Source organism: Agromyces sp. NPDC055658, from assembly GCF_053618155.1.
Map to the genome: position 1 here is coordinate 1 of NZ_JBSHHD010000024.1, position 57,671 is coordinate 57,671.

At 71.3% G+C, this 57,671-nt stretch carries 45 protein-coding genes, 3 tRNA genes and 1 pseudogene (1 of these 49 running past the window's edge); 18 read left to right on the top strand and 31 right to left on the bottom strand.

Annotation, left to right across the window (positions count from 1 at the left end; all coding sequences use genetic code 11):
* Positions 1-59: 59 nt before the first annotated feature.
* The 7 genes from ACWGPE_RS12370 to ACWGPE_RS12400 form a co-directional block, all read right to left on the bottom strand.
* Positions 60-1,502 carry an APC family permease gene (locus ACWGPE_RS12370; RefSeq protein WP_452048796.1) on the bottom strand — a complete coding sequence of 481 codons (1,443 nt, stop codon included), beginning with the start codon at positions 1,500-1,502 and terminating at the stop codon, positions 60-62.
* 206 nt (positions 1,503-1,708) lie between these two features.
* Positions 1,709-1,781: transfer RNA gene (locus tag ACWGPE_RS12375), tRNA-Arg, on the bottom strand.
* A 371-nt stretch (positions 1,782-2,152) separates the two neighbouring features.
* The gene (locus tag ACWGPE_RS12380) at positions 2,153-3,064 is read right to left on the bottom strand and encodes a carbohydrate ABC transporter permease (RefSeq protein WP_452048818.1); all 912 of its coding nucleotides are present in this window, start codon (positions 3,062-3,064) and stop codon (positions 2,153-2,155) included.
* A 68-nt stretch (positions 3,065-3,132) separates the two neighbouring features.
* Positions 3,133-4,110, bottom strand: coding sequence for a carbohydrate ABC transporter permease (locus tag ACWGPE_RS12385; RefSeq protein ID WP_275506776.1), 978 nt, complete (start codon positions 4,108-4,110; stop codon positions 3,133-3,135).
* A 5-nt stretch (positions 4,111-4,115) separates the two neighbouring features.
* Positions 4,116-5,477: an ABC transporter substrate-binding protein gene (locus tag ACWGPE_RS12390; RefSeq protein ID WP_452048797.1), complete on the bottom strand. Its 1,362-nt coding sequence runs from the start codon at positions 5,475-5,477 to the stop codon at positions 4,116-4,118.
* A 71-nt stretch (positions 5,478-5,548) separates the two neighbouring features.
* Positions 5,549-7,222 carry a glycoside hydrolase family 13 protein gene (locus ACWGPE_RS12395; protein ID WP_452048819.1) on the bottom strand — a complete coding sequence of 558 codons (1,674 nt, stop codon included), beginning with the start codon at positions 7,220-7,222 and terminating at the stop codon, positions 5,549-5,551.
* A 247-nt stretch (positions 7,223-7,469) separates the two neighbouring features.
* Complete coding sequence (locus ACWGPE_RS12400; RefSeq protein ID WP_452048798.1) at positions 7,470-8,489, bottom strand: LacI family DNA-binding transcriptional regulator; 1,020 nt, start codon at positions 8,487-8,489, stop codon at positions 7,470-7,472.
* Between the two features lie 122 nt (positions 8,490-8,611).
* On the opposite strand from ACWGPE_RS12400, the gene ACWGPE_RS12405 reads away from it, so the two are divergent.
* Together ACWGPE_RS12405 and ACWGPE_RS12410 are read left to right on the top strand one after the other, a co-directional pair.
* Positions 8,612-9,325 carry a DUF6766 family protein gene (locus ACWGPE_RS12405; RefSeq protein ID WP_231428912.1) on the top strand — a complete coding sequence of 238 codons (714 nt, stop codon included), beginning with the start codon at positions 8,612-8,614 and terminating at the stop codon, positions 9,323-9,325.
* A gap of 41 nt (positions 9,326-9,366) precedes the next feature.
* Positions 9,367-9,690, top strand: coding sequence for a DUF7882 family protein (locus tag ACWGPE_RS12410; protein WP_452048799.1), 324 nt, complete (start codon positions 9,367-9,369; stop codon positions 9,688-9,690).
* A gap of 15 nt (positions 9,691-9,705) precedes the next feature.
* Here ACWGPE_RS12410 and ACWGPE_RS12415 read toward each other — a convergent pair whose 3' ends face one another.
* Positions 9,706-9,918 carry a hypothetical protein gene (locus tag ACWGPE_RS12415; protein WP_231428914.1) on the bottom strand — a complete coding sequence of 71 codons (213 nt, stop codon included), beginning with the start codon at positions 9,916-9,918 and terminating at the stop codon, positions 9,706-9,708.
* Positions 9,919-10,099: 181 nt separating this feature from the next.
* On the opposite strand from ACWGPE_RS12415, the gene ACWGPE_RS12420 reads away from it, so the two are divergent.
* Positions 10,100-10,651: an SRPBCC family protein gene (locus ACWGPE_RS12420; protein WP_308191602.1), complete on the top strand. Its 552-nt coding sequence runs from the start codon at positions 10,100-10,102 to the stop codon at positions 10,649-10,651.
* 178 nt (positions 10,652-10,829) lie between these two features.
* On the opposite strand, the pseudogene ACWGPE_RS12425 reads toward ACWGPE_RS12420, so the two are convergent.
* Positions 10,830-11,135 (bottom strand): annotated as a pseudogene (locus ACWGPE_RS12425) (DUF7882 family protein); the annotation flags it as partial.
* A gap of 150 nt (positions 11,136-11,285) precedes the next feature.
* Between ACWGPE_RS12425 and ACWGPE_RS12430 the strand changes: the two are divergent.
* The 3 genes from ACWGPE_RS12430 to ACWGPE_RS12440 are packed head-to-tail and all read left to right on the top strand — an operon-like array spanning position 11,286 to position 13,464.
* Positions 11,286-12,167: an SDR family oxidoreductase gene (locus tag ACWGPE_RS12430; protein WP_231428915.1), complete on the top strand. Its 882-nt coding sequence runs from the start codon at positions 11,286-11,288 to the stop codon at positions 12,165-12,167.
* A 25-nt stretch (positions 12,168-12,192) separates the two neighbouring features.
* Positions 12,193-12,459, top strand: coding sequence for a DUF7218 family protein (locus ACWGPE_RS12435; protein WP_231428916.1), 267 nt, complete (start codon positions 12,193-12,195; stop codon positions 12,457-12,459).
* A 24-nt stretch (positions 12,460-12,483) separates the two neighbouring features.
* The gene (locus tag ACWGPE_RS12440; protein WP_452048800.1) at positions 12,484-13,464 is read left to right on the top strand and encodes a DNA topoisomerase IB; all 981 of its coding nucleotides are present in this window, start codon (positions 12,484-12,486) and stop codon (positions 13,462-13,464) included.
* Positions 13,465-13,586: 122 nt separating this feature from the next.
* Here ACWGPE_RS12440 and ACWGPE_RS12445 read toward each other — a convergent pair whose 3' ends face one another.
* Positions 13,587-16,076 carry an ATP-dependent DNA ligase gene (locus ACWGPE_RS12445; RefSeq protein WP_452048801.1) on the bottom strand — a complete coding sequence of 830 codons (2,490 nt, stop codon included), beginning with the start codon at positions 16,074-16,076 and terminating at the stop codon, positions 13,587-13,589.
* 134 nt (positions 16,077-16,210) lie between these two features.
* Between ACWGPE_RS12445 and ku the strand changes: the two genes are divergently transcribed.
* The gene (gene ku / locus ACWGPE_RS12450; RefSeq protein ID WP_275506096.1) at positions 16,211-17,128 is read left to right on the top strand and encodes a non-homologous end joining protein Ku; all 918 of its coding nucleotides are present in this window, start codon (positions 16,211-16,213) and stop codon (positions 17,126-17,128) included.
* Positions 17,129-17,251: 123 nt separating this feature from the next.
* Here the strand turns inward: ku and ACWGPE_RS12455 are convergent, their stop codons facing one another.
* From ACWGPE_RS12455 to serS, 11 genes are all read right to left on the bottom strand, one after another.
* The gene (locus ACWGPE_RS12455) at positions 17,252-17,680 is read right to left on the bottom strand and encodes a hypothetical protein (RefSeq protein ID WP_231428920.1); all 429 of its coding nucleotides are present in this window, start codon (positions 17,678-17,680) and stop codon (positions 17,252-17,254) included.
* Between the two features lie 134 nt (positions 17,681-17,814).
* A complete protein-coding gene (locus tag ACWGPE_RS12460) occupies positions 17,815-19,347 on the bottom strand; it encodes a nucleobase:cation symporter-2 family protein (protein ID WP_452048820.1) in 1,533 nt (510 codons plus the stop codon).
* Positions 19,348-19,520: 173 nt separating this feature from the next.
* Entirely contained in the window at positions 19,521-20,642 is a 1,122-nt protein-coding gene (locus tag ACWGPE_RS12465) for a DUF998 domain-containing protein (RefSeq protein ID WP_231428921.1), read from the bottom strand.
* Between the two features lie 100 nt (positions 20,643-20,742).
* Positions 20,743-21,609 (bottom strand): AraC family transcriptional regulator, encoded by an 867-nt coding sequence (locus ACWGPE_RS12470; RefSeq protein ID WP_452048802.1) that lies wholly within the window; start codon positions 21,607-21,609, stop codon positions 20,743-20,745.
* 134 nt (positions 21,610-21,743) lie between these two features.
* Positions 21,744-21,908, bottom strand: a complete 165-nt coding sequence (locus ACWGPE_RS12475) for a hypothetical protein (protein ID WP_452048803.1) — start codon at positions 21,906-21,908, stop codon at positions 21,744-21,746.
* A 141-nt stretch (positions 21,909-22,049) separates the two neighbouring features.
* Positions 22,050-22,138, bottom strand: a tRNA-Ser gene (locus ACWGPE_RS12480).
* A 97-nt stretch (positions 22,139-22,235) separates the two neighbouring features.
* Positions 22,236-23,513, bottom strand: a complete 1,278-nt coding sequence (locus tag ACWGPE_RS12485) for an LCP family protein (protein WP_376929846.1) — start codon at positions 23,511-23,513, stop codon at positions 22,236-22,238.
* Positions 23,514-23,589: 76 nt separating this feature from the next.
* A tRNA-Ser gene (locus ACWGPE_RS12490) sits at positions 23,590-23,674 on the bottom strand.
* Positions 23,675-23,800: 126 nt separating this feature from the next.
* Positions 23,801-25,138, bottom strand: coding sequence for an LCP family glycopolymer transferase (locus tag ACWGPE_RS12495; protein WP_452048804.1), 1,338 nt, complete (start codon positions 25,136-25,138; stop codon positions 23,801-23,803).
* 66 nt (positions 25,139-25,204) lie between these two features.
* Complete coding sequence (locus ACWGPE_RS12500; RefSeq protein WP_231428926.1) at positions 25,205-26,035, bottom strand: HAD family hydrolase; 831 nt, start codon at positions 26,033-26,035, stop codon at positions 25,205-25,207.
* The gene (serS, locus tag ACWGPE_RS12505) at positions 26,032-27,300 is read right to left on the bottom strand and encodes a serine--tRNA ligase (protein WP_275506093.1); all 1,269 of its coding nucleotides are present in this window, start codon (positions 27,298-27,300) and stop codon (positions 26,032-26,034) included. The genes ACWGPE_RS12500 and serS overlap by 4 nt, the downstream gene beginning before the upstream one ends.
* A 74-nt stretch (positions 27,301-27,374) precedes the next feature.
* Between serS and ACWGPE_RS12510 the strand changes: the two genes are divergently transcribed.
* Positions 27,375-28,382, top strand: coding sequence for a diacylglycerol/lipid kinase family protein (locus tag ACWGPE_RS12510; RefSeq protein WP_231428928.1), 1,008 nt, complete (start codon positions 27,375-27,377; stop codon positions 28,380-28,382).
* A 38-nt stretch (positions 28,383-28,420) separates the two neighbouring features.
* On the opposite strand, the gene ACWGPE_RS12515 is transcribed toward ACWGPE_RS12510, so the two are convergent.
* Both ACWGPE_RS12515 and ACWGPE_RS12520 read right to left on the bottom strand, forming a co-directional pair.
* Positions 28,421-30,004: an MFS transporter gene (locus tag ACWGPE_RS12515; protein WP_231428929.1), complete on the bottom strand. Its 1,584-nt coding sequence runs from the start codon at positions 30,002-30,004 to the stop codon at positions 28,421-28,423.
* Between the two features lie 127 nt (positions 30,005-30,131).
* The gene (locus ACWGPE_RS12520) at positions 30,132-32,879 is read right to left on the bottom strand and encodes an alpha-N-acetylglucosaminidase TIM-barrel domain-containing protein (RefSeq protein ID WP_452048805.1); all 2,748 of its coding nucleotides are present in this window, start codon (positions 32,877-32,879) and stop codon (positions 30,132-30,134) included.
* Between the two features lie 129 nt (positions 32,880-33,008).
* On the opposite strand from ACWGPE_RS12520, the gene ACWGPE_RS12525 reads away from it, so the two are divergent.
* Positions 33,009-34,232, top strand: coding sequence for an ROK family transcriptional regulator (locus ACWGPE_RS12525; protein WP_452048806.1), 1,224 nt, complete (start codon positions 33,009-33,011; stop codon positions 34,230-34,232).
* Positions 34,233-34,240: 8 nt separating this feature from the next.
* On the opposite strand, the gene ACWGPE_RS12530 is transcribed toward ACWGPE_RS12525, so the two are convergent.
* A complete protein-coding gene (locus tag ACWGPE_RS12530; protein ID WP_452048807.1) occupies positions 34,241-35,239 on the bottom strand; it encodes a hypothetical protein in 999 nt (332 codons plus the stop codon).
* A 31-nt stretch (positions 35,240-35,270) separates the two neighbouring features.
* Positions 35,271-36,233 carry a prephenate dehydratase gene (gene pheA / locus ACWGPE_RS12535; RefSeq protein WP_231428933.1) on the bottom strand — a complete coding sequence of 321 codons (963 nt, stop codon included), beginning with the start codon at positions 36,231-36,233 and terminating at the stop codon, positions 35,271-35,273.
* 48 nt (positions 36,234-36,281) lie between these two features.
* On the opposite strand from pheA, the gene ACWGPE_RS12540 reads away from it, so the two are divergent.
* A complete protein-coding gene (locus ACWGPE_RS12540; protein WP_452048808.1) occupies positions 36,282-37,568 on the top strand; it encodes a DUF445 domain-containing protein in 1,287 nt (428 codons plus the stop codon).
* 141 nt (positions 37,569-37,709) lie between these two features.
* Positions 37,710-39,338: a phosphoglucomutase (alpha-D-glucose-1,6-bisphosphate-dependent) gene (pgm, locus tag ACWGPE_RS12545; protein WP_452048809.1), complete on the top strand. Its 1,629-nt coding sequence runs from the start codon at positions 37,710-37,712 to the stop codon at positions 39,336-39,338.
* A 3-nt stretch (positions 39,339-39,341) separates the two neighbouring features.
* Here pgm and ACWGPE_RS12550 read toward each other — a convergent pair whose 3' ends face one another.
* Entirely contained in the window at positions 39,342-40,889 is a 1,548-nt protein-coding gene (locus tag ACWGPE_RS12550) for an amidase domain-containing protein (protein WP_452048810.1), read from the bottom strand.
* 216 nt (positions 40,890-41,105) lie between these two features.
* Here ACWGPE_RS12550 and ACWGPE_RS12555 point away from each other — a divergent pair, with 216 nt between their 5' ends.
* On the top strand, positions 41,106-41,456 hold the full coding sequence (locus ACWGPE_RS12555) for a GntR family transcriptional regulator (protein WP_231428937.1): 351 nt from the start codon (positions 41,106-41,108) through the stop codon (positions 41,454-41,456).
* Positions 41,453-42,463 carry a DUF1648 domain-containing protein gene (locus ACWGPE_RS12560; protein WP_452048811.1) on the top strand — a complete coding sequence of 337 codons (1,011 nt, stop codon included), beginning with the start codon at positions 41,453-41,455 and terminating at the stop codon, positions 42,461-42,463. The genes ACWGPE_RS12555 and ACWGPE_RS12560 overlap by 4 nt, the downstream gene beginning before the upstream one ends.
* Here ACWGPE_RS12560 and ACWGPE_RS12565 read toward each other — a convergent pair.
* Positions 42,432-43,766: an MFS transporter gene (locus ACWGPE_RS12565; protein ID WP_275506084.1), complete on the bottom strand. Its 1,335-nt coding sequence runs from the start codon at positions 43,764-43,766 to the stop codon at positions 42,432-42,434. The genes ACWGPE_RS12560 and ACWGPE_RS12565 overlap by 32 nt on opposite strands.
* Entirely contained in the window at positions 43,766-44,578 is an 813-nt protein-coding gene (locus ACWGPE_RS12570) for a M15 family metallopeptidase (RefSeq protein WP_231428940.1), read from the bottom strand. Before ACWGPE_RS12570 ends, ACWGPE_RS12565 begins: the two co-directional genes overlap by 1 nt.
* A gap of 213 nt (positions 44,579-44,791) precedes the next feature.
* Here ACWGPE_RS12570 and ACWGPE_RS12575 point away from each other — a divergent pair, with 213 nt between their 5' ends.
* The 5 genes from ACWGPE_RS12575 to ACWGPE_RS12595 all read left to right on the top strand — a co-directional run bounded on the left by ACWGPE_RS12575 (position 44,792) and on the right by ACWGPE_RS12595 (position 50,894).
* Positions 44,792-46,111, top strand: coding sequence for an ABC transporter substrate-binding protein (locus ACWGPE_RS12575; protein ID WP_231428941.1), 1,320 nt, complete (start codon positions 44,792-44,794; stop codon positions 46,109-46,111).
* Positions 46,112-46,181: 70 nt separating this feature from the next.
* Positions 46,182-47,354 carry a carbohydrate ABC transporter permease gene (locus tag ACWGPE_RS12580; RefSeq protein ID WP_231428942.1) on the top strand — a complete coding sequence of 391 codons (1,173 nt, stop codon included), beginning with the start codon at positions 46,182-46,184 and terminating at the stop codon, positions 47,352-47,354.
* The gene (locus ACWGPE_RS12585) at positions 47,351-48,247 is read left to right on the top strand and encodes a carbohydrate ABC transporter permease (protein ID WP_231428943.1); all 897 of its coding nucleotides are present in this window, start codon (positions 47,351-47,353) and stop codon (positions 48,245-48,247) included. Before ACWGPE_RS12580 ends, ACWGPE_RS12585 begins: the two co-directional genes overlap by 4 nt.
* A 26-nt stretch (positions 48,248-48,273) precedes the next feature.
* A complete protein-coding gene (locus ACWGPE_RS12590; protein WP_231428944.1) occupies positions 48,274-49,731 on the top strand; it encodes a GH1 family beta-glucosidase in 1,458 nt (485 codons plus the stop codon).
* A gap of 119 nt (positions 49,732-49,850) precedes the next feature.
* Positions 49,851-50,894, top strand: a complete 1,044-nt coding sequence (locus tag ACWGPE_RS12595; RefSeq protein ID WP_231428945.1) for a LacI family DNA-binding transcriptional regulator — start codon at positions 49,851-49,853, stop codon at positions 50,892-50,894.
* 22 nt (positions 50,895-50,916) lie between these two features.
* On the opposite strand, the gene ACWGPE_RS12600 is transcribed toward ACWGPE_RS12595, so the two are convergent.
* The 3 genes from ACWGPE_RS12600 to ACWGPE_RS12610 all read right to left on the bottom strand — a co-directional run.
* Positions 50,917-52,299 (bottom strand): HupE/UreJ family protein, encoded by a 1,383-nt coding sequence (locus ACWGPE_RS12600; RefSeq protein WP_231428946.1) that lies wholly within the window; start codon positions 52,297-52,299, stop codon positions 50,917-50,919.
* A 28-nt stretch (positions 52,300-52,327) separates the two neighbouring features.
* Complete coding sequence (locus tag ACWGPE_RS12605) at positions 52,328-56,743, bottom strand: LamG-like jellyroll fold domain-containing protein (protein WP_452048812.1); 4,416 nt, start codon at positions 56,741-56,743, stop codon at positions 52,328-52,330.
* Positions 56,744-56,975: 232 nt separating this feature from the next.
* Positions 56,976-57,671, bottom strand: partial view of a GntR family transcriptional regulator gene (locus ACWGPE_RS12610; protein WP_376929859.1) — the 3' portion only. It continues 27 nt past the right edge of the window; 696 of the gene's 723 nt are visible here — the last part of the coding sequence; the start codon falls outside the window, past its right edge; its stop codon occupies positions 56,976-56,978.

Below are 57,671 nucleotides of genomic sequence, written 5' to 3' on the forward strand. Positions count from 1 at the left end.
GCCTCACAGGGCGGGGCCGCTTCCGTTCTGGGGGGCGGACACCCCGGCGGCGTGCCGCGTCAGGGGCGCGGTTCGCCGCCCTGCTCGTGCTCGTGGAGCACCTCGCGGTCGGCCTCGTTGAGCGCCGCCTCGCCCTCGTCGCCCTCGGCGATGACCGCGTCCTCCTCGAACGACATGCGCAGGTTGCGGCTGAAGAAGCGGGTGATCGAGGCCAGCCCGATGAAGCCGACCGCCAGCCAGAGCATCCCGTAGAGCATCGCGTCGCCGCTGAGGTTGAGCCAGAGCAGCACGGTGAGGGCGATGCCGATGAGCGGCAGCACGATGTTGCGGAAGACCTGCGCGAACCCCTTGACCTGCTTGTTGCGCACGGCGAAGTGCAGGATCACCGTGAGGTTCACGATCGTGAACGCGATGAGCGCGCCGAAGTTGATGAGCGTGAAGATGAAGTCGAGGTCGGCGACGGCGGCGCCGAGCGAGACGATGCCGACGAAGATCACGGCGACGGCCGGCGTGCGGAACTTCGGGTGCACGAACGAGAAGAAGTGCGAGATCGGCCCGGTGCCGTTGCGACCCATGACGTAGATCATGCGCGAGACGCTCGCGTGCGAGGCGAGGCTCGACGCGACCGCTGCGGCCACCGCGGCCGACACGAAGAAGATCTGGAAGATGATGCCGCCGACCGAGTTCGCGATCTCGGGCAGGGCCGTGCCCTCGAAGCCCGCGTCGGTCGGGAAGAGCGACTGGGTGAACCAGGCGGCGGTGAAGAAGATGAGCCCGCCGAGCACGAGGGCGAGCACGATCGCCTTCGGCACGGTGTGCGCGTCCTTCGCCTCCTCCGTGTACATCGTGATCGCGTCGAAGCCGATGAATGAGAAGCACACGATCGTCGCCGCGCTCACGACCGCCATGATCTGCACGTTCGCGTGCCAGAACGGCTCGAGGCTGAACGGCGTGCCGTTGCCCGCGCCCTGGTTCAGGGCGTTCCAGGCGAGCACGATGAACACGCCGATGAGCACGATCTGGAAGATGAGCAGCGTCGCGTTGACCCGCGACGTCGAGCTGATGCTCCAGAGGTTCAGCAGGGTGATCACCGCGACGTAGCCGACGACCCAGATCCAGCCCGGCACCTCGGGGAAGAACGACTCGAGGTACTGGCGCACGAGCAGCGCGTTGACGAGCGGCAGCAGGAGATAGTCGAGCAGGGCCGTCCAGCCGACGATCCAGCCGACGTTGGGGTGGATCGTCTCCGAGGCGTACGTGTACGCCGACCCGGCCGACGGATAGACCCGGGTCATTCGCCCGTAGCTGATCGCGGTGAAGATCATCACGACGAGCGCGACGAGGTACGCGAGCGGCACGACACCACCGCTCGCCTCCGAGACGTAGCCGAACGTGTCGAAGACGGTCATCGGCGTCATGTAGCCCAGGCCGAGGCCGACGATCGCCCATAGGCCGAGCGAGCGCTTCAGCGTCGGGTTCGCCATCGTGGCGGTTCGGGTCATCATCGATCCTCTCGGGTCTTCGTTGTCGAGCAGGGTGACGCTACCCGATCGCGAACCGCCGAGCCCCGACATTGTGTCCAGCGAAGCGCGACGAACCCTCCACTGTGTCCATCACCCCCACGGGTGAGCGTTCTCAGCGGAGCACGTCACGGGCACTCCCGGAAAACAGTGAAGGCGGCTCGCATGCTGCGAACCGCCTTCTTCCGTGCGCCCGGAGGGACTCGAACCCCCAACCTTCTGATCCGTAGTCAGATGCTCTATCCATTGAGCTACGGGCGCATCAGATGCCGCCTGCCGCAGGCTTCGCGATCAGGCAACCACGTAACTCTAACCCAAGCCGCGTCGGTTCGCCAATCGAGGGTCGCGCGGGCCCCGAGGCATCCCACCGCCGCCTCGACCGATTCGCGCGCGACGGTCGCGACGGTCGCGACGGTCGCGACGGTAGGAAGAATCGTGGGACACCCCGCGCCGAGGCGGCGACACGCCGCCGCTTCGGCAGAAGTTCCTACATTCGGGCCTCGAGACGATTCGGATGCCGCGGCGAGGGCACCGAGGCGCCCGAATCGCCCGGGCGTCCGAGCGGGCACGGGCACGGGCACGGCCACGGGCACGGGCACGGGCACGGGCACGGCCACTGCCACTGCCACGGCCTAGCCCTTGACGGCGCCGCCGAGACCGGCGCCGCGGAGGAACAGCCGCTGGAACACGAGGAACAGCGCGACGGGGATGAGCGTCGAGATCGCGAGCGCCGCGAGGAACACGTCGAGCTCGGTCTGCGACTGCACCGCCGGCAGGCGCACCGACAGGGGCTGCACCGCGGGATCGGGCAGCACGAGCAGCGGCCAGAGGAAGTCCTTCCAGGCGGCGATCACCGCGAACACCGAGACGACGCCGAGAATGGGCTTCGACATCGGCAGCACGATCGACCAGAACACCCGGAAGGGCCCCGCGCCGTCGGTGCGGGCCGCCTCGAACACCTCGCGCGGCAGCCCGTCGAAGAACCGCTTCACGAGCAGGATGTTGAACGCGTTCGCCGCGGCCGGCAGCCACACCGCCCAGTACGTGTTGAGCAGCGACGTGTCGATGAGCGGCGGGTGCAGGATCGTCAGGTACAGCGGCACGAGCAGCACGACCGCGGGGATGAACAGCGTCGCGAGCACGAGCGCGTTCAGCACCGGCGCGTACTTCGGCCGCAGGATCGACAGCGCGTAGCCGGCCGTCGTCGCGATCAGCAGCTGGAAGAACCACGATCCGGCCGCCACCCAGATCGTGTTGAGGAAGTACTGGTCGATGTGGATGTCGTTCCACGCCTGCTCGAGGTTCGCCCAGTCGATGCCGTTCGGCCAGAGTGCGAACGGCTGGGTGAGCGTGTCCTGCGTGGGCGTGACGGCCGCCTTGGCGAGCCACAGGAGCGGGCCGAGCCCGGCGACGACGAGCCCGGCGAAGAGGAACACGTGGATCGCGCCCATCGACGCGCGGACGCCGCCGCGCCCCCGTTCGTGCTCGGAGACGATGCCCCGGTCGCCCCCGTCCTCCTTGGCACCCCGGCCGCGCCGCGTCATCCGCGACAGGCGTGCGCGCAGCGTGATGGAATCCGCCGTCGTGGCGGGGGCCGTGCCCTGCGCGGTGGTCAATTCGTGCTCCAACGGTCGGTCAGCTTGAAGTAGAGCCAGCTCAGCAGGCCCAGGAAGACCGCGAGCATGAGGCTCAGCGCGGTCGCCTCCCCGTAGTCGCCGCCGAGGCTGTTCTGGAAGGCGTAGCGGTAGATCAGCAGCAGCACGGTGAGGGTCGAGTTGTTCGGTCCGCCGCCCGTGAACAGGTACGGCTCGAGGAAGACCTGCGCGGTGCCGATGACCTGCAGGATCAGCATGATGAAGAGGATGCCGCGCAGCTGCGGCAGCGTGACGTGCCAGATCTTGCGCCAGATGCCGGCGCCGTCGACCTCGGCGGCGTCGTAGAGCTCGGGCGGCACCGCGATGAGCGCCGCGAGGTAGATGATGATCGACCCGCCGGCGGCGGCCCACGTCGCCTCGATGACGAGCGACGGCATCGCCGTCACCGACGACTGCAGCCACGGCTGGGGCGGGATCCCGACCCAGCCGAGCACGGTGTTGAAGACCCCGTCGGGGCTCGCGTTGTAGAACACCTTCCAGAGCAGCACCGCGACGACGGGCGGCACGACGACGGGCAGGTAGGCCAGGGCGCTGTACAGGCCCTTGCCGCGGCGGACCTCGCTCATCAGCACCGCCATGAGGATCGGCAGCGGGAACCCGAACACGAGCGCGAGACCGGCGAAGTACAGCGTGTTGAGCACCGCGGTGCCGAGGTTCGGGTCGCTCAGCACACGTGCGAAGTTGTCGAGCCCGACCCACACGGGCGGCGTGATCAGGTTCGTCTTCTGGAAGCTCATGACGACCGCCTGCGCGATCGGGCCCCAGCTGAAGACCCCGAACACGACGAGCATGGGCGCGAGGAACGCGAGGTTCCACAGCCCGCCGCCGCGCACCCAGGTGACCGGAGTGCGGCGACGGCGGCGCGCCGCCGCACTCGGCTTCGAGGGCCCGGGATGCCGCGGCAGGGCCTCCGCCGCGGCATCCCGTTCGATCATCGTGGTCACTGGTCGAGCAGGGCCTGGGCGTCGACGTCGACCTGCTTCAGCAGCGCGTCGATGTCGGCGTTCTCATCGGTCAGCACGGCCTGCACGAGGTTGTCCATGAGGGCGTAGATCGGCTGCGTCTGCCCCTTGAACTCGCCCACCGGCGTCTGCTCGAAGATGCCCTCGGTGAATCCGGCCATCTGGTCGAGCGGCACGTTGACGTAGGGGGCGATCCACTCCTGCGACTCGAGGTAGGTCTCCTTGTCGAGCACGGGCAGCACCGGGGTGCCGACCGCCTGGTCCGACTCCGCCAGCGCCTTCGCGTCGGCGACCGCCGCGTCCTCGTTCAGGAGCTTCTGCATGTAGTACCAGTCGATCCACTCGACCGCGGCCGCCTTGGTCTCGTCGTCGAGCGTCGGCGGCATCACGGCGATGTCGCCGCCGCCGAGCACGCCGCCGCCGTTCTCCGTCGGGATCACGGTGAGGCCGTAGATGTCGGGGCTCATGCCGAAGTCGCGCACGAGCGCCGTGTACACGTCGGAGCCCGAGGTGTACATGCCGAGGTTGCCGGCGGCGAACTCCTGGTTGATGCTGCCCCAGTCGAGGTCGAAGGTCGCCCCCATCGAGTCGTCCTCCCAGCGGAGGTCGTGCAGGTACTCGAGCGTCGCCTTCGTCGCGTCGTTGTCGATGGTCGACGTGTAGCTGCCGTCGTCGTTCGCCTGCTGCAGCGACGCCCCGCGCGAGTCGGCCTGCACCGAGAGCTGCCAGCCGCCGGTGTTGCCCGCCGCCATCGTCGCGTACCCGGCCTTGCCGGTCTTCTCGGCGATGGTCTTCGCCGCCGCGCGCACCTCGTCCCACGTGGTCGGCGGGCTGTCGGGGTCGAGCCCGGCCTGCTCGAACAGGTCGCGGTTGTAGTGGAGGCCGTTGGCGTACGCCTGGCGCGGGAAGCCGTAGATCCGGCCGTCGCTCCCGGTGACCTCCTCGAGGATGATCGGGTTGAACTTGTCGGAGTAGCCGAGCTCCTTCAGCTCGTCGGTCACGTCCATCAGCTGGCCGTTCTCGAGCAGCGTCTTCGTGTCGGTGAACGGCACGGTGAAGACGTCGGGCAGGCTGCCGCCCGCGAGCTGGGCGGCGAAGGTCGGCGCCGTCCATTCGTACTCGAGGCCGACGACGTCGATGTCGGGGTTGGCCTTCTCGAACTGCTTCTCCTGCTCGGCGAAGGCGTCGTAGGCGGCCTGGTCGGCGCCGGGCGGGAAGGTGGCGACGCGCAGTTCGAGCTTGCCGTCGTCGCCGCCCGAGTCGGCGCTGCAGGCGGCGAGCGAGCCGGCGACCACGAGCGCGGTGAGCCCCGCGATCGCGATGCTGCGTGATGACTTCATTGTCCTGTTCCTTTCGGTGCTGTGCTGGGTGGTGCGGATGGTGCGGTTCAGGGATGGTGCGGTGGTGCGGTTCAGGGATGCCTCGGCACCGGCGCGACGCGCAGCCAGGCCGTCGCATCGCTCGGGAGCAGACCGGCCTCGAGCGGGGCGCTCGCGAGCAGGATGCTCTCGTGCTCGGGCAGGGCGATCGGCGCCCCTCCGAGGTTCGTGATCGAGACGAGGTCGTCGCCCCGGCGGAAGCAGAGCACGTCGGTTCCCGCGTCGATCCAGGTCAGCGCGCCGTCGCCGAGGGCGGCCTCGCGCTTGCGCAGGCGGAGCGCCTGTCGGTACAGCCAGAGCATCGACGAGGGATCGGCCTGCTGGGCCTGCACGGTGAGCGACGCCCACTCTGCGGGTTGCGGCAGCCACGGGGTCGTCACGTCGGGGCCGAACCCGAACGGGGCCGTGGTGCCGCGCCACGGCAGCGGCACCCGGCAGCCGTCGCGGCCGGGGTCGACGCCGCCCGAACGGAAGTGCATCGGGTCCTCGAGCACCTCGCGCGGCAGTTCGACCTCGGGCAGGCCGAGCTCGTCGCCCTGGTAGAGGTAGAGCGAGCCCGGCAGTGCCGCGGTGAGCAGGGCCGCCGCCCGGGCCCGGCGCGTGCCGAGCTCGACGTCGGTGGGGGTGCCGAAGCGCTTCTTCGCGAACGCGAACGACGAGTCGTCGCGCCCGTAGCGGGTGACCGGCCTCGTGACGTCGTGGTTCGACAGCACCCAGGTGCTCGGGGCGCCGACGGGCGCGTGCGCGGCGAGCATGAGGTCGATCGAGGCACGGAGCTCGTCAGCCTGCCAGGGGCGCGACATGAAGTCGAAGTTGAACGCCGTGTGCATCTCGTCAGGCCGCAGGTAGGCCGCGAAGCGGGAGGCATCCGGCACCCAGACCTCGCCGACGAGCACGCGCGTGCCGTCGTACGAGTCGGCGATGCGCCGCCACGAGCGGTAGACCTCGTGCACCTCGTCGCGGTCCTCGGTGGGGTGCTGCCCCGGCGCGACCGTCTCGGGCACCTCGCCGAGCGCCGGGTCCTTGATGAGCAGGCCCGCCGAGTCGATGCGAACGCCCGCGACGCCGCGGTCGAACCAGAACCGCAGGATGTCCTCGTGCTCGGCGCGCACCTCGGGGTGGTTCCAGTTGAGGTCGGGCTGCTCGGGGGTGAACAGGTGCAGGTACCACTCCCCCGGAGTGCCGTCGGGGTTCACCGTGCGGGTCCACGTGTCGCCCTGGAAGTTCGACACCCAGTGCGTCGGCATCTCGTCGCCGTTCGGCCCCTTGCCCGGGTGGAACCAGAAGCGCTCGCGCTCGGGGCTGCCGGGGCCTGCGGCGAGCGCCTCGCGGAACCACGGGTGCTCGGAACTGACATGGTTCGGGACGATGTCGATGATGGTGCGGATGCCTCGCGCCGCCGCCTCGGCGATGAGCTCCTCGGCGTCGGCGAGGGTGCCGAAAGCCGGGTGGATATCGCGGTAGTCGGCGACGTCGTAGCCGCCGTCGGCGAGGGGCGACGGGTACCAGGGGTTGAACCAGAGGGCGTCGACGCCGAGGTCGGCGAGGTAGTCGAGGCGGCTGAGCACCCCGCGCAGGTCGCCCGTGCCGTCGCCGTCGGAGTCGGCGAAGCTGCGCACGTACACCTGGTAGATGACGGCACTGCGCCACCAGAGCGGATCGTGCGCGAGGGCGGGCGGCACGGTTCCGGCGGCGGTGAGTGGCATGGTCACGCGGTCGTTCTCCTCGAGTCGGGCGGGCTTCGCGCCGGACCGTGGGAGACGCCGGCGTCGATGCGCCTCAACGTAATGAGAGCAACAGAATGATGCAACTATTCAACAATCGAGCACAGATTTGCGACAGCTTGCGTCGACTTGCGGCAGTCGTTTGCACGAACAGGTCGGTCGAGTGGGCGCGCGGCGCCGTATCGAGACCAGCGGCGCGCGGAGCGGTGGTCTCGATACGCGGTTCGCGCTACCCGACCGACCGCGCCGGCGCCGGCGCCGTCGACCCGCGCACCACGAGCTCGGGCGCGAAGAAGACCTCGTCGCCGATCGTGCGCTCGCTCGACATCTGCCGCATGAGCAGCTCGATGATCATCCTGCCCATCGACTCGATCGGCTGGCGCACCGTCGTGAGCGGCGGCTCGGTGCAGTTCATGAGCGCCGAGTCGTCGAAGCCGATCACCGACACGTCCTCGGGCACGCGCAGCCCGGCCCGCCGGGCGGCCCGCACCGCACCGAGCGCCATCGGGTCGCTCGCGCAGACGATGCCGGTGACCCCTGCCGCGAGCAGCTTCGCGGCCGCGGTCTGCCCCGACTCGAGCGAGTAGAACGAGTGCACGATGCGATCATCGGGCAGGTCGACGCCGAGCCGCTCGGCCGTCGCGAGCGCGGCCGCGAGCTTGCGCCGCGACGGCACATGGTCGCTCGGCCCGAGCAGCAGCCCGATCCGCTCGTGGCCGAGCTGTGCGAGGTGGCCGAGCGCCTGCTCGGTCGAGACGGCGTCGTCGCACGACACGGTCGCGAAGCCGATGCCGTCGATCGGCGCGTTCACGAGCACCGTCGGCAGCTTGAGCTCGCGCAACCGCTCGTAGTGGTCGTGGTTCACGTCGGCCTGGGCGTACGCGCCGCCCGCGAAGATGACGCCCGACACCTGCTGGTGCAGCAGCAGCTCGACGTAGTCGGACTCGGAGATGCCGCCCGCCGTCTGGATGCAGAGCACCGGGGTGAAGCCGTTCTGCGCGAGCCCGCCGCCGATCACCTCGGCGAGCGCGGGGAAGATCGGGTTCTGCAGTTCGGGCATGACGAGCCCGACGAGGCGGGCCCGCTCGCCGCGCAGCTTCGTCGGGCGCTCGTAGCCGAGCACGTCGAGCGCCGTGAGCACCGCGTCGCGCGTCGACGGCGAGACACCCGGCTTGCCGTTGAGCACGCGGCTCACGGTCGCCTCGCTGACTCCGACCTTGCGTGCGACGTCCGCGAGCCTTCTCGACATGGCGGCAATGCTACGCGAATGCTTGCAAGAACTCGACAAGATCTCGAGGCGCTAGGGGATGCCTCGTCAACCCCTTGCCCGCGCGCCCGGCACGACGGCAGCATCGAGCCGAGGGGGTCGGCATGACGAAGGACGCGACCGAGGCGCCCGCCGCGAAACCCGGCGAGCGGCGAGCGGTGCGCTGGCTGCACGAGCACGCCCTGATCATCGTGTGCCTCGCCGTCTTCGTCCTCTGCATGGCGGGCATGGCCGCCAGCGGGTTCCAGGTCGCCAACGAGGAGCGGCTCGATCACGGCGCGAGCGCGGTCGGCCTCTTCGAGTACCTGGGCTCCGGGCAGTTCGTCGAGGCGACCTTCGAGAACTGGGAGTCGGAGTTCCTGCAGATGGGCGCCTACGTCGTGCTCACGGTCTTCCTGTTCCAGAAGGGGTCGAGCGAGTCGAAGCCGCTCGGCAAGAAGACCCCGCAGGACGAGGACCCCCGCGACGCGACCGTCGGGCCGGACACCCCGTGGCCCGTGCGCCGTGGCGGGTTCGTGCTCGTGCTGTACGAGAACTCGTTGGCGATCTTCTTCTTCGTGCTCTTCGGGCTGTCGTTCGTGCTGCACGCCGTCGGCGGTGCCGAGGCGTACTCCGAGGAGCAGGCGCTGCACGGCCTGCCCGGCGTGACGGCCTGGGAGTACCTCGGCACCGCCCAGTTCTGGTTCGAGTCGATGCAGAACTGGCAGAGCGAGTTCCTCGCCGTCGCCGCGATCGTCGGGGCGTCGGTGCTGCTGCGCCAGCGCGGCTCGCCCGAGTCGAAGCCGGTCGCGACTCCGCACCACGAGACCGGCGCCTGAGCCCCTCCCCTCGCACCCTGCCGCGGGACTAGAGTTCGAGCATGGGCAAGCTCATCTACAACTCGTCGAACCGCGAGCTCGACATCGACGACCGCACCCTCGCCCACCTGCGCATCGCGATCATCAACAAGCTGCGCCGCTCCGAGAGCTTCGCGATGACCTGGGAGCACGGCATCGCCAACGGCAGCGGGCGCACGACACTCTGGCTGAACGAGTCGATCCCGCTGCAGTTCGTGTTCAGCGGCAACCGGCCCCCGAAGCTCAACCGGCTCTGGGTCGAGCAGATGCTCCTCTCGGCGAACAGCACCGCGGGTCTCCAGAACGTTCCCGAGCCCGACGAGAACGAAGAGTTCGACGGCGAGTGAGCGGCCGGCCGAGGCTCAGTCGACCGCCTCGATCTGCGTCAGCACGAACCGCTGCTCCGCCTCGGTGAGGCGGTCGGGCGCGGACGCCCCGGTGATGGCCACGATCTCCGCGACGACCAGTTCGTCGAGCGGGCCGGTGAGGTCGTCGAGCACGCGATGCCGCGCCCTGATGGAGAGATGCGGCCACCAGCGTTCGATCGCCGGCAGGCCCTCGTCATGGCCTTCCATACGCCATCACCTCCGCGGACCCGCACCGGATGCGTGCCCTGGTTCCCGTCTACCAGCACCGACGCCGAGCGGCAAGCCCCTCGCCGCTCGGCGGGGCCCCGCCTAACGTGCTCGACGAGGCACGCGATGCCTGCCGGGCTCCCATCGCGCCCGGCGAACGCAGTGGAACGGAGGAACGACCATGACGACGACCGTGACGGCGACGACCGAGGTGGAGGTTCCCATCCGGGTCGCCTACGACCAGTGGACGCAGTTCGAGTCCTTTCCCGAGTTCATGACCGGCGTCGAGTCGATCACCCAGCTCGACGACGAGCTCACCCACTGGGTGGTCTCGATCGGCGGGGTGCGCCGCGAGTTCGACGCCGAGATCGGCGACCAGGTGCCCGACGACCACGTCGCGTGGCGGAGCTCAGGCGAGGTGGTGCACCGCGGGCGCGTCGAGTTCACGCCCGAGGGGGCGGATCGCACGCGCGTCGACCTCGAGCTCGAGTGGGAGCCGGAGGGCTTCGTCGAGCATGCCGGCGCCGTGCTGCAGATCGACGACCTGCAGGTCAAGAACGACCTCCGCCGCTTCAAGGAGTTCGTCGAGCGACGCGGAAGCGAGACCGGCGCGTGGCGCGGCGAGGTCCACGGGGGCGAGGCGACGAGCGACGGCGGATACGTACCCGGCCGGTCGCCCCGGCGAACCGGTGACGACGGCGTCAGCGGCGCCGATCCCGACATCGTCACCTGAGCGCGTCAGCCGGGCGACGGCGCCCGTTGCTCCGACCGGCGGCCGGTCACGACCCCGGAACCGGAGCGACGGGTGCGTCCTTGCGCGCGGAACCCGCCTCGTCGCCGCCGTCGCCGCCCGCGATCTCCTGCACGTCGACGCCGACCTGCACCGGTTGCTCCGCGATGGTCTCGATCGGGTCGGTGTCGAGATGCTCGGGAATCAGCAGGATGCCACCCGTGGTGTTCGCCGATCGCATGAGGTCCTCGATCCACTTGCGACTCAGTTCAGGCGGCTCGGGCTCGTCGAACACGAATCGCAGCGGGATCGACGCGTGCAGCCACAGCGTGCTGCGACCCCGCGGCTGCTCGTCGGCATGCCGCCATGAGAGCGTGAAGCTCTCACCGCGGCGCAGCTTCGTGATGATCGCGACCTTCAGATGCGCGAGCGCGCGGTCTTCGATGCCGATCGGGGTACCCGAGTCGCCGTAGTAGAGAGTGCCCACAGGATCACCGTATTCCTCTCCGCCGCACTGGGGGCCCGGAGTCGGGACGAGCGGCCTGCGCACATCCCACACGTGCGAAGCCCCGCATGTCAATCCCCTGCCATCGCACCCGTCGCTCTGCCTACGGTTGCGTGGATCGAAGGAGGCGAGATGTCTGACCAGCTCATCGACCCGACGACGAAGCACACGACCGACCGGTTCCCGCGGCAGGAGCAGGAACCGCCCGGCCTCACCGGGGCGATGGCCCCGCTGCCCGACCACGGCGAGCAGAGCTACCGCGGGAGCGGCCGGCTCGAGGGCCGCCGCGCCCTCATCACGGGCGGCGACTCGGGCATCGGGCGCGCCGTCGCCATCGCCTTCGCCCGCGAGGGTGCGAGGGTCGCGATCGCCTACCTGCCCGAGGAGCAGGCCGACGCCGACGAGACGGGCGTCTGGATCTCGGACGCCGGCAGCGACCCACTGCTGCTGCCCGGCGATCTCCGCGACGAGGCGTACTGCGTGAAGCTCATCGAACAGGTCGAGCAGGCGTTCGGAGGGATCGACCTGCTCGTGCTCAACGCCGCGCACCAGCGCGATCGCGGCGGCATCGAGGGGGTGCCGAGCGACGACTTCGAAGACGTGATGCGCGTGAACCTGTTCGCCCCCGTCTACCTCGCGCGCGCCGCGGTGCCGCGGATGGATCCGGGGTCGAGCATCATCACGACCGCCTCGATCCAGGCCTCCGACCCGTCGCCCGCGATCGTCGACTACGCGATGACGAAGGCGGCGCTCGTGGCGTTCACCTACGCCCTCGCGGAAGAACTCGGTCCACGAGGCATCCGGGTCAACGCCGTGGCGCCGGGACCGGTCTGGACCCCGCTCATCCCCGCGACGGGATGGCCCGACAAGCTTCCCGGCTTCGGCAAGAACACGCCCATCGGCCGGGCCGGCCAGCCGGCCGAGCTCGCCGGCGCCTACGTGTACCTCGCCTCCGACGAGGCGTCGTACACCTCGGGCGCGATCGTGCCGGTCACCGGCGGACGCCCGCTCTGAGCAGGCGGGGAGGAAGGAGAGGACGATGCCCGGACGCAGGAACTCATCGCTCAAGGATCCCGAGCTCTACGAGGAACTCCGCGAGGACGGCGCCTCGAAGGAGAAGGCCGCGCGCATCTCGAACGCGGCGGCCAAGCAGGGGCGCAGCGCGGTCGGCCGCAAGGGCGGCCAGCACGGCGACTACGAGGAGTGGACGGTCGACGAGCTGAAGCGCCGCGCGAAGGAACTCGGCCTGCACGGCTACAGCGACAAGCGCAAGTCCGAGCTCATCTCGGCCCTGCGCAACCACTGAGCGCGCCGGCCTGGTGCGCCGGGGATGCCGCGCCTCAAGCGGGTCGAGCCCTACGTCTCACCCGGGTACACCAGGGTGAGACGGGGGCGCGGCTTCAGCTACGTCCACACCGACGGCGGTGCCGCCGGACGCGCGGAGCGTGCGCGGATCGCCGACCTCGCCGTTCCGCCGGCATGGAACGAGGTGTGGATCGCCGACGCCGCGAACGCGCACATCCTCGCCGTCGGCGTCGACGCCGCGGGCCGCCGCCAGTACCTCTACCACCCGGCGTGGCGCGAGCGGCAGGACGCCGAGAAGTTCCAGCGCATGGCCGAGCTCGCGCGCGTGCTGCCGACGGCACGCCGCAGTGCGCGCGGCGACCTCGCGACCGAGGGGATGCCTCGTGCCCGCGTGCTCGCGGCCGCGTTCACGACGCTCGACCTGGGCGGGATCCGGATCGGCTCCGAGGAGTCGCTCGCGGGCTTCCGCAATCGCGGCCTCACGACGCTCCTCGTGCGCAACGCCGCCCTCGAGACGGCCGAGACCGTGCGCTTCCGGTTCCGCGCGAAGGGCGGCATCGCACAGGAGCTCCGGGTCGCCGACGCCGAGCTGGCCCGGTTCGTCGGCGAGGCCGGAGGGCGCTCGGCGGCGGCGCGGCTGTACGCGTGGGCGGACGGCCGCACGATGCGCGCCGCCTCACCCTCCGACGTGAACGACGACATCCGCGCTCGCACCGGCGGCGAGTTCACGGCGAAGGACTTCCGCACGCTGCGCGGCACGCTCGTCGCCGCCGAGCACCTCGCCGCGCTCGGGCCCGCGACGAGCGCACGGGCACGGGCCGCCTCGGTGCGCGACGCGATCGAGGAGGCCTCGCGGGCGCTCGGCAACACGCCGGCCATCGCGCGTGCGAGCTACGTCGACCCGCGCATCGTCGAGGCGTACGAACGGGGCGCCGTCGTGGCATCCGGTCGTGATCGCGAGCGCCGCCTGCTCGACCTGCTCGACGGCTCCGCGTTCGCCGGGTGAGCTCGGCGCGCGCCGCGAGGTCGCCGCCCGCGACCGGCGCGAGTCGCCAGAAGGTGTCCTTCGCCGGCCGCGGAAGCGCAGTTTTCGGCGACTCGATCCCGTGTGTGAGGGTGGGCGCGGGCTCAGTCCTCGCGGCGCACGTCGGCGGGCGACTTGTCGGGGCGCAGGCCCCGCCAGCGCGGGTGGCGGGCGACGCCCGTGCCCGTCCACTCGCCGAACTCGATCTCGCCCACGAGCTCGGGGCGCACCCACACCGCGTCGCCGACGTCGGCGGCGGGCACCTCGATGAACGGCGAGCGCGGCTGCGCCAGCCCGTCGAGCCGCTCGAGCAGCCGGTCGAGCTCGCGCTCGCGGAACCCCGAGCCCACGCGCCCCGCGTACTCGAGGCCGTCGTCGCCCGGGATTCCGACGAGCAACGACCGGATGCGCCCCTGACGCGTGCCCACGCCGCGCCGATACCCGCCGATCACGACCTCCTGCGTGCGGGTGAGCTTGAGCTTCAGCCAGTCGTCGGTGCGCACGCCCGGGCGATACGGCGAGTCGGCCCGCTTCGCCATGATCCCCTCGAGCCCGAGCAGCCGGCTCTCCTCGAGCGCCTCCTCGGGCGAACCCTCGGCGGGGGCCGGCACCTCGACGGGGATGCCGCGGCGCGGGTGCACGAGCGCCTGGAGCCGCGCCCGGCGCTCGAGGTACGGTTCGTCGACGAGCGCCTCGCCTCCCGCTTCGAGCACGTCGAACACCAGCAGTCGCACCGGCACGGATGCCGCGGCGGCGGCGATCTCGCGAGCCTTGGTGAGTCCCATCCGCTGCTGGAGCACGCCGAACGACGGACGACCGGCCTCGTCGAGCGCGACGATCTCGCCGTCGAGCAGGGCGTCGCCGTCGACGATCTCGGGCAGTCGGTGCAGTTCGGGATATCGGGCGGTCACGTCGACGCCGTTGCGGCTGTGCAGGCGCACTTCACCGTGTTCGACCCGGGCAAGGGCTCGGATGCCGTCCCATTTCCACTCGAGCACCCAATCGCCGCCGCGCAGCCTGCCGCGCGTGCCCGCGGTCGCGAGCATGGGCTTCTCCGCGACCCGGCCCGCCGGTGGTCGAGCGGCGAGCGACGAAGGAGCACGACCCGCCGGTTGCGCAGCGCCCGACGAAGGAGGGCGCGTATCGAAGCCAGGTGATCCGACCTCGGAACCGGTGGCCTCGATACGCCCCTCCGTCGCTGCTCGACCGACCGGGCCGCCCTGCTCCTTCATGCGGTGCAGCAGCCACGAGCTCTTCTCGCCACGGCCGTCGGTGCGGATGAGCGCCAGCCGCACCCGCCCGAGCGGGCCTCCTGTGGTCCCCTCGAGGGTGAAGATCACCTCGTCGTCGCGCCATTTCTCGACGTCGTAGACCCCTGTGTCCCAGACCGTCATCGAGCCTGCGCCGTACTCCCCCTTCGGGATCGAGCCCTGGAACGTCAGGTACTCGATCGGGTGGTCCTCGGTCTGCACGGCGAGGTGGTTCGTGCCCGAGCTCTCGGGCACCCCCTTCGGCACGGCCCAGCTCTTCAGCACGCCGTCGCGTTCGAGTCGGAGGTCGAAGTGCAGCCGCCTCGCGTGATGCTCCTGGATGACGAACCGCGCACCCTCGCCCGGTGGCCGAGCACCGGAGGCGGGCATGGGCTCGGGCGTTCGCCCCGCCCGGCGCATCGAACGGTACGTCGCGAGCGGGTCGGGCCCCGAGTCATCCCCCAGGTGCGACATGGGGTCGCCCTGCTCGGCGACCCGCTCGAGCACCTCGTGGGCCTCGAGGTGCCGCAGTCCCGGGTCGTCGAGCTCCTCCCACGTGCGCGGCACCGCGACGGTCGGCCGATGCCGGCCGCGCAGCGAATACGGTGCGATCGTCGTCTTCTTGCCGTTGTTCTGGCTCCAGTCGATGAGCACGCGCCCCGTGCGCAGCGACTTGCGCATGCTCGAGACCACGAGCTCGGGGTGGTCGGCCTCGAGGGCGCGGGCGAGCTCGTGCGCGACGGCCGACACCTGCTCGGAGGTCTGCCCGCCGTCGAGGGCCGCGTAGAGGTGGATGCCCTTGCTGCCGCTCGTCACCGGCATCGCGTCGAGCCCCATGCCGCCGATGAGCTCGCGCACGTGGCGGGCGACCTCGGCGCACTCGGCGAGCCCCGTGCCGGGGCCCGGGTCGAGGTCGAACACCATGCGGTCGGGGTCGGCCGCCGAACCGTCCGCCGCGAAGCGCCACTGCGGCACGTGCAGCTCGAGGGCGGCCTGCTGGGCGAGCCACACGAGCGTGGCGCGGTCGCCCGCGATCGGGTACGTCTTCGGCCCGTCGGAGTGCTGGATGACCCCCCGCCTGATCCACTCGGGGGCGTGCCCGGCGAGGTTCTTCTCGAAGAAGGGCGTCTCGGGGTCGTCCTCGGTGCCGACGCCGTGCACCCAGCGCTTGCGGGTGACCGGACGACCCGCGACGTGGGGCAGCATGAACGGGGCGATCTCGGCGTAGTACGAGATCACCTCGCCCTTGGTCATGCCCGTCTCGGGATACATGACCTTGTCGAGGTTCGTCAGCCTGAGCCTCCGGCCGTCGACCTCGACGAGTTGCCGCTCCCCTTCGGCCATGCCCCCATCCTGCCGGGTCGCGGCGCGAGCGTCATCTCCGCCCGGCCGCGCGACTCGGCACGACGTCAGCGGCGGGCGGGCGGGCAGAGCGCGGGGGTATCGCCCAGGCATCCCTCGGGTGTGTACTGGTGGGTATGCGAGCCGTCTGGAAGGGGGCGGTCACATTCGGCCTCGTCAATGTGCCCGTCAAGTTGTACAGCGCGACCGAAGACCACGACGTGTCCCTGCACCAGGTGCACGACGAGGACGGCGGGCGCATCAGGTACCAGCGCAAGTGCGAGGTGTGCGGCAAGGTCGTCGCCTACCAGAACATCGACAAGGCCTACGACGACGGCGAGCGCACCGTCGTCATCACCGACGACGACCTGAAGTCGCTGCCCGCCGAGCGCAGCCGCGAGATCGAGGTCGTCGAGTTCGTGCCGAGCGAGCAGATCGACCCGCTCATGCTCGACAAGAGCTACTACCTCGAGCCCGACTCGGCGTCGAACAAGGCCTACGTGCTGCTGCGCGAGACGCTCGAGTCGACCGACCGCACCGCGATCGTGCAGATGGCGCTGCGCCAGAAGACGCGCCTCGCCGCCCTGCGGGTTCGGGGCGACGTGCTCGTCGTGCAGACCCTGCTCTGGAGCGACGAGGTGCGCGCGGCCGAGTTCGCCTCCCTCGACGAGCCCGTGAAGATCTCGACCAAGGAGCTCGACCTCTCGAAGCAGCTCGTCGAGAGCCTCGTCTCCGACTTCGAGCCCGAGCAGTACGTCGACGAGTACCAGAAGGAGCTGCGCACCCTCATCGAGGCGAAGCTCGAGCAGGGCGAGGCGCTCGACACCGCCGCGACCTTCGGCGAGGAGCCCGAGGAGGGCGAAGGCGGCGAGGTCATCGACCTGATGGAGGCACTGCGTCGGTCGATCGCCGACAAGCGGGGCGGCGCGAGCGGCAAGGGCGGCGCGAAGTCGGGCGGCAAGAGCACGTCGAAGGCGGATGCCTCGGCGAAGCCGAAATCGTCCTCGAAGGCGAAGTCGGCGGCCGACAAGCCCAAGAAGACGAAGTCGGCCTGATCACCGGACGCACCGCACGGCACGGCACCGCCCCGCACGCGGCATCGGCACCATGTCGGCAGACGAAAGCGCGCGGCACCCGATGGACGGGTGCCGCGCGTTCGCAGGAGTGCAGCGGAGGCGTTACTCGCCCTCGCACGCCTGGGTGACCGTGATGGACGCAGCCTGGATGTCGCCGGTGACGGCGGCCTGCGCGTCGGCGTCGGCCTCGAAGTTCTCGTCGGGCGCCGTCGGGAGCGTCTTCGCGTAGTCCTCTGCCGCGGTGACCTTCTCCTGGAGGGTTGCGATCGCTGCGGAGATGTCTTCGTCGTCGGCGTACTCGGTGGCGAGGTCGTCGAGACGCTGTTCGTAGCCGTCGAGCTTCTCGAGCACGGCCGCCTGCTCGGTGCCCGTGATGACGGCGTTCTGCGCGCCGTTCGAGATGTCGCGCACGGCGACGCGAACGGTCTCGCACTCGTCGGCGGCAGCGGTGCTGCCGCCGTCGTTGCCGCCGTTCGAGGCGCAACCGGTGAACAGGAGTGCACCGGCGAACAGGATCGCGGTGGTCTTCATGATTTTCTGCATGGTGGCATGTCCCCCAAATCGAATGTGACGTCAGAAGTCTAGTGAGGTGCCACCGACATGGCAGCGCCATCGCCCGGCGCCACCCCGCCGGCACCGGGCGACGGCGCGGTCTTGCACCCCCGTCAGGCGCGCCCCGGCGGATCGTCGTCGTCGAGGATCGCCGGGATGCTGCCCGTCGGAATGATCTTCACCTCGCGGCCGTCGGCCGCGATGAGCTTGCCTCCCATGTAGTAGTCGCCGTCTTCGAGGGCGGTGAGCTCCTCCTCGCGCACCATGCGCGGCGGCGATGCGACGAATACCGAGGAGTCCTTCGAGTTGCCCGCCTTGATGTGGTTGAAGAGGATGTTCAGGAGGATGGCCGAGACCGCGGCCGACGAGATGCCCGAGTGGAAGATCGTCGAGAACCAGCTCGGGAAGGCATCGTAGAACGCCGGCGCCGCGATGGGCAGCATGCCGATGCCGATCGACGTCGCCACGATGATGAGGTTCATGTTGCCGCGGTAGTCGACCTTCGACAGCGTGCGGATGCCGCTCGCCGCGACGGTGCCGAAGAGCACGATGCCGGCGCCGCCGAGCACCGCGGGCGGGACTGCGGCCACGACGCGCCCGAGGATCGGCAGCAGGCCCAGCACGATCAGGATCGCGCCGCCCGCGCTCACCACGAAGCGGCTCTTGATGCCGGTGATCGCGACGAGGCCGACGTTCTGCGCGAACGCGCTCTGCGGGAACGAGTTGAACAGCGGCGAGATCATGCTCGAGAGCATGTCGGCGCGCAGTCCGTTGCCGATGCGCTTCGCATCGACCTTGGTGCCCACGATCTCGCCCACCGCGAGGATGTCGGCGGTGGTCTCGGTGAGGATCACGAGCACGACGATGAGCATCGACACGATCGCGGCGAGGTCGAAGACGGGCGGCCCGAAGGCGAACACCGTCGGGAACGCGAAGACCGGGCCGGTGCCGACGTTCGAGAAGTCGGCCATGCCGAGCGGGATCGCGGCGAGGGTGCCGACGACGATCGCGAGCAGCACCGAGAGGCGCGAGACCGCGGCGTTGCCGAGCTTCGAGAGCAGCAGCACGACGAGGAGGGTCAGCGCGGCGAGCCCGACGTTCGCCATGCTGCCGTAGTCCTCGGCTTCGCGGTTGCCGCCCATCGCCCAGTTGGCGGCGACGGGCAGCAGCGAGAGGCCGATCATCGTGATCACGGTGCCCGTCACGACGGGCGGGAAGAACCGGATGATCTTCGAGAAGATCGGCGTGATCAGGAACCCGATGGCCGCGGCGACGAGCACCGCGCCGAAGACCGCCTGGATGCCGCTGCCGTTGACGATCGCGACCATGGTGGCGACGCTCGCGAACGAGACGCCCTGCACGAGCGGCAGCTGAGCCCCGAAGAACGGGATGCCGATGGTCTGGAGCAGGGTCGCGACGCCGCCCACGAAGAGGCAGGCGGCCACGAGGAGCCCGATGTCGCTCGCCGAGAGTCCGGCCGCCGAGCCCACGATGAGCGGCGGGGCGATGATGCCGCCGTACATCGTCAGCACGTGCTGGAGCCCGAAGGCGAATGAGGTGGCGAGCGGCAGCCGCTCGTCCTCGGGGCGTGGTGCGTCCGCGGTGCCGGCACCCGGCACCCGGGCCGCCCGCTTCGTGATCTTCATGCTCATGCGACGCACCGCGCCCCCGAGCCCAAGGAGAATGCTTCAAGCCTCACTGCTTGTCCTTCGTCCGTGGCCTCCGTCATGTTTCCACAATACGGAAGTCGTTTTCCACTGAGTGAAGACATTGAACCGCCGCGTCAGATCATCTGTCAACCCCCTGCACGACGAACGGCTCAGCGGGGGACCGCTGCCGCCGCCGAGCTTCCGGGTTCGGCGGGCGGCTCGCCGTGCGAATACGCGCCGATGGCGCGCACGAAGACGAGGAGCCACGCGAAGAGCAGGCCGGCGACGATGAACTCGGTGCCCGTCAGGTTGAAGTAGCCGATCGGCACCCACAGGACGACCGCCACGAGAATGCCGATCACGACGAACAGCGAGAACCCGGCGACCTCGGCGGGCAGCCCCGGCAGCAGCCGCACCGCGCACAGCACGAACACCACGAAGATGACGACCATGCCCGACGCGGCGCCGACGTGCAGGGGCACGCTCACGGCATCGGGCACGACGCCGGCGACGATCAGGCAGATGCCGATGCCGGCGAACAACCAGGCGAGCGTGCGCACGCGCCCGGCCGGCGCGACGCCGCGTGCGACGAGCCCGAGCTCGAGGTCGTGCCCGACGTAGTTCGCGAGCACGGTCATCACGAGCCCGGTCAGGATGAGCGCGAGGTTGAACCGGTACGCCGAGCTGTCGTCGACGTTGCCGAGCTGCGAGAAGTGCAGCTGCCACCACGACTCGTCGGGCGAGCTGAGCATGCTCGCCATCGTGCCGATGAACAGCACGAGCGTCGCGAGCGTCGCGAGGCCGTCGGTCGTGACGCGCGCGCCCGACAGGGCCGCCGCATACGTCGCGGCCGCCGCCGCGGCGCCCGCGAGCGCTCCCCCGCCGAGCGCGTCGACCGTGAGGCCTCGGAACCCGAGCTGGAACAGGTTCGCCACCGCGAGCACCACGAGATAGGCGAGCATCGCCATCGCGAGCGACATCGCGAGGAGGTCGATCAAGCGCTTCACCATCGGCAGCCTGCGTCGCCACAGCGCGTGTCCGCGCCACGACTCGATGATGAAGGATGCCGCGAAGGCGAGCCCGGCGCACGCCGATGCGATCCACCCGGCGAGGTTGCCGAGCGACGGACCGCCGCCCGCGAGCGACCACCGCGAGCCCGCCATGACGACGACGGTGATGAGCAGGCCGCCGACGAGGGCGGCGAGGCCCCAGCGTTCTGCCCGGGCCTCGACCCGCGCCGCCGGACTGCCCGCGATCGCGTCGCGACGCGCCGGATGCGAGTGCGGGATCACGGCGCCTCCTTCGCGAACGGTGCTCGGGCGGTGACGCTTCGATTCTCGACCGCGAGCGCGGCGCTGCCGCTGATGCCGCGCGGGAATCCGTCGGTCCGGGCTACTCCCGCTCGATCGGCATCCAGAGCTCGGTGGTCGCCGTGCTGAAGTCTTCGGCGCGGTCGACGACGGCGACGATCGACGGGCCGGGTCGCAGTCGCCACGGGTTCGAGGGGAACCACTCCGATGCCGTCGCCGCCCAGGTCTTCTGGAGTGCCGCCGGGTACGGGCCCGACGTGCGGAATACCGCCCAGGCGCCCGGTGCGACGTCGATCACGTCGAGCCCCTCGGGTACCGGCGTCGCCGCCTCGACGGCCACGCCGTGCAGGTAGGTCAGTTCGCTGCCCTCGCGATAGTCGGCGTCGACCACGGCACTCACCTGGAGGAGGCCCGACGGCTCGGTCTCGCCGATCGCCTTGAGCCGGGCGTGCTCGGCCATGGGCAACGAGGCGATGTGCGCCTGGATGTGCGGATTCACCCCCTCGTGGATGAGCGGCACGCGAGCGGCGTGGCCGACGAGGCGGAAGCCGGGGCGATCGGCGATGCGGGTGTCCATGGTGTCGTTCCCTTCGACGGTCAGGCGGAACCTGAGTTTCGGTTGTGCGCGAAGGGGGCCGCCGTGACGCCGGACCTCTGCGGGCGAGGCGCCGTGCACGGCGCGGAACGCCCGGCCGAAGGCCTCGGTCGAGCCGTACCCGTAGCGGACCCCGATGTCGAGCAGCCGGTCGCCGTGGAGGACGTCGGTCGCGGCGACCGTCATGCGCCGGCGCCGGACGTAGTCCGACAACGGCAGTCCCGCCAGCGACGAGAACATCCGGCGCAGGTGGAACTCGGTCGTGCCGAGACTCCGGGCCAGCGCCGCGATGTCGAGCTCGTCGGACAGGTGCGCCTCGACGGTGTCGACGAGCCGGTTGAGCAGAGCGATCACGGTTCTCCCTTCACGCTCCAGCCTGCGCGTCGCGCCCGCCCGGCACCCGATCGTTCGGGTTCGATTCGATCATCGCGGTTCGCCGCGCGACCGCGGCCTGACCTCGTCCAGGAGATTCGGGTCGGGATCCGGGGTCAGGCCTTCGTTCGACGGGCGCGCCGTCGGATGATCCCGAAGATCAGGGTGCCGACGAACAACACGATTCCGATGATGGCGAGCCACAGCAGACCGTCGAAGGCGAAGCCGACGATCGACAGCACCACCCATGCCACGAGCAAGATCACGAGTACTGTCCACATGGTCGAGACGATACGCCGATCCGCACCCGGCCGAAATGGGACTCACCCGGACGAAACACGAAGCACCCGAACAATACAAGAAGGCCCCCGACAACCGATCAGGAGCCTTCGCGAATTCAGTTCTTCAAACAGCCATTCGAGCGGAGACGGCGGGATTTGAACCCGCGGTCCCCTTACGGGGACTCCACCTTAGCAGGGTGGTGCACTCGACCGGACTATGCGACGTCTCCTCGCGGGTACGCAAGCGCACACGCGACAGCCATCATAACCCGACGATCCTCCGAAAGACGATTCGAGCACCCTCGACGAGCTTCGGCGAGCGGCGGTCTACTGGTCTTCGAGCGTACGGCCCGCGGAGCACCGGGTCTCGGCGGCGGTCTGACCCGTGACGTCGCTCGGCAGCGGCTCGGTCGACGGGGTCGGCGTCGGCACCTCGGCGGTGTCTTCAGCAGGTGCCTCTTCGCCGCTCTCCTCGGTCGCGAGCGCGGCCGTTCCGGCCTCGCCGTCGGTCGCGGTCTCTTCGGCCGGCGGCGCACTGGGGTCGCCGGACGACGCGAACGTCGCGTCGTCGGCCGTCGGGTCGAAGGTGACCGGGGTGTCCTGCTGGAGGGCGAGGTTCACGATCTCGGCCGAGTCGCTCGGCACGACGCCACCGTCGCTGTAGCCGGTCGGGTACTGGATGAAGGCGATCTTCGAGAGGTCGACGTCTTTCATCGCCTTCGCGATCGAGACCATCGTCGTCGGGTCGGCCATCGTGTCGGAGAGCTCCATGTTCGCGAGCGCCGCCTTGGCGATCGAGTAGAGCGCGACGGGGTCGCCGAGCGTGCCGCCGTCTTGCAGCTTGCGCGCGAGCGCCGACATGAAGACCTGCTGGTTCGAGATGCGCCCGAGGTCGGAGCCGTCGCCGACGCCGTGCCGGGTGCGCAGGAACTGGAGCGCCTCGAGGCCCTTGAGGTCGTGCTCGCCGGCGGTGAGGTAGAGGTTGGTGTGCTCGTCTTCGATGGGCTCGGCGACGCAGACCGAGACGCCGCCGACGGCCTCGCTCATCGCGGCGACGCCCATGAACTGCACGGTGCCCGCGAACGGGATGGTGACACCGGTGAGCTGCTCGACCGTCTTCACGACGCACGGCATGCCGCCGTACGACAGCACCGAGTTCATCTTGACGCCGTACTGCTCGTAGAGCGGCTCGCCGGCCGGGTCGGCCGGGTCGACGCACTGCGGCACATCGACGAACATGTCACGGGGGAAGCTGATGACCTCGACGTGCGAGTGGTCCTGCGAGATGTGCAGGAGCATCGTGACGTCGTTGAGCACCGCGGTCTCTTCGTCGGGGTCGCCGAAGGCGTCGCCCTGGCCCTCACGGCTGTCGCTGCCGATGAGCAGCACGTTCACGCCGCCTTCCATCGCGCCGACGTCGGGCACGCCCTCGAGCACGTCGGCGTTGCCGAGCGACACCGTGGGCTTGAGCGTGTTCGCGAGGTCCCACGCGGCGTAGGCGGCGACCGCGCCGCCCGAGACGAGTGCGACGGCGACGAACGACGCCGTCACCTTCGCGAGCGTGCGCCAGATCGAGTGACGGCCGAGCCGTCCGTGGCGCGCCACCGCAGGGTTCTTCGCGGCGCGACGCGAGCTGGGTCGCAACGCTTCGTTCACCGTGGTCCTCTCCTGTCGGGTCGCGCGGAGGGCGTGGGATTCGAACCCACGAGGCATTGCTGCCCACTGGTTTTCAAGACCAGCTCCATCGGCCGCTCGGACAGCCCTCCATGCCCGTGCGACCCCCTCCGGGGCGGAGGAGATCGTGCAGGCAGGCCCCGATTCTAGCCGAATTGCGCTCTCGACAGCCTGTCAGTCGCGCCTGAAAGAGCCCTGAGGCGAGTCGGATGCCCCGGTCAGTCGCTGTTTCCAGTGACGCAGCGTACTTCGTTGCCAGTGAGCCCTGTGACGTCGGGAGGCAACTGTTCCTCGGCCGGCGTCGTCGCCGGCGCATCGGACGCGGGCGCCTCCTCGGCGGCCTGCTCGTCGTCGGCGGACTGCGCCTCATCGGCGGTCACGGTCTCCGCGTCCGCGTCGGTCGTCGCCTGCTCGACCGCGGGCGCCGAGGGGTCGGCGGTGCCGTAGCCCGCGTTGTCGTTCGCGCTGGGGTCGATGACGACCGGGCGGTCCTCCTGCAGGGCGAGGTTCACGACCTCGGCCGACTCGGCGGGCTGCACGTGCACGCCGTCGCCGTAGTCGGCCGTCGGGTACTGCACGAACGCGATCTTCGACAGGTCGGTGTCCTGCAGCGCGCGGGCGATCGACATGAGTCGGGCCGGGTTCTGCAACTCCTTCGAGAGCTCCATGTTCGAGAGCACGGCCTTCGCGATCGAGTAGAGCTTGACGGGGTCGCTCAGGGTGCCGCTCGACTGCAGCGTGCGCGCGAGCGACGCGAGGAAGGCCTGCTGGCTCGCGATGCGCCCGAGGTCGCTGCCGTCGTTGGCGGCCTTTCGCGTGCGCAGGAACGCGAGCGCCTCGAAACCCTTGATGCTGTGCGTGCCTGCCGAGAGCTTGAGCCCCGAGTCGCGGTCGTCGATCGGGTCGGCGAGGCAGACCTCGACGCCGCCGACGGCCTCAGACAGGGCGGCAACGCCCTTGAACTCGACGACGCCGGCGACCGGGATCTTCGTGCCCGTGAGCTGCTCGATCGTCATCGCGATGCACGTGAGGCCCCCATGCTCCAGCACGCTGTTGAGCGGCACGCCGGACATCGCCGACAGCGGGCCCGAAGCCGGATCGACCGGGTCTGGGCACTCGGGCACCGGCACGATCATGTCGCGCGGGAAGCTCACGACCTCGACGTGCGAGTGGTCCTGCGAGACATGCAGCAGCATGTTCACGTCGTTGAGAATGCCCGAATCCTCTTCGGGGTCGCCGAAGGAGCCGTCGGCAGGGCGCTTGTCGCTGCCGACGAGCAGGAAGTTGAGGCCGCCGTCCATCGCACCGATGTCGGGCACCCCCGCGAGCATGTCCTCGCTCGCGAGCGAGGCACCCTGCTTGACCGAACCGACGAGGTCGACGGCCGCGTAGGCGGCCACCGCGGTCGCGCTCACCGCCACCACGGCGACGACGGATGCCACGAGCTTCAGGGTCGCGCGCGGCCCGGTGTGCCGCGGCAGGCGCCCGTGACGCGTCGGCTCGGGCGCGCCGACCGGCGCCGCGGCGTCGCTCGGCTCCTCGGTCTGGTGCTCCACGTCGTCCCCTCCCGACCACACGAGTCTATTTGCCGCGCCCCCACGCGGCCTGTGCGTCTTCCCCGGTCAGGGCAGCGTGTCGAGGATCGACGCGAGTCCGGCCTCCTCGACGGCGCCGGTCACCTCGCCGGCCGCCGCCCGCACCTCATCGGGCGCCTGGCCCATCGCGACCGCGCGACCGGCGGCCCCCGCCCAGGCGAACATCTCGAGGTCGTTGCGGCCGTCGCCGACGGCGAGCACCCGGTCGGCCCGGGCCCCGAGCCATCCGCGCACCCGTTCGAGCGCGGTCGCCTTGTTGACCCCGTCGGGCGCGATGTCGAGCCACGCCGTCCACCCGATCGCGTAGCTGACGTGGTGCAGGCCCATCTGGTCGACGATCTCGAAGAACTCGTCGAGCCCGTGCTCGAGGCTCGTCACGACGACGCGGGTGGCGCGCTGGTCGAGCAGTTCGTCGAAGACGACCTCGCGGGCGTTCTCGAGGTTCCACTCGGTCATGCCCGCGGTGTAGAGCCGGTATCCGTCGGGGAGTTCGACCATGAACTTGCCCGACGGCAGGAACGCCCGGATGCGCTCCAGCACCGCGGTCGGGTCGAACGTCTCGACGTGCTCGCGCGAGTACCCGCCCTCGGCGGTGTCGTCGCGGCGCATCGTGATGGCGCCGTTGGCGCACACCACGTACTCGGGCGTGAGCCCGAGCTGTTCGAGCACCGGCCGCGTCGTCGCCCACGAGCGACCGGTCGCGAGCGTGACGAGGTGGCCCCGGTCGGCCGCAGCGGCCACGGCGTCGGCGACGAGATCGTCGATCGTGCCGTCTTCGTGCATGATCGTGCCGTCGACGTCGAGCGCGACGAACCACTGGTCAGCCGCGATCTCGCTCGCCGTCGCCTGCTCGCTCATCGCGCGACGGGCTCGAATCGCTCGAGGCCGCCGAGATAGCCCCGCAGCGCCTCGGGCACGATCACCGAGCCGTCGGACTGCTGGTGCGTCTCGAGGATCGCGACGATCCAGCGGGTCGTCGCGAGCGTGCCGTTGAGGGTCGCGACCGGCGCGGTCTTGCCGCTCTCGGTGCGGTGGCGGATGTCGAGGCGGCGGGCCTGGAACGTCGTGCAGTTCGAGGTCGAGGTGAGCTCGCGGTACGCGTTCTGCGTCGGCACCCACGCCTCGATGTCGTACTTGCGTGCGGCGCTCGAGCCGAGGTCGCCCGCCGCGGTGTCGATGACGCGGTACGCGAGCCCGAGGCTCTGCAGCATCTCCTCCTGCCACGCGAGCAGGCGCTCGTGCTCGGCCTCGGCCTCGGCCGGGTCGATGTAGGTGAACATCTCGAGCTTGTTGAACTGGTGCACGCGGATGATGCCGCGCGTGTCCTTTCCGTGCGAGCCGGCCTCGCTGCGGTAGCAGGTCGACCAGCCGGCGTACCGGATCGGGCCGTTCGACACGTCGATGATCTCGTCGGCGTGGTAGCCGGCGAGCGCGACCTCGCTCGTGCCCGTGAGGTACAGCTCCTGCTCTGGCAGGTAGTACACCTCGTCGGCGTGGGCGCCGAGGAACCCGGTGCCGTTCATGATCTCGGGACGCACGAGCGTCGGCGTGATGAGCGGGGTGAACCCTGCGGCGATCGCGCGGTCGAGGCCCATGTTCATGAGGGCGAGCTCGAGGCGGGCGCCGACGCCCTTGAGGTAGTGGAAGCGCGCGCCCGACACCTTCGCGCCGCGCGGCATGTCGATCGCGTCGAGCAGCTCGCCGATCTCGAGGTGGTCGCGCGGCTCGAAGTCGAACGCGGGGATCTCGCCGACCTCGCGCAGCACGATGTAGTCGTCCTCCCCGCCGGCGGGCACGCCGTCGATGACGATGTTGCCGAGCTTCTGCACGGCGAGCGTGAACTCGGCCTCGGCGTCGCTCACCGCCTGGTTCGCGGCCTTGACCCGCGCCGCGAGCTCTTGCGCCTGGGCGACGAGCGCGGCCTTCGCGTCTTTCGGGGCCTGGGCGACCTGCTTGCCGAACGCGTTCTGCTCGGCGCGGAGCGTCTCGAAGACGGTGATCGCGGTGCGGCGCGCCGAATCGGCGGCGACGGCCTCGTCGACGAGCGCCGAGGACTCGCCACGGAGCTCCTGCGAACGCTTGATGAGGTCGGGGTTCTCGCGGAGCAGCACGGGGTCGATCACCCGAGCAAGTCTAGCCCGCGGCATCCACGGGTCTTCAGCGAACTCCCGCGCGCAGGTGCCGTACCGTTGGCAGTGTGACGGCCCAACACCAGACCAGCGCGGATGGCTCGGAGCCGCGCCCGCGCGCGGCGGTCATCAGCAACCCCACGAAGTCGGGGGTCGATGCGCTCCGCGCCGCCGTCGAGCGCGCCGAGGAGCGGCAGGGGTTCGCCCCGTCGCTGTGGATCGACACCACCGAGGACGACCCGGGCAAGGGCATGGCCCGCGAAGCGGTCGAGGCCGGCGCCGACCTCGTGATCGCGGCCGGCGGCGACGGCACCGTGCGCTCGGTCGCGGCCGGGCTGCGGGGCACCGGGGTCCCGATGGGCATCGTGCCGCTCGGCACGGGCAACCTGTTCGCGCGCAACCTCGACATCCCGGTGAACGACGTCGACGACGCCGTGGTGCTCGCGTTCGCCGGGCTCGACCGGGCGGTCGACGTGCTCATCGCCCGCGTGCGTCGGCCCGACGGCAGCACGGAGGCGCACGCGTCGCTCGTGATGGCGGGCATCGGCATCGACGCGACGATGATCGCGAACACGAATCCAGACCTCAAGAAGAAGGTGGGCTGGCTCGCCTACGTCGACGCGGGCCTGCGGGCGCTGCCGAACTCGGAGCCGTTCCGCATCGTGCACCGCCTCGACGGCGGCCGGCACCACCGGTCGAGGGTGTCGAGCATCCTCGTGGCCAACCTCGGCTACCTGCCGGGCAACCTCGAGCTCATCCCCGACGCCGAGATCGACGACGGCCGCCTCGACGTCGTGCGGCTGCAGCCGCGCAACCTGTTCGGCTGGCTGTTCGTGTGGCGTGTCATCGCGTGGGAGAACCGGGTCATGCGCAAGACCGCGATCGGCCGGCAGGTGCTCGACCTCACGGGTGGCAACCGCCGGCAGGTCGTCGCGTACTCGCGTGGTCGCAACGTCGACCTCGCGATCGAGGGCGGGCCGCAGGAGTTCGAGATCGACGGCGACGAGTTCGGCACCGTCGTCGCGGCGCGGTTCGAGGTCGACCCGGCGTCGCTCGTCGTGCGGGTGCCGCGCTGACCGCTCCGGTGGTCGAGTAGCGAAGCGAGTCGAGACCCTCAGCCGAGCATCGATCCCTCCGCCGACGAGGAGGCCTTCGGGTCGGGGAGCCGACGCATGCGCAGCGCGTTCAGCACGCCGAGCAGCCCCGCGAGGATGGGCACGATGAGCGCGACCTGCAGGGCGATGAACCGCGAGTCGGTGTTGATGCGCAGGATCTCCTCCTGCACGGCTGGCGGCTGGTCGACGAGGAGCTCGGCGAGCCCGGTGTCGGTCATGATCTCGGCGTCCTCCTCGAGGACGGTCGAGACCTGCTGCGCCTCCTCGGCGCTCAGCACCGTGCTCGACTCGGCGCTCGCCGTGAACGTGAACGCGAGCGTCGCGAGCATGATCGCCCCCGCGAAGGCGAGTCCGAACGAGAGACCGAACGAGCCGGCCGCCGAGTTGACACCCGCCGCCTCGCTGACCCGCTCGTCGGAGATCGGCGACAGCGTGTAGTTGTTGAGCTGCGAGACGAGCAGGCCGAGGCCGCATCCGGCGACGATGAGCGGCAGCGTGAGGTACCAGCCCGAGTCGGCGATCGGCACGATCGGCACGAGCACCCCGACGCCCACGACGACGAGGGCGAAGCCCCACAGGATGATGCTCGCCGGCCTGCGTCTCAGCCCGCGGCCGGCCAGCAGGGCGACGACGAACATGCTGAGCGAGAGCGGCGCGATCGAGAGCCCGGCCTGCAGCGCGTTGTACTCGAAGACCATCTGCAGGTAGATCGGCAGCACGATCATGGTGCCGCCGAGGGCGATCTGCTGCAGCAGCTGCCCGCTCGCCCCGGTGCGGAACATCTTCGACTCGAAGAGGGCCGGGTCGAGCAGCACGGGCTTGCCGGCGCGCTTGCGGTTGCGCAGCCAGAAGACGAGGAGGCCGAGGCCAAGCACGCCGATGCCGATGATGAGGCCGACGTAGCCGCCGCCCTCCTGCCAGACGAGGATGCCGGTGACCACGCCCCCCATTCCGATGATCGAGAGCAGCGCGCCGACGATGTCGACCGACCGATCGCCGTGATACGGCACATCCTTCACGAGCCCGATGCCCGCGAGCACCACGGCGATGATGAGCGCCTCGAGCGCGAAACCGACCCGCCACGAGAGGAAGGTCGTGATGAACCCGCCGAGCAGGGGCCCGACGGCGGCGGCGATCGCCGCCGAGGCGCCGACGAGCGCGTACACCCGCTTCTGGTGGTCGCCCTCGAAGTTGCCGTGGATGAGCGACTGCATCGCAGGCAGCAGCAGCGACGCGCCGATGCCGCCGATCACCGCCCAGAAGATGATGATCGCGGTGAGGTCCTGCGCGAACACCATGGCGATCGCACCGATCGCGTAGCCGAGGAGGCCCAGGACGTACGCGAGCTTCCGGCCGATGAGGTCGCCCGTCTTGCCGCCGATGAGGATGAACGCCGCCGAGACGAGGGCCTCGAGCGCGATCGCGCCCTGCACGCCGCTCACCGTGGTGTCGAGATCGCGCACGACCGCGGAGATCGACACGTTCATGAGCGAGGTGTCGACCACGAGCACGAACATGGCCATCGCGAGCAGGAGCGCGAGCTTGCCGTTGAACCGCCCTTCGGCGGTGCCGCGAGAGTCCATGGCTCACTCAAGCACACCCGCGGCCGGGCCGGAAGGGCCCGCTCCGGTTCGAAGCGGTCCGAAACGGCGCGCAGACGGGGGCGGGGCCGGCCGGCCGGCCGGTCCCGCCCCCCGGTTCGCGCCTGCGTCAGCCGCAGGTCACGATCGCGTCGGCCCAGTCCGCGCGGTCCCACCATTCGGCCTGGCCGGCGGGCGAGCCCGCCGCGTTCGGGTCGACCACGAGCTCGAGCCGCTCGACACCGGTGACGTCGACGTCGACCTCGGCGGCCAGCCCCTTCGTCATCGCGCCGCTGTCGTAACGCACCTCGCCGTCGGCGACGACCCGGAAGATGACGTTGGGCGATGCCCCCGCCTTGTTCATGATGTCGTCGATGCCCACGACCGCCGCGAACGCCGAGCACTGCCCGCCGAGGTTGAATCCGATCGTGGTCGGCGAGTTGACCCCGAGCCCCTTGCCGTACTCGACGCCGGCGAGCCGGATCGGCTTGCCGTCGCCGTACGCGGCCTCGCCGATCTCGGTGTCGCGCTCGATCGGCCCGTAGGCCGCGTTGAGCGACGCCGAGGCGAACGGCAGGTCGGAGAGGAAGTGCTCGCCCGCCGTCGGCGGCTCGGGCACGTCGGGCACGGTCGCGTCGTGGGCCTCGACCGCGCGTCCGGCGAGCTCGACGATGTCGCCCTCGGGCTCGGTGAGGAACGCCGAGGTGTCGGTCGACGCCGTGAACTCGGCGCCGACGGCGTACCAGTCGATCGACGCCGGGGCCCTGCCGGTGTCGAAGGCCGTCTGGATGCTCGCGAAGAACCGCTCCCACCGGTCCTTGTAGTAGGTGCTGACGAGACCCTGCCACTCGCGGTTCGCGTAGTCGTTGAGGCCGGCGTCGACGGCGCTGCGGTCGCCCCACGTCGTGACGATCGACCGCGCGTCGAACTCGAGCCGGTCGGCCTCGGCCGCATCGGCGCCCGCGGCGCGTGCGTCGGCGATCCAGCGGCCGAGGAGCGTCTGCGGCTGCGTCGCGACGATCGCGTCGAGCAGGTCCATGTTGCCGAGCCACTCCTCGCTGAGCCCGGTGAAGGCCGCCCGGTCGCGCATGCCGTAGGCCTGCTGCAGCTGCGGCAGCAGCACCCGCGAGGTGTTCGAGGTCACCTGGCGCGCGACATCCATGAGGTCGTACCGGTAGCTCGCGTTCCCGCCCGCGGCGGGAGCGGCGGCGAGCAGGTGGTCGAGCGCCTCGGCGAACCGGTCGGGGTCGTACGAGAGGCTGCCCGGCGACCAGGTCGCCGCGGCGCTCGCCGACAGCGACGGGCGGGCGCCGTAGAGCCCGTCGTGCGCCTCGCTGTAGCCCTCGTTGTCGGGCAGGGTGTAGGCCGTCTCTGCGAGAATGCGCCAGGCCGCCTTCAGCTCCGGGTCGTCGACGCCGTACCGGCGCTCGGTCCAGGCGTCGAACCACGCGTTCACGTCGACGGGGCCGTCGCGCCACGCGAGACCGGCGAAGAAGTCGATCGCGGCAGGGTTGTTGAGTCCGCCCTCCGGCAGGGCCGCGATGCCGTCGACGCGGCTGCCGTCACGGTTCAGCCACTCGTCGAACAGCTCGTTCCACTTCGCGAGCTCGGCACCCATCGTCGTGTGCCCGCCGAAGTTCCAGATCGTGCCGAACGCGTACGGCACCCCGCTCCACTTGGCCTCGAGGTCGCCGCGCGCCCAGCGGTCCGACAGGCCGTCCACGATGAAGGTCGTCTCGGAATCCACCGCAGCGGCGACATCCTCGGGCGGGTTGTTCTGCCAGCCGAGCAGCACCCAGGTCGCCCCGGGCTGCGCCGTCTGCAGGGCCGTCTCGATCGCGCGCGTCGCGGCGGGCACGTCGACGCTGCCGCGGCGGCCGCCCTCGTGCAGCACGTCCATCTTGTACGCGTTCGAGGCGCCCAGCTTCTCCTCGGATGCCTCGTAGAAGGCCTCGGCGACCGCCGGGAACACGGCCGAGTTCGGGTCGAGCCAGCCGGGGCGCTGGAACCCGACCCAGCCGCCCTGCGGCTCGACGCGCGCGTCGGCGTTGCGGTCGGCGAAGTCGGTCGGCACGGTGCCGAAGTACCCGGGCAGCACGGGGGTCATGTCGAGCTCGCGCAGCCGGTCGGCGATCTTGCGACCGAGTTCGGTGCGCTCCTCGAGCAGCGCCTCGCTCGTGCCGGCCGGATAGCCCGACATGTTCTGCAGCAGCCACCAGGGTTGGTGACCCGGCAGCGGGATCCACGCGCGGGCCTCCTCGGCCGAGTAGCCGAACTGCTCGAGCACCTCGGCGTAGACCGCTTCGGAGCCGACCGGCATGAACACCTCGTTGAAGCCGAGCGCGGCGAGTTCGTCGATCTCGCGCTCCCACTCGTCCCAGGTGCGGTAGGCGCCGGTGTAGCCGTCCTCGGTGTCGTTGCCGTAGAACCGGTGGCTGACGTTCGACGTCGCCGTGATCGGCTCGGCGGGCAGGGGCAGCGCCGCCTCGGGGTCGAGGTTGCGCACGTTCCACGAGACCGACTGGCCGATCGTGGCGAGGTAGGCGTTGACCCCGGCGATCGCCGTCGCCGAGTCGGTCGCCGCAACGCGCACGTGGTTGCGCTTCGAGGTGATCTCGTAGGCGTCGGCGCCGTCGGCGGACTCGAGCATCGCGAGATCGAACCCGTCGGATGCCTCGCCGAGCAGCCGCTCGACGGCGTCGCGCGCGGGCTCGAGGCCCGGCGCCGTCTTGGGCGGCACGTCGAGCTTCGCGTCGCGGGCAGGAGGCTCGGCGTTCGCCGCGCCGGCGGTGCCGGTCGTCAGCAGGAGTGCGGTCGCGATCGTGGCGAGCGGAGCGAGGGCCGCTCGTCGACGTCGTCTGGGCGTTGGGTGCATCATCGGGCCTTTCGCCGGTCGTTCGGATGCGGCGCGGATCGCGCCGCCATCCCGACCCAATCAGACCTCCGACCTTTACGCAAGGTCTTAACGTAAAGTCTCGGCTAAACTAACCGCCGGAACGGAGGCCGCATGAACGACCCGATCGTCGGCACCGCACGACTCAAGCGCTACAACACCGCGAGGGTGCTCGACGAGCTGCGCTCCGGCGGCGAGCCGGTGCGCATCGTCGAGATCGCGGAGCGCACCGGCCTCACCCGCTCGACCGTCGCCACGATCATCGAGGAGCTCGACGCCGACGGCTGGCTGCGCCGGCACGACCCGCTCGGCGCCCTCGGGCGGCCGGCAGCGCGGTTCTCGGTGACGCCCGAGCGCTTCCACGTGCTCGGCGTCGACATCGGACTGCACCGCGTCGTCGCCGAGGTCGCCGACGCCGCGGGCGCCGTGATCGCCGAGGCGAACGCCCTCCACGAGGTGCACGACGGCCGCGAGCTGCTGCGCCTCGTCAACGCGACCGTCGACCGCGCCCTCGCCGCGGCGGCCCTCGAACGCGGCGGCATCGCGGCGGTCTCGGTCGCGAGCGTCGGCATGATCGACCGCGCCGAGGGGCGCGTGCGCGTCATCCGGGGCATCGACGCGTGGACCGACCTCGACCTGACCCGCGAGCTCGGCCGCGGGTTCGGCGTCGACGTCGACCTCGACAACGACGCGAATCTCGCCGCCCTCGCCATGTCGGAGCTCGACGACTGCCCGCCGTCGTTCCTGACGGTGCAGTGGGGCGAGCGGCTCGGCGCCGGCCTCGTGCTCGACGGTCGGCTCTACCGCGGCCAGCTCGGAGCCGCCGGCGAGATCGGCGCGCTCATGGTGACCGACCCGTGGAGCGGCGAGCGCGCGACGCTCGAGGCCGTGGTCGGCGCCGAGCACATCGACGAGATCGCCCGGCTCGTCGCGGCGAGGGACCCGTTCACCCGACTCGCCTCCGAGCTCGGCGCTGAGGCCGCCGCCGCCCACGTGTTCGAGCGGGCCAACGACGGCGAGCGCGCGGCCACCGAGATCGTCGACCAGCTCGCCGACGTCGCCGCGCGGGCGCTCGCGCCGATCCTGCTCGCGCTCGACCTGCACCGGGTCTACGTGACGGGCGGCATCGCGCGCGGCGGCGATGTGCTCACCGCCGCCCTCGAACGACGGCTCACCGCGATCGGCGCCGCACCGATCGAGGTGCGGTTGTCGCCGTTCGCCGAGAACACGGTGGTGCGCGGCGCCGTCACCGCCGCCGTGCGGTCGGCCTGGGAGTCGGCGCTCGACGGCGGCCTCGGCTCCGACGCGCGCACGAGGGCGCGGAGTTCCGCCCGCTGAGCGCGGGCTCAGCTCGACTGCGTCGATCTCGCCGCAGGACGGCGCAGCGCGCGGTGCGCCTCGTGCACGACGACCGCGACGACCGCCGCGACGACCGTGAGCGCGATGGTGCCGATGACCGCCTGGGCGAACTGGCCGCGGGCCATCGCGTCGAGCTGCGCCTGCTGCGTGTCGTCGACGACCATGCCGTTGCCGTCGACCACGATGCCCGAGTTCAGCACGATGGTCTCCTGGATCGCGCCGATCAGTCCCGGCATCGCGATGAGGCCCGCCGCGGCGATCGCGACGAGCGCCCACCACGCGGCCGAGCGCGCGAACCCGTTTCGCGGGGAGTCCGCCTCGCAGAGCCGGGCCGCCATCGCGGTCACGACGACGAGTCCGACCCCACCCGCCATGAGCAACGACGGCGACATCGCCCAGCCGAGGGTGCGCAGCAACTGCGCAGTGGGATCTTCGGCCGGTGACGGGCTCGCGTACCAGCTCGTGTCCGCGTTGGTGAGCCAGCTCAGCCAGGCACCGATCACGGTGACCGCCCCGGTGACGGCCCACCCTGCAGCGAGCCACACCCAGGTACGGCGTCCGAGCGGCTCTGCCGCGGGCTCCGGCGCCGGACCGAACCCATCGTCCTCGTCGGGCATCCCCGTGTGGACAGGTGCGGAATCGAGCGGGTCGCGCCGCACTGGATCCGAGCGGCCGGAGTCGTCGTCGCGCTCGAGGTCCGCCTCGTCGTCGCGATCCGGTTCGAGCACCGCGAACAGGTCGAGTTCCTCGTCGGTGTCGCGTTCGACCGGCACGTTCTCGGCCGGGGATGCGACCGATGCCGTGCTCGCCTCCGAGACGATCGGTGCCGCGGTGCCGGACGCCCCAGTGCCCGACGCCGTCGCCGCGACGGTCGGCTCGACGCCCTGCGCACGGCCCGCGGCCGAGGCATCCGCCCCGTGCCCGTCATACCCGCGCTGGAACCGCGCGTCGTAGCGAGGGTCGATGCCCTCGCGTGCCCCGGTCATCGTCGACCCCCTCCGTGAGCCCGCGCCGCCGTCAGGCGCCGTCGGGTTCGCCGCTCAAGAGCCCGCGCAACCAGTCGCGGGCCTCGATGAAGATCTCGTCATCGTACTTCGAGTGGTACTCGATCTCGCGCCGGTCGGCGCGCGGATAGGAGCCGAGGAAGATCACCTTCGGCGAGTAGCGGCGGAGGCCGAGCAGCGCGTCGGCGACCCGCTCGTCTTCGACGTGCCCCTCGAGATCGATCACGAAGCGGTACCGGCCGAGCGCGTCGCCGATCGGCCGCGACTGGATGAGCGAGAGGTTCACGCCCCGCGTCGAGAACTGCTCGAGCATGTCGAGCAGCGCGCCCGGCTCGTCGTCGGGCAGTTCGACGATGAGGCTCGTCTTGTCGGCGCCCGTCGGCGCCGGGACGACGCGCGACCGGCTCACGAGCACGAAGCGGGTCACCGCGTTGGGGTTGTCGCCGATGTCGCGGGCGAGCACGTCGACGTCGAGGTGCTCGGTGATGCCGGGCGGGGCGACGGCCGCGTCGGCCTGCGCCGATTCGAACAGGGATGCCGCGGCCTGCACGTTGCTCGTCGCGGGAATGTGCCCGTGGTTCGGCAGCTCGCGCTCGAGCCAGCCGCGCGACTGCGCGTACGCGACGGGGTGGGCGTTGACGACCCGGACCTCGGCGAGCGTCGTGCCCGGGCGGGCGACGAGCACGAAGTTGACCGGCACGAGGTACTCGCCGACGATGCGCAGGCCGGGCACGGTCGCCAGTGCGTCCTGCGTGGCGCTCACTCCCCCGTCGATCGAGTTCTCGATCGCGATCATCGCGGCCGTCGAACGGCCCTCGACGACGTCGGCGAGCGCCTCGCCGACGTTGTTCACCGGGCGCCAGTGCTTGCCCGCCGCCTCGGGCACCTGCTTCAGCGCCGCCTCGGTGAAGGTGCCCGCCGGCCCGAGATACGAGTACGTCTCGTGAGGGGGCGTCGCCGAGGCATCCGTCGTCATGCGCCAAGCCTAACGAGCGGGGCGGGAGCCGACTGCGATACTGCCCACGTGGAGACCGCGGCGATCACGAGGGCCGTGCCGGGCGATGCGGAGCGGCGCATCGCGCTGCGCCGTATGAAGCGCGTCGCGACGAGCCTGCTCGCGGTGGCCGCCGTCGTGTTCGCAGTGTCGTTCGCCCTGCAGGACGAGATCGCCTGGATGGGCTACGTGCGCGCCGCCGCCGAGGGCGCGATGGTCGGCGCGATCGCCGACTGGTTCGCGGTCACGGCGCTGTTCCGCCATCCGCTCGGACTGCCGATCCCGCACACGGCGATCATCCCGCGGCGCAAGGACGAGATCGGGGCGAGCCTCGGGGCCTTCGTCGAGCACGAGTTCCTCTCCGACGAGGTCGTGCTCGGCAAGCTGCGCTCGATCGGCATCTCGCGGCGGGTCGGCGGTTGGCTCGCGGCGCCCGAGAACGCCGAACGGGTGACCGCCGAGGCCTCCGTCGCCGCACGCGGCGTGCTCACGATGCTCGGCGACGACGACGTCGAGGACGTGATCGAACGCCTCGCCCGCCGCCACCTGTTCGAGCCCGAGTGGGGGCCGGCGATCGGCCGCATCGGGGCGCAGCTCGTCGCGGCCGACCAGCAGCGCGCCGCCGTCGACGCCGTGCTCGAGAAGGCCGAGTCGTGGCTCGCCGGGCACCCGGAGGCGTTCGGGCGCATGGTCTCCGAGCGGCTGCCGCGGTGGGTGCCGGGCTTCGTCGACCGCCTCGTCGACGACCGCGCGCATCGCGAGGTGCTCGCCTTCGTGCGCGCGGTGCGCGCCGACGACGCGCACCCGCTGCGCCTCGCGATCGACCGCTATCTCGCGGAGCTCGCCGACGACCTGCAGCACGACCCGGCCATGATCGCCCGGGTCGAGCGGCTCAAGGCCGAGCTGCTCGCGAGCCCGCGCGTGCGCGAGTTCGCGGGCGAGGCGTGGGCCGCCGTGAAGGCGACCCTCGTCGACGGGCTCGCCGACCCCTCGAGCGAGCTGCGCACCGGACTGCGCGCGGCGATCGTCGAGGTCGGCACCCGCCTCGCGACCGACGACGCCCTCGCGGCGAAGGTCGACGACTGGGTGACGGATGCCGCGGCCTACGTCGTGCGCAACTACCGGCACGAGATCGCCGGCGTCATCACCGAGACCGTCGAGCGCTGGGACCCGCGCGAGACGACCGAGAAGCTCGAGCTGCAGGTCGGGCGCGACCTGCAGTTCATCCGCATCAACGGCACGGTGGTCGGCGCGCTCGCGGGCGTCGCCATCTACGCGGTCGCGACGGGCGTGCACGCGCTCGCCGTCTCGATGTGATGTCCCGGCCGGTGGCGGGCGCAGTCCCATTCCTCAGGTGAGTCCCGCCCCATGCGGGGCGGACGCGTCGAACGATCGCGGCCCGTCTGCGGGACGCCCGGTCCCTCCCGCATCGCGGGGCGCGGTGCCAGACTGGGGGGCATGCACGAGCGAGCGGGAACCCCGGCCATCGAGTCCGACCTCATCGACGTGGAGGCGCTCGTCAGGGCGTACTACGAGCTGAAACCCGATGCGTCGGTGCCCGGGCAGCGCGTCGCGTTCGGCACCTCGGGCCACCGCGGCTCGTCGCTCACGACGAGCTTCAACGAGCACCACATCCTCGCGACCACGCAGGCGATCGTCGAGTACCGCGCGGCGCAGGGCATCACGGGCCCGCTCTTCATCGGCGCCGACACCCACGCGCTCAGCGCCCCCGCCCAGACGACCGCGCTCGACGTGCTCGTCGGCAACCAGGTGCGGGTGCTCGTCGACGAGTTCGACGACTACGTGCCGACGCCGGCGCTCTCGCACGCGATCCTGACCTGGAACAACGACCCCGCGAAGCGCGCGGAGGGCGAGGCCGACGGCATCGTCATCACGCCGTCGCACAACCCGCCGCAGGACGGCGGCTTCAAGTACAACCCGCCGCACGGCGGACCGGCCGACAGCGACGCGACCGCGTGGATCGCGGCGCGCGCGAACGAGCTCATCGAGGGCGGGCTGCGCGGCGTGAACCAGGCCGAGCCGAGCGGCGTCGAGACCTACGACTTCCGCGGCGCGTACGTGGCCGATCTGGCGAACGTGATCGACATGGAGGCGATCGCGCGCAGCGGCATCCGCATCGGCGCCGACCCGCTGGGCGGAGCCTCCGTGCACTACTGGGCGGCGATCCGCGACCGATACGGGCTCGACCTCACCGTCGTGAACGAGCGCGTCGACCCGACGTGGTCGTTCATGACCCTCGACTGGGACGGCAAGATCCGGATGGACCCGTCGAGCCGCAACGCGATGGCCTCGGTCGTCGCGAAGGCGGGCGCGTACGACCTGCTCACCGGCAACGACGCCGACGCCGACCGGCACGGCATCGTCACCCCCGACGGCGGGCTCATGAACCCGAACCACTACCTCGCGGTCGCGATCGAGTACCTGTTCGCGCACCGACCGGGCTGGCGCGACGACGCCGCGATCGGCAAGACGCTCGTGTCGAGCTCGATGATCGACCGGGTCGCCGCGTCGCTCGGCCGCCGCCTCTGGGAGGTGCCGGTCGGCTTCAAGTGGTTCGTGCCCGGGCTCGTCGACGGCTCGGTCGGCTTCGGCGGAGAGGAGAGCGCGGGCGCATCGTTCCTGCGCTTCGACGGCACCGTCTGGACGACCGACAAGGACGGCATCCTGCTGTGCCTGCTCGCGGCCGAGATCCGCGCGGTCACAGGCAGGTCGCCGTCGGAGCTGTACGCCGACCTCGTCGAGCGCTTCGGCGAGCCCGCCTACGAGCGGGTGGATGCCGCGGCGAACGCCGCGCAGAAGACCGCCCTCGGCCGACTCGACGGCGACGCGATCGCCGCGACTGAGCTCGCGGGAGACCCGATCAGCGCGAAGCTGTCGAAGGCGCCGGGCAACGACGCCGCGATCGGCGGGGTGAAGGTCGAGACGGCCGAGGCCTGGTTCGCCGCGCGGCCGAGCGGCACGGAGGACGTGTACAAGATCTACGCCGAGTCGTTCAAGGGGCCCGAGCACCTGAAGCTCGTGCAGGCCGAGGCGAAGCGCATCGTCGACGGCGCGCTCGACGTCTGACGCCTACTTCAGCGAGAAGTAGGTGACCGAGCCGCCCGACGCGAGCGCCTCGTCGACGTCCCAGTAGTCGGCGTCCTTCGTGTGGCCGCCGACCCAGATGCGGGTCGTGCCGCCCGAGTGCACGACCCGGGTCACGACGGCCGTGTGGTCGCGATCGCCCGAGTCATCCCAGTCGAACTGGGCGATGTCACCGACCTTGACGAGGCCGCGCTGCGAGTCGTCGAGCGCGGTGGCGAGGTCGGTGCGGCCGAGCAGGTAGTCCCGGAGCGCGGTCGAACTGGCCCAGCTCGGCGACATGGCGCCGGTCGCGTGGTCGTAGTACCAGCCGTCGTTCATCTTCCAGCCGCGGGCGATGAGCGACTGGCTCGTGAAGTTGGCGCAGTCGACACCGCTCAGGACGGTGTACGCGTCGGAGTTGTAGTCGCTCCAGTGGGCGAGCACGTAGCCGACCTGCGCGTCGATGCGGGGGTCGGTCGTGTAGTTCAGCGTGAGCGCGGTCGGCGCCTCGTTCGTCGACGCCTCGACGATGCCCGAGAGGTCGCTCGTCGACGCCGACGGCACGTCGACGCCGGCCGCGACCGACGCGGCGGACGCCTCGACGGGGACCGGGTTGCCCGCGGCGTCCGAGAAGCTCACCTCGACGCCGCCGAGCGAGTCGGCCGACGTCGCCGGCACCGCGAACGTCACGGTGCTCTCGTCGGCCGCGACGATCGTCGCAGCGGTTCCCGCGACCGTCACCCCGCCGACCTGGTCGAGTCCCTCACCGGTCACGGTCACCTTCGTGCCGCCCGTGAAGGGCACCGACGCGGTCGAGAGCCCGCTCGTGATGGTCGGCCGCTCGTCGGCCAGCGCCGCCGTCGAGACGATCTCGTCGCGGGCCGCCGCCGCCTCCGGCGATGCCGCGCGGACGGTGCTCGTCGAGCCCGGCACGCCGCCCGCGGTCACGGCGATCGCCGACCCGTCGGGAGCGATCGCCGAGGCGACGGCGCCGAAGGCGGTCACGCCGAACAGCGCGGTCGTCGCGCCGAGCGCGACGAGCCGGCGCGCACCGCTCGACGGGCGTCGGTTGCGCGCGTGGTCGGCGCGGTGCCGCGGGTGGCGGTCGCCCGGGTCGGTACCGGGCGGGTCGGGCGTGGCGGCCGTGCCGGCCGTGGTCGGCCGGGTGGGCCCGTCGGCCGGCCCGACTGCACCGTCGCCGTGGCGACGGGACGTCGGCGGGCCCGGGTTACGGGGAACGGAACCCGGACCCTGCGGCGTCCCGGCGTCGGGAGCCTCCGGATCGGCCGGCGCCGCGTCGGGGGACGCTGCGGCACCGGCCGATGCGTCGCGACCGCGCATCGCGGCCACGAATCCGCGACGAGCCTTCGCGGGACGGGAGGGCTCGGCCGTATCGGGCGCGGCCGAGTCCTCCCGGGTGCCGACCGGTTCCACCGCGTGCTCGAACGAGTCCCCCTCGCCGTCGCCGTCGACCGTCGCCTCCGCGCCTTCGGCGAGGAGTGCGGGGTCGATCGCGCCCGGCGCGCGGAACGTCGCGCGCCGGCGCTGCGGCATGGGGGCAGGCGGAGTCTTGGAGATTCGTTTGAACACGGGATGGGTTCCGGTCGGCGTTTCGGGGGACACGAAACCTCACCACGCGAGTTTGTGAGGAACCCTCTCGAACTCTGGGAAGACGATGAGAGCGATCTCCCAACACCCTGCACGCGACGTTGCGGACCCCGTCGTCAACTGTTCTAATAGTCATAGAACAGTTGTGAAAGGAGTGTCGCCGTGCTGATACGCGTCGACCCCGCGAGCGAGACACCGATCTTCGCCCAGGTGGCCGCATCGGTGCGGGCGGATGCCGCGGCCGGGCGCCTGCGGGCCGGCGACAAGCTGCCCTCGGCACGCGAGGTCGCCGCCTCGCTCGGCGTGAACCTCCACACGGTGCTGCGGGCCTACCAGTCGCTGCGCGAGGAGGGCCTCGTCGACATGCGCCGCGGTCGCGGCGCGGTGGTCACCGAGGCCGTCGAACCGCTCGCGCAGCTGCACCACGACGTCGCGACGCTCGTCGCGCGTGCCAAAGAGCTCGGGCTCTCCCCCGACACCCTCGCCGCCCTCGTGAAGGAGACGTACCGATGACCGCATCCGACGATGTCCGCACCGCCCGCCGCCGCTACCTCGTGGTCGGCTGCGCCGTCCCGGTCGCGCTGACGCTCGTCGCCGTCGCGCTCATGCTCGCCTGGCTGCCCGACATGCCCGCCACCGTCGCGACGCACTGGAGCAGCACCGGCGAGCCCGACGCCTTCGCCCCGGCGTGGACCGTTCCGGTCGGCACCGCCGTGCTCGGCCTGGGGCTCACCGCGTTGTTCGCGACGATCATGCTCACGGGCACGCGCGACGGGCACTGGGGCCCGATGATGCGACTGCTCGGTGCCGCCTCGCTGGCCACCACCGTGCTCGTCACGGTCGGCATGACCTGGTCGTTCGGCCTGCAGCGCGGCCTCGCCGATCCGCACGACGCCCCGGGCATCGGCCTCCCGATGCTCGTCGCGCTCCTCCTCGGCGTCGCCGCGGGCGCGGCCGGGTGGTACGCGCAGCCGAACGTCACGACCGGCGCCCGGGCGACCCGGACGATCGAACCGCTCCGACTCGCCCCGGGCGAGCGTGCCGTCTGGGTGAGCACGACCACGATGTCGCGCGCGGCGATGGTCGCCATCGTCGCGAGCATCGTCGCGCTCGCGCTCGGCACCGTCGTCGTCGCGGCCACGGGCTCCGCGGCCTGGTGGGTGATGCTCGGCGTCACCGTGCTGCTCGTGCTGCTCGCCGCGACGACGTTCGTCTTCCGGGTGCGCGTCGACGATCGAGGGCTCACCGTCGCCTCGGCGGCGGGGGTGCCGCGGTTCGGCGTTGCGCTCGACGATGTGGCGTCGGCGGCGGTCACGACGGTCAACCCGACCGCGGACTTCGGCGGATGGGGCGTGCGGCTCGTGCCGAACGGGTCGTTCGGCATCGTGCTCCGCGCCGGCGAGGCGTTGCAGGTCACTCGCCGCGACGGACGTCGCTTCACCGTGACCGTCGACGACGCCGCGACGGCGGCGGCGCTGCTCGAGGCCCTCAGCTCGCGGGTTCGCGGGGCTCGGAACTGACGCGGGCGCGAGCCCGTGCGCGCAGGCCGGCCACGACGAGCGGCAGCAGCACGAGCGCGCCCACGAGGCACACGCCGGCGAACCCGCCGAGGCCGAGCACGAAGCCGCTGAGGGCCGCCGCGACCGCCGCCGAGAGGTTCATCGCCGCATCGGTCGCGCCCTGCAACGGCACCCGGATCTCCTGCGAGACGGAGTCGGTCACGAGGGTCGAGCCGCCGATGAGTCCGCACGACCAGCCGAGTCCGAGCAGGCCGAGCGCGAGCGGCACGAGCAGCATGTCGTCGGCCGGCGCGAGGATGCCGATGAGCGTCGCAGCGGCGAGCACCCCGATGCCGATGAAGATCACCCGCTCCGACCCGATGCGGTCGGCGAGCCATCCGACGATGGGGCTGGCGCCGTACATCCCGACGATGTGGATGCTGAGCACGACGCCGACCGCCGTCAGCGAGAGCCCGTGCGCCATCATGTGCACGGGCGTCATCACCATGACGCCGACCATGACCGTCTGCGAGCAGACGATCGCGAGGATGGCGAAGAGCGCACGGGGGTTGCGCGCGGCGATGCGCATCGCCTGCCACGATCCGATGGGCTTCGAGGCGCCGCCCGCACCGGCCGCTCCGGTCGGCGTCGGGGATGCCTCGTCCGCCCCGGCGTCGCTCGCGAGCCGCCCGGCCTGCGGCAGGCGCAGGAGCGCCGCGACGAGCAGCGCGGAGAACGCGAACGCGGCACCCGAGAACAGGAAGGGGCCGACGAGCGCCGGCAGCCCGATGGCCTGGCCGACGGTGTCGCCGAGGTCGGAGAGCAGCGGCCCGGCGACCGAACCGAGCGTCGTCGCCCACAGCACGAGCGACATCGAGCGCGCCTCGAAGCCGGGCGCAGCGACCTCTGTGGCGGCGAAGCGCGCCTGCAGGCCCGCCGCGGTGCCGGCCCCGAACGCCATGAGCCCGAGGAACACGAGCGGCACGAACCCGCTCACGGCGGCGCCGATGACGAGCACTGCGCCGAGGCATCCGAGCGCGTAGCCCGTGGCGAGCGCGACGTGCCGCCCACGCCCGACGGCGAGCTTCGCGAGCGGGATCGCCGCGATGGCCGCGCCGAGCACGCTCGACGACTGGGCGAAGCCCGCGAGGGCGACGACGCCGGTGAGTTCGTCGACGAGGAGGGCCGCGACGGCGATGCCCGAGGCGACGCCGACGCCCGCCAGCAGCTGGTTGACGATGAGGACGGTCAGCGAGATCCCGCGGTGCGGCACCGGCGTCACCCGCGCCGTCGTCGGCTCGGGTGCGCTCGGCGCATCGCTCATCAGGCGCCGCCGCCCGGTACGCCGAAGAACTCCTCGAGCGTCGTGATGCCCTTCTCGTGCATCTCGGTCGCGAGCGGCACCCCGACGTAGCGGAAGTGCCACGACTCGTGCGGGTAGCCCGTGATGTCGACCTTGTCGGCGGGGTAGCGCAGGATGAACCCGAATCGCCAGGCGTTCGCACGCACCCATTCGCCCTCGGCGGAGTCGTCCATGCACTCGAACGTGCAGCCGCCCTCGGTGCCGATGTCCATCGCGAGGCCGGTCTGGTGCTCGGAGTGCCCCGGCGGGGCGGTCGTCGGGTCGCTGCCGTCGCCGTAGAGCTCGACCTGCGTGTCGTAGCTGCGGTAGGCGCTGTTCGAGGCCAGGTAGAAGTCGGCCTCGTCGGCCGCGGCGGCGAACATCGCGACGACCGCGTCGGACGCCTCCTGGCGCATCTCGGGCACCCAGCTGTGCGCGACGGGCACCTCGACGAGGTCGTCGGGAACGTAGTCCTGCGGGTTCAGCGGGCGCACCTGGTTGACGACGACCCAGATGCTGGCGGGGTCGTCGAGCGAGTGCGCCGTGCGATCGAAGGTGTCGACGCTCGCGGGCGGCGGCGCGGTCGCCGGCGCCGGCCGCGGCGTCGCACTCGCGGAGCCGGATGCCTCGGGGCCGCCGCCGGTGGCGCCGGCCGAGCCCGAACCGGCTCCGGCGACCGCGCCGACCACGACGACGCTGATCGCCGCGAGGATCGCGATGAGCACGAGTGCCACGGTCATGCGCCGTCGCTGCACCGCCTCGTCGACGGCGGGAGGATCTGCGGGTTCGGACACGCTGCCGATTCTACGCGCGGCGGGCATCGCCGCCGCCCGGGGCGGCGAACACCCACCGCGGCCGGGGCGCTGTGAGAGCGCTCTCTTGACAGCAGCGGAGACCGCGTCGTAGAGTCACCTTCCGAAAGTGTGAGAGCGCTCTCACAATAGCGAGAGAGCGCTCTCTTGTTCCTGCATCATCCCCCATTCGACCACGCACACAAAGGAGTGACCGTGAAGCTTTCACGACGCACCCGGGGCGCCGTCGCCATCGCCGGCGCGGCATCCATCGCACTGCTGGCCACCGCCTGTTCGACCGGCGGTGGCGCGAGCGCCGAGGGCGAGGACATCACCCTCACCGTCACCACGTTCGGCACCCAGGGCCTCGAGGGCCTGTACGAGCAGTACGAGGCCGACCACCCCGGCATCACCATCAAGGCCACCAACATCGACACCGGCGGCAACGCCCTCACCGACTGGCAGACGAAGCAGGCTGCCGGCGCGGGCCTTCCCGACGTGCAGGCCGTCGAAGAGGGCTGGCTGTCGAAGGTCATGCAGGTGAGCGACTCGTTCACCGACCTGCGCGACTACGGCGCCGACGACCTCAGCGACCAGTGGGTCGACTGGAAGGTGAAGCAGGCCACCGACGCCGACGGGCGCATCATCGGCTACGGCACCGACATCGGCCCCGAGGGCCTCTGCTACAACGGCAAGCTCTTCGAGGAGGCCGGCCTGCCGAGCGACCGCGAAGGCGTGGCCGCCCTCTTCGGCGGCGAGGATGCCTCGTGGGAGAAGTTCTTCGAGGTCGGCAAGGCCTATCACGACAAGACCGGCAAGGCGTTCTACGACCAGTCGGGCTTCGTCTGGAACTCGATGGTCAACCAGCTGCCCGAGGGCTACTACACCGCCGACGGCGAACTGAACGTCGAGGGCAACGCCGAGCTCGAGGCCCGATGGGCCCTGCTCGCGCAGGGCGCGGCCGACGGCCTCTCGTCGAACCAGACCCAGTGGGACTGGGGCGGGGGCAAGGCGTTCACCGACGGCTCGTTCGCGACCTTCGTCTGCCCGGGCTGGATGCTCGGCGTGGTCAAGGGCCAGGTCGAGGCCGGCGGCGGCGACGCCACGACCGGCTGGGACTTCGCCGACGTCTTCCCCGGCGGCGCGGCCAACTGGGGCGGCGCGTTCCTGACGGTGCCGACCACCTCGAAGCACCCGAAGGAGGCGGCCGAGCTCGCCGAGTACCTGACGAACGCGCAGTCGCAGGTCGCGGCCTTCCAGGCCGCCGGAACGTTCCCCTCGAACGTCGAGGCGCAGGCCGACGCCGGAGTGACCGGCGAGAGCGAACTGACCGCGTTCTTCAACGACGCACCGGTCGGCGAGATCCTCGGCTCGCGTGCCGAAGGTGTCGTGGCCCAGTACAAGGGACCGGACGACTCGGTGATCCAGGAGCAGGTCTTCGGCCCCTCGATCCAGGAGCTCGACTCGGGCAAGGCCGACGGCCCGACCGCGTGGCAGCACGCGCTCGACCTCCTCGACCAGCTGGTCCAGCAGTAGTCCGACCGGCGAAGTGAACGCGGGCCCTTCGGAACGCTCCGAAGGGCCCGCCTCACGAGAGGAACCCCGAATGACTTCGACCATCACGCCGCCGGCGGAGGCGGCATCCCCCACGCCCTCGGGCGGCGCGAAGCACGACCGCACCGCGCACCGCACCGCACTCACCACCCGGCAGCGCCTCAGCCGCTGGGACGTGAGGTACTCCCCCTACCTCTACATCGCGCCGTTCTTCGTGCTGTTCGGACTCGTCGGGCTGTTCCCCCTCGGCTACACCTTCGTGGTGTCGCTGAACGACTGGAACCTGCTCACCGGCCCGGGCGAGTGGGTCGGCCTCGAGAACTTCGCCGCGGAGCTCCAGGACCCGCTGTTCTGGAACTCGCTGTTCAACACGTTCAGCATCTTCCTGCTCTCGGCGGTGCCGCAGCTCATCGCGGCGATCGTCATCGCCGCCGTGCTCGACCAGAACATCCGCGCCAAGACCTTCTGGCGCCTGTCGGTCATCCTCCCCTACGTCGTGACGCCCGTCGCCGTCACCCTCATCTTCAGCAACGTCTTCGGCGAGAAGTACGGCCTCATCAACAACCTCCTCACGACGATCGGCGCCGATCCCGTGATGTGGAAGACCGAGACCCTCCCGAGCCACATCGCGATCGCGACCATGGTCAACTGGCGCTGGACGGGCTACAACGCGCTCATCCTGCTCGCGGCGATGCAGGCCGTGCCGAAGGACATCCACGAGGCCGCCGCCATCGACGGCGCCGGCGCCGTGCGCCGCTTCTTCTCGGTCACGATCCCGAGCATCAAGCCCACGATCGTCTTCGTCATCATCACGGCGACGATCGGCGGCCTGCAGATCTTCACGGAGCCGAAGCTCTTCAACGCGACGAGCTCCGTGCCCGGCGGGCCGCAACGGCAGTACCAGACGACCGTGCTCTACCTCTGGGACCTCGCCTTCAACCGGCAGGACTTCGGCAAGGCCTCGGCCGTCGCATGGCTGCTCTTCCTCATCATCGTCGCGATCGGGCTCGTGAACTTCTGGCTCTCGCGGCGCATCGCGGGAGCCGAGGCGAAGCGCACGAAGCGCAGCACCCGACGCAGGCTCGACGCCCACGCCGCGGCGCGCGCCGAGGCATCCGCCCTCACCGCCCGGGTCGGCGCCGGAGGCGTGACCGGGGCCATGGTGGCCGAGCCGATGCTCGACGACCCAGATCTCGACGAACCACGTCCGGAGGAACGCGCATGACCGCCACGAAGGCCGTCGTCACCCGCGACGCGATCAAGCCCGCGCGGTACGACGCACCCCGCAGGCGCTCGCTCGGCATCGAGCGCCGCCCGGGCTGGCTCACCTACACGCTGCTCGGCGTCTTCTTCGTCGCCGGGGCGTACCCGCTGTACTGGTCGTTCGTCATCGGCTCGAGCGACAAGTCGGCGCTCACCGACACCTGGCCGCCGCTCCTGCCGGGCGGCCAGTTCTGGACCAACGTCGGCGAGGTGCTCGACACCGTGCCGTTCTGGCTCGCGCTCGGCAACTCGATCATCGTCGCGAGCGTCATCACGCTCTCGGTCGTGAGCTTCTCGACGCTCGCCGGCTACGCGTTCGCGAAGCTGCGGTTCCGCGGCCGCGAGGGGCTCATGGTGTTCGTGATCGCGACGCTCGCGGTGCCGACCCAGCTCGGCATCATCCCGCTGTTCATGCTCATGAAGCAGTTCGGCTGGACGGGCACGCTCGGCGCCGTGATCGTGCCGACGCTCGTGACCGCGTTCGGCGTGTTCTTCATGCGGCAGTACCTGGTCGACGTCATCCCCGACGAGCTCATCGAGGCGGCGCGCGTCGACGGGGCGTCGATGATCAGCACGTTCTGGCACGTCGGCGTGCCGGCCGCCCGCCCGGCGATGGCGATCCTCGGGCTCTTCACCTTCATGACGGCGTGGACCGACTACCTCTGGCCGCTGCTCGTCGTGCCGCAGAACCCGACCCTGCAGGTGGCGCTGAGCCAGCTGCAGTCGGCCCGCTACGTCGACTACTCGGTGGTGCTCGCGGGCGCGGTGCTCGCGACGCTGCCACTGCTGATTCTCTTCATCATCGCCGGCAAGCAACTCATTTCAGGGATCATGGCAGGAGCAGTCAAGGGATGACCATCGGACTTCGAGAGGACCTGTCCATGACCGACACGTCGACGGCCCCGGCGCGCGCGTTCCCCGAGACCTTCCTGTTCGGTGCGGCGACCGCCGCCTACCAGATCGAGGGCGCCGCGTTCGAAGACGGCCGCACCGCCTCGATCTGGGACGCGTTCTGCCGGGTGCCCGGCGCGGTGATCGGCGGCGACCACGGCGACGTCGCGTGCGACCACTACCACCGCATGCCGCAGGATGTCGCGCTCATGCGCGAGCTCGGACTGCAGACGTACCGCTTCTCGGCGTCGTGGTCGCGGGTGCGCCCCGACGGCGGCCCCGTGAACCCCGCGGGCGTCGACTTCTACTCGAGACTGGTCGACGAGCTGCTCGGCGCCGGCATCAAGCCATGGCTCACGCTCTACCACTGGGACCTGCCGCAGGCGCTCCAGGAGCGCGGCGGCTGGACGGTGCGCGAGACGAGCGACCGGTTCACCGAGTACGCGCTCTCGCTGCACGACGTGCTCGGCGACCGGGTGACCGCGTGGACCACGCTCAACGAGCCGTGGTGCGCCTCGTTCCTCTCGTACACCGGCGGCGAGCACGCGCCGGGGCATCAGAGCATCGCCGAGGGCCTGCTCGCCGCGCATCACCTGCTGCTCGGCCACGGTCAGGTGGTGCGCGAGCTGCGGAGTCGCGACGCCGGGCTCGACCTCGGCATCACCCTCAACCACACGGTCGCCGACCCCGCCGACCCGAGCGATCCACGCGACCTCGACGCGGTGCGCCGGCTCGACGGGCAGTTCAACCGATGGTTCCTCGACCCGCTGTTCCGGGCGAGCTACCCGGCCGACATCGTCGCCGACATCCGCGAGGCGGATGCCGCGGCCGTCGACCGGTTCGAGGCGGCCGTGCGCGACGGCGACCTCGAGCTGATCTCGACGCCGATCGACGCGCTCGGCGTCAACTACTACCACGGAGACCTCGTCTCGGCGACGCCGCCGGCTCCGGCCGACACCCCGGTGCCGAGCGCCCCCGGCAACCCGCGCCCGACCCGCAGCCCGTACCCGGTCGCTCGCGACCTCTACAACGTCGAGCGCGGCCTGCCGCGCACGGCGCAGAACTGGGAGGTGCAGCCCGAGGGGCTCACCCGACTGCTGCGCCGCATCTGGGAGGAATACGCGGCCGCGGCCGGGGTCGAGCTCTACGTCACCGAGAACGGCGCGGCGTACGACGATGTCGTGTCGACCTCCGGCGGCGCCGCCGTCGTCGACGACGCCGACCGCGAGTCGTTCGTGCTCGCGCACCTCGCGGCGATCCTCGACGCGATCGAGCAGGGGGTGCCGGTCAACGGGTACTTCTACTGGTCGCTGCTCGACAACTTCGAGTGGGCGTGGGGGTATGCGAAGCGCTTCGGCATCGTGCGGGTCGACTACGACACCCAGGAACGCACGGTCAAGCGCAGCGGGCACGCGTACGCCCGCGTCATCCGCGACCGGGCGCTGTGATGGCCGGTCGGCCGAGCGGGCGCGCGGCGCCGCATCGAGACCACGCACCCGCCGGTCGAGGAGCGCGCAGCGCGTATCGAGACCGCGGGCCGCGGCGCCACGCGACCTAGACTGACGACATGGCGAAGGATGCCTCGGGGGGTGCCCCCACGCTCGAGATGGTCGCACGCGTCGCGGGAGTGTCGCGGGCGACGGTGAGCCGCGTCGTCAACGGCTCGCCGAAGGTGAGCCCCGAGGTCGCCGCAGCGGTCAACGACGCGGTCAAGCGCCTGCGCTACGTGCCGAACCGGGCGGCCCGCTCGCTCGCCAGCCGCTCGTCGAACGCGATCGCGCTCGTCGTGCCCGAAGACGTCACGACGTTCTTCGGCGACCCGTACTTCGCCGAGATCGTCAAGGGCATCATGAGCCGCATCGACGACAGCGACTACGTGCTCAACCTGCTCGTCGCCTCGAGCGATCCGCGGCACAAGACGCGTGCCTACCTCGAGTCGGGCGTCGTCGACGGCGCCCTCGTGATCTCGCACCACACGGGCGACGAGATCGTGCTCGCCGATTCGACGGTGCCGCTCGTCTTCGGCGGCCGCCCGGTCGACGGGCTCGTCGAGGGCGCGACCTACGTCGACGTCGACAACGAGGCGGCGGCCGAGGTCGGCACGCGCCACCTCATCGATCTCGGCCGGCGTCGCATCGGGTCGATCACCGGTCCACTCGACATGCGCGCGGGCGTCGACCGGCTCGACGGGTACCGTGCGGCGGTCAGCGCGGCCGGGCTGCCCGACGACCTCGTCGAGTCGGGCGACTTCACCGCCGAGGGCGCCGCGGCCGCGACCCGTCGGCTGCTCGACCGGGTCGGCGCTTCCGCACGCGGGAGCGACGGCCCCGGCATCGACGCGTTGTTCGTCGCGAGCGACCTGATGGCGAGCGGCGCCCTCGCCGTGCTCGCCGAGCGCGGCCTGCGCGTGCCCGACGACGTGGCCGTGGTCGGCTTCGACGACAGTCCCGTCGCGACCCGCACCGCCGTGCCGCTGACGACCGTCGCCCAGCCGTCGGAAGAGCAGGGCCGCACGATGGCGGAGCTGCTCATCCGCCTCATCTCGGGCGACGACGACGTGCCGAAGCAGACGATCCTGCCGACGCGCCTCGTGGTGCGCGAGTCGGCGTAGGCCCCGGCGCCCTCGGCACCGGTCAGGCCCCGGCGAGCAGCCGCTCGACGAACCAGAAGAGCCCGACCGCGGCGACCCCGAGCTCGATCCAGAGCGGCGAGCCCGGCAGCCGGCGACGCAGCAGCACGATGAGCGGGAACGTCACGGCGATGAGCACGAGCTGGGTCAGTTCGATGCCCACGTTGAACACGAGCAGAGCGCCGAGCAGGCCCCACGAGAACGGCTCGTCGATGCCGAGCGCACCCGCGAAGCCGACGCCGTGCACGAGCCCGAAGACGAAGACCACCGCGACCCGCACCCAGTCATCGCGCGAGAACCCGCGGGGCGGCGCGAGCACCGTCGGCAGCACCGTCACGGCCGTGCGCTCGCGGAGGGCGAGGCCCCGGCGCGGGCCGGAGCCCGAGGCGCCGCCCGGGTTCGGGGTGGCGCCCGGCCGGGCTCCTGCGGCCGCAGCGACCTCCCCGGTGCTCGCTGCGTTCCCGCGCCGTCTCAGCAGGCCGTCCAGACCTCCCCGGCTGCGTCGCGACGCCCAGACGCTCCAGAGCGCGACGGCGGCGATCGAGAACGCGATGACCGGCTCGACGAACGCGGGCGGCACGCTCACGAGCCCGAGCGCGGCGGCGATGAACGTCATCGAGTGCGCCACCGTGAATGCCGTCGCGACCACGACGATGTCGCGCAGGCGCCTCGCACCGACGATGAGGGCGATCAGGAACAGCAGGTGGTCGGGTCCGAAGAGCAGGTGCTCGGCGCCGAGGATCAGGAACTCGCCCATCCGCGAGCCCCAGTCCTGCGTCGTCGTCATCGTCGGGCTCGTGTCGGTGTCGAGGTTCGCGACACCGGCTCCCGAGCCGAGGTCGTAGCTGACGATCGTGGTCGTCCTGCCGCCCGGTGCCGTTCCCGGGAACAGCTCGGTGCCGATCCGGTAGACGGCGGCGGCCGCGCCGACCTCAGACCGGCAGTCGGCGTCGATCACGAGCCGGGCGTGCGGCACGCCGTCGCGGATCGTGATCGCGAACGGTTCGACGAGGGTGTTCGGGCAGGCCGCCCCAGCCGAGTCATCCCCCTCGACCGCGACCGAGTACCGCGGCAGGACGTACCCGAGCACCGTGTCGGAGTGGCGCTCGAGCACCTCGGTCGTGAGCTTCAGGGGATCGCGGCCCGACGCCTGCACGTCGGCGTACGCGTCGGCCTCGAACCCGGCGTCGTCCATCGCCCGCGCGCCGTCGGTCGCGAGCAGCACGTACTCGATCTCGAGCACGGTCCGCACGAGGCCGGGCTCGGGTTCGGTGACGTCGGCGAAGACGGTCGCGGCGTAGCTGTGCGCGGCCGCCGGGTCGGCCGGGGCGAGCACGGCCGACGCGAGTGCCCCGACCGCGGCGACCGCGCAGAGGAGCGCACGCACGAGGCGCGCGCTCCCCCTGCGGCGTGGTTCAGGCCGCACCGAGGTCCGCCCAGGCCGGGTGCTTCGCGGTGCCGGGCGCCTCGCCGCGGGTCCACCACTTGGCGCGATAGAGGCGCCCCTCGTGCTCGACGGTCTCGCCGCCGGTGTAGACCCACGACGCGGTCCAGGCCCGCACGATGCCCTTCACGGTGCTCACCTCGACCCCCTGCTCGGCCCAGGCGCCGTTCACCTTGCCGTTCTTCGCGGTCGCCCCGGGCGTCGCCCCCTTGGTCCACCACTGCGCGACGAACACGCGGCCGTCATGGAGCACCCGGTCGCCGGCGACGTACGCGCGGTCGGCGCGCCAGGTCGGCAGCTCTGCGATCGCGACATCCTTCGAGGTCGCCGTGCCGTCGGCGCTGTCCGGGCGGCTCGCCGTCACGGTCACCGCGATCTCGGCGCCGTTGAGCGATCCGTCGACCTGCAGCTGCGCGCCGGTCTCTCCCGCGAGCTCCTCACCGTCCGCCGTCCAGCGGTAGGCGAAGGCGAGGCCCTCGGCGTCCCACTCGCCCGGCTTCGCGAAGAGGATGCCGCCGACCTCGGCGGTTCCCGAGACGCTCGGCTGCACGGTGGCGACCGGCGCGGGCTCCTCGACGGTGACGTCGAACTCGGCCGCGGTGTCGTTGCCGGCGGCGTCGACCGCGAGGTACCGCAACGTGTACGCACCGGCGGCCGGGGGCACGATCGTGCCCGGCTCGAGCGGCACGTCCTCGCCGATGGGCCCCGACGCCGTGATCGTGAGCTCGACCGAGCCCGAGTCGTCGCCCGCGAGGCCGGCGGGCACCGTGTACTCGGTGCCGACCGTCGCGGTCGCGGCGGGCGCGGGGTCGACCTCGACGAGCGGCGGCGTCGTGTCGTTGCTCGTCAGGGCGTGCGCGGCGAGGCGCTCGACCGATGCGGCCGCGAGCGGCTCGCCGAAGATCTTCGCCGTCGAGATGGTGCCCTCGAAGGGGTACTCGACCGTGCCCGACGACGAGATGTCTCCGCCGACGACGAACGACCGTGCTGCGCCCGTCGGGTTCTGCACCTTGCCGCCGCCGGTCGCGGTGGCCGTGCCGGCCTCGCGGCCGTCGACGAACACGCGCAGTGCTCCCGACGCGGCGTCGTACGTCGCCGCGATGTGCGACCACTGCCCGGCGGTGACGGCGTTCTCGGCACGGGCGACGACGTACTTGCCGCCGACGCGCACCCACAGCTCGGGCGAGACCTTGCCCGGCTGCGTGCCGGGCAGCATCTCGAGGGCCTGCCCCGCACTCTGCGTGTTCGAGATCATGTCGCGCTCGGTCGTGATCGCGGGCACCTTGACGACCGACTCGATCGTGAAGCCGTCCTCGGTCTCGGCGTAGTCGCCGTCGGACCATGCGATGCGCGAGCCCTGGGCGGAGCTGCCGGTGAACGTCGCGACCTCGGTGCCGAGTGCGGCGTCGACCGCGATCGGCGCGTTGCCGGCGGTGATGGCGTGCGCCCGCGGCGACCGGTCGACGGGCTTGCCGCCGACGTAGTCGAGATCGAGCAGGTCGGCCGCGGGGAGCGGCTCGAGGAGCCGGGCCAGCTCGGCCGATCCGTTCGCCGCGGTCACGGTGAACGAAGCCTGCGACTGGCGGGCGGCCGCGTCGGTGACGACGTAGGCGAGCGTGTGCGCGCCCGCCACGCTCGGCGTGAACGTGTACCGGCCGTCGTCGGTGCGCGCCACCTCGACGACACCCCCCGTCGGGTCGGTCACCTCGACGGCGACCTTCACCCGGCCCGAGTTGTCGACCGCCTGCGGCGCCGGGGCGATGTAGGGCCGACCGACGACCGCGGAGGCACCGGGCGCCGGCCGCTCGGCCTCGACCTGCGGCGGCGTGGCGTCGATGAGCTTGAGCTCGCGGTTCGCGACGCGGTAGACGTTCTTGTCGCTCAGCGGCGTGCTGTAGATCTCGACGCCGGCGATGCGGCCGTCGAGCGTCGCGTCGTCGAGGGTGCCGCTCGCGTTCGCGTCGCCGCCGATCGCCATGTAGCGCGCCGCGGTGTTGCTCGGCTTGACCGGGAACGAGACGTCCTCCGTGGTCACCGCCCTGATGCCGTTCACGTAGAGGCGGGCGTCGGTGCCGTCGTACCAGCCGGTCACGTGGTACCAGGTGCCGTACTCCAGCTCGACCGACGGACGAGGGCTCGAATACCAGAATCCGAGCTCGTACGTCGTGGCCGACGCCGTTCGCACCGCCTCGAGGCCGACGCCGCCGCCCTGCATGCCGCCGAACACGTCGACGTATCCGCCGACGGGCTTGTCGATCGCGTCGAGCTTGAACGTCGCGTCGATCGTGAAGCCGTCCTGCAGCTTCGCGTAGTCGGCGTCGCTCCAGGGCGCGGTCTTGAACGCGGTGGCCGCGTCCTGCTCACCGACCGCGACCTGTGCGCCGAGGTCGGCGTCGTCCGCGACTCGGGCAGCGCCGCCTGCGGTGAGGTTCCACGCCTTCGGCGAGGCATCCGCGGCCTTGCCGTCGGCGAAGCCGACATCGAGGAGATCGGCGGTCGGCACCTGCTCGCGCAGGTCGTCGAAGGTGAGCATCTCGGGGTCGAACGGCGGCTCGACCGGGCCGGTCGAGCCGGTCGTCGTGAACCGCGCCGTGAGCGCCGTACCCTCCTTGCCCCACGCGTTGATCGGGGTGACCCGCACCTCGTACTGTCGCGACGGGCGCAGGTTCCACACCTCGTGGTTGCGGCTCGTCGGCATCGGCAGGTTGTAGAACCCCGACCACTGCAGGAAGGTGTTCACGGTCTGCCCGGTCGCGACGTCGACCGTCGTGTAGCGGTACTTGTGCACGATGTCCTGCACGGTGTTCGGAGCGGGCACGGCCTGCGGGAACGCGACCATCGCCTTGTCCTCGCCGATGCCGTCGACCGTCACCGCGGAGCCCGCCTTCCACTCGGGCGCCTTCGAGAGGCTCGCGCGGTGGGTGTTGTTGAGCGGGAAGCGCTCGTCGTACGTCTTCGTCGTGTCGACCGAGTCGGCGACGTCCCACGTCCACGTCTGGTCGATCCACTGATCGGCGAGCAGGTCGTAGTTCCTGATCGTGACCTTCGAGCCGGTGATCTCGACGACCGCCGTCTGGCGGTTGTTGCCCGCGTCGTCGGGCGTCGTGTCGTTCGATCGGCTCGTCGGGCTCGTGCCCACGACGCCCGACTCGAACTCGTAGTACGCGAGCGGCGGTGCATTGACGGTCGTGAAGCCCTTGTCGGCCTTGTCGCCGGCACGGTTCTCCTGGCCCTGCCAGACCGACGTCGGGATGTTCTGCGGCGTGTGGATGTGCCCGCCCCAGACGACCGCCTGCGGGAAGTCGTCGAAGACCGACTGCAGGGTGTTGCCGCAACCGCTCGAGAGGCCCGTGCCGTACCACTCGTTCGAGACGTAGTGCGTGCACTGCAGCGGGTGGTGCACGAGCACCATGACGGGCTTCGTCGGGTCCTCGGCCGTGGCGGCCGCGAGTCGCTGCTGCAGCCACGAGGCGGCGTAGGCGTAATTGCCCGAGCTCGCCGACGACGGCTTGCCCGTGACGGGGTCGAGCGTGCCGGCACCCGGCGAGACGGTGATGAAGTGGTAGCCGTCGATCGTGTAGTCGGCGTTCGGCTTCTGGCCGCCGGTGGCCTGGGTGAACAGGTCGTACGACGAGATCGCGCTGACGTCGTGGTTGCCGAGCGAGGCGACGAGGTCGATGCCGAGGCCGGCCTTCGAGTCGATCGTCGACTTCAGCCCGGCGTACTCGCTCGCGGTCGCGGTATTCGTCAGGTCGCCCACGAAGAGGGCGGTGCCGACGTTCTCGGCGGCCCAGAAGTCGTACGCCTCGGCGAGCTCGCTCCAGTTGTTGTGGATGTCGCCGATCGCCGCGAAGCGGATGTCGGGCTCGCCGGCGGCGGTCGCAGGGGCTTCGACGACCGACTCGGTCGACGACGGCCCGGATGCCTCGGCGGAGGGCTCCTCGGACGCCGGCGCACCGGCCGGGGCCCGGGTCGCATCTCCGCCGACCGTGACGGTGCGCGTCTCCTCGGTGATGCCGCCCTCGGCATCGGTGACGGTGAAGGCGACCGTGTACTCGCCCGCGACGGCGGGCACGAAGCGGTAGGCGCCGTCGTCGCCCGGGCTCACGGCGGCCACGACGCCGTCGGGGCTCGTGACCGAGACGACGAGGTCGCCGGCCGCACCGGCCCCGCCGGTGAAGACGACGGTGTCGCCGACGACGGCGTCGGTCGGGCCGGTGATGGCGACGGGCGCGTCGGCCGCGCCCGATGCGGTGGCGGCCGACTCGGCGTCGCCGTTCGACGGCGCGACGGCCGATGCGGTGGTGGCGGGCGCGGCCTGCGCCTGGGCAGGCGCGGCGGCGATGCCGGTGAGGAGCAGTGTCGCGGCGGCGACGGAGGTGACCACGAGGGCCGACCGACGCCGGGATCGGCGGGGAACGGCGGAATCGGACGGGGGGACGGCGGGCTGCGACACGATATGTCCTTCGAGTGACCTGGGCCGGAACGGTGCCACGAAACCGAGCCGAGGTGGCCGCCGGGTGAACGTGAGGGGACCGCGCGGCGGCGGATTCGCGAGCGGGGCCGGATTCGTCGGCCCGCTGCGCACAGTGGGTGCGCGGCCCGGTCGTGGCCGGGTCTCAGCCGGCGTCGGGCAACTCGGCCGTGCCGGCGGCCTGCGCCTCGAACGAGATGGTGTGCGGCAGGTACCGGTCTTCGCCGCACTCGACGGGGCGCGCGTTCGCGGCGTACGTCTCGCGCCGCACCTGCAGCATCGGGCTCGAGCGTCGGACCCCGAGCAGCCGTGCGTCCTCGCTCGATGCGGCGACGGCCTCGATGCGGTGGTTGCCGTGCGTGATGACGATGCCGGCGTCGGCGAGCCGTCGCGTGGTCGAGTGCGCATCGTCGGGCATGCGTGCGACGTGCGGCATCACCCACGGCGCCCAGGTCGAGCGCTCGACCATGACGTCGCGCCCCTCGAGCGTGCGCACGCGGATCATGTGCAGCACCTCGTCGCCCGTGCCGATGCCGAGCAGCCGCGCCTCGCGCGGAGTCGCGCGTCGGACCTCCCTCGCGACGACCCGACCGCCCGACGCGCGGCCCTGGGCCTCGGCCCACTGGGTGAACGAGCGCATGCGGTCGAACCCCTGGGTCTTCGCCGCCTGCACGAACCAGCCCGCGCCGCGGCGCGACTCGACGAGGCCCTGGCGCGCGAGCGCGGCGAGCGCGCTTCGCACGACGCTGCGCGAGGAACCCTGCGCCGCGGCGAGCTCGAGCTCGCTCGGCAGCCGAGTGCCTGCCGGCAGCTCGCCCGACACGATCCGGCGACGCAGGTC

Coding starts and splice junctions, on each gene's coding strand:
- ACWGPE_RS12370 (WP_452048796.1), bottom strand. CDS start 1,502: ATGACCCGAACCGCCACGATGGCGAACCCGACGCTGAAGCGCTCGCTC.
- ACWGPE_RS12380 (WP_452048818.1), bottom strand. CDS start 3,064: ATGACGCGGCGCGGCCGGGGTGCCAAGGAGGACGGGGGCGACCGGGGC.
- ACWGPE_RS12385 (WP_275506776.1), bottom strand. CDS start 4,110: ATGATCGAACGGGATGCCGCGGCGGAGGCCCTGCCGCGGCATCCCGGG.
- ACWGPE_RS12390 (WP_452048797.1), bottom strand. CDS start 5,477: ATGAAGTCATCACGCAGCATCGCGATCGCGGGGCTCACCGCGCTCGTG.
- ACWGPE_RS12395 (WP_452048819.1), bottom strand. CDS start 7,222: ATGCCACTCACCGCCGCCGGAACCGTGCCGCCCGCCCTCGCGCACGAT.
- ACWGPE_RS12400 (WP_452048798.1), bottom strand. CDS start 8,489: ATGTCGAGAAGGCTCGCGGACGTCGCACGCAAGGTCGGAGTCAGCGAG.
- ACWGPE_RS12405 (WP_231428912.1), top strand. CDS start 8,612: ATGACGAAGGACGCGACCGAGGCGCCCGCCGCGAAACCCGGCGAGCGG.
- ACWGPE_RS12410 (WP_452048799.1), top strand. CDS start 9,367: ATGGGCAAGCTCATCTACAACTCGTCGAACCGCGAGCTCGACATCGAC.
- ACWGPE_RS12415 (WP_231428914.1), bottom strand. CDS start 9,918: ATGGAAGGCCATGACGAGGGCCTGCCGGCGATCGAACGCTGGTGGCCG.
- ACWGPE_RS12420 (WP_308191602.1), top strand. CDS start 10,100: ATGACGACGACCGTGACGGCGACGACCGAGGTGGAGGTTCCCATCCGG.
- ACWGPE_RS12430 (WP_231428915.1), top strand. CDS start 11,286: ATGTCTGACCAGCTCATCGACCCGACGACGAAGCACACGACCGACCGG.
- ACWGPE_RS12435 (WP_231428916.1), top strand. CDS start 12,193: ATGCCCGGACGCAGGAACTCATCGCTCAAGGATCCCGAGCTCTACGAG.
- ACWGPE_RS12440 (WP_452048800.1), top strand. CDS start 12,484: ATGCCGCGCCTCAAGCGGGTCGAGCCCTACGTCTCACCCGGGTACACC.
- ACWGPE_RS12445 (WP_452048801.1), bottom strand. CDS start 16,076: ATGGCCGAAGGGGAGCGGCAACTCGTCGAGGTCGACGGCCGGAGGCTC.
- ku (WP_275506096.1), top strand. CDS start 16,211: ATGCGAGCCGTCTGGAAGGGGGCGGTCACATTCGGCCTCGTCAATGTG.
- ACWGPE_RS12455 (WP_231428920.1), bottom strand. CDS start 17,680: ATGAAGACCACCGCGATCCTGTTCGCCGGTGCACTCCTGTTCACCGGT.
- ACWGPE_RS12460 (WP_452048820.1), bottom strand. CDS start 19,347: ATGAAGATCACGAAGCGGGCGGCCCGGGTGCCGGGTGCCGGCACCGCG.
- ACWGPE_RS12475 (WP_452048803.1), bottom strand. CDS start 21,908: ATGTGGACAGTACTCGTGATCTTGCTCGTGGCATGGGTGGTGCTGTCG.
- ACWGPE_RS12500 (WP_231428926.1), bottom strand. CDS start 26,035: ATGAGCGAGCAGGCGACGGCGAGCGAGATCGCGGCTGACCAGTGGTTC.
- ACWGPE_RS12515 (WP_231428929.1), bottom strand. CDS start 30,004: ATGGACTCTCGCGGCACCGCCGAAGGGCGGTTCAACGGCAAGCTCGCG.
- ACWGPE_RS12520 (WP_452048805.1), bottom strand. CDS start 32,879: ATGATGCACCCAACGCCCAGACGACGTCGACGAGCGGCCCTCGCTCCG.
- ACWGPE_RS12525 (WP_452048806.1), top strand. CDS start 33,009: ATGAACGACCCGATCGTCGGCACCGCACGACTCAAGCGCTACAACACC.
- ACWGPE_RS12530 (WP_452048807.1), bottom strand. CDS start 35,239: ATGACCGGGGCACGCGAGGGCATCGACCCTCGCTACGACGCGCGGTTC.
- pheA (WP_231428933.1), bottom strand. CDS start 36,233: ATGACGACGGATGCCTCGGCGACGCCCCCTCACGAGACGTACTCGTAT.
- pgm (WP_452048809.1), top strand. CDS start 37,710: ATGCACGAGCGAGCGGGAACCCCGGCCATCGAGTCCGACCTCATCGAC.
- ACWGPE_RS12550 (WP_452048810.1), bottom strand. CDS start 40,889: ATGCCGCAGCGCCGGCGCGCGACGTTCCGCGCGCCGGGCGCGATCGAC.
- ACWGPE_RS12560 (WP_452048811.1), top strand. CDS start 41,453: ATGACCGCATCCGACGATGTCCGCACCGCCCGCCGCCGCTACCTCGTG.
- ACWGPE_RS12565 (WP_275506084.1), bottom strand. CDS start 43,766: ATGAGCGATGCGCCGAGCGCACCCGAGCCGACGACGGCGCGGGTGACG.
- ACWGPE_RS12580 (WP_231428942.1), top strand. CDS start 46,182: ATGACTTCGACCATCACGCCGCCGGCGGAGGCGGCATCCCCCACGCCC.
- ACWGPE_RS12585 (WP_231428943.1), top strand. CDS start 47,351: ATGACCGCCACGAAGGCCGTCGTCACCCGCGACGCGATCAAGCCCGCG.
- ACWGPE_RS12590 (WP_231428944.1), top strand. CDS start 48,274: ATGACCGACACGTCGACGGCCCCGGCGCGCGCGTTCCCCGAGACCTTC.
- ACWGPE_RS12595 (WP_231428945.1), top strand. CDS start 49,851: ATGGCGAAGGATGCCTCGGGGGGTGCCCCCACGCTCGAGATGGTCGCA.